This is a genomic window from Sulfurimonas aquatica, from assembly GCF_017357825.1.
GTDB classification, from domain to species: Bacteria; Campylobacterota; Campylobacteria; order Campylobacterales; family Sulfurimonadaceae; genus Sulfurimonas; species Sulfurimonas aquatica.
Genome location: NZ_CP046072.1, coordinates 2,246,437 through 2,304,107 on the forward strand (window position 1 = coordinate 2,246,437; position 57,671 = coordinate 2,304,107).

Genomic DNA, 57,671 nt, shown 5'->3' on the forward strand with positions numbered 1-57,671 from the left:
ATCATTGGAGTATTTGACAATCCTAATGCAGGTAGCTGTGGAACAGGTTCTAGTGACAGCAGTTGTGACTCTGGAAGCTGTGGCTGCTAATCCATCAAATTAAAATTTTATCTTCAAAATAGAATGATAGAGTTGTTATATTTCAATAACTTCTCTATTTTATTCCCCCCAAATATACCTTTTGCTATACTTTAGTTATTAATTACAGGAGAGATTATGCCTTATGATACAGTAGATAGAGGAAAGATAGAAGAGATGGTACGTCTTTTTTATGGCACTGTTCTTGAAGATGATATTTTAGCACCTATTTTCATTAAATCTTTAGGTGATGACTTAAATAATGGTAAATGGCATGAGCACTTAAATACTTTATACAAATTTTGGGACCTTATGATGACTGGAAAGTTTGGCTATGGTGGAAACCCCTTTCCGCCACATGCTTTCATGGGACCTCTTACTCGTGAACATTTTGAACGTTGGTTATTGCTGTTTAAAGCAACGGTAAATGAACTTTTTATTCCAGAGATAGCTGATAAGTTTTATACAAAGGCAGATAGACTAGCCGAACAATTTATAGACAATCTTGGTATTGACGATGAAGATGAAGATGACTAAACAAATACTTTTTATACTCTAGAGTATCCATAATAGTCATTTTTACTATCATACATTTTGATATCAGCTAAGTTTGATAGTTGCTCAAAGCTAGTACCCTCATCTGGAAAAGATGCATACCCAATGCTAATGCTTATATGCAGTTCTGACTTACTTTCAAGACAAACAACTGGAAAATTTGATTTAATCTTTTCAATAATTTCAGATGCTTCATCTGTATTTTCTATATGTTCAAGTAAAATCATAAACTCATCCCCTCCATAGCGTGATACAGTATCAGTAACTCTCACAATCTCTTGAAGTTTTCTAGAGACCATTTTTAAGATCTTATCCCCTATGTTATGTCCGTAAGTATCATTAATCTCTTTAAATTCATTTAAGTCACACTTTTTAGCAAAATAATCAGCATCTACTAAGATATTACTTCGTGAACATATCATTCTAACCATATGTCGTCCTATTCCATTTCCTTTCCTACATATTCCAATTTTTATAACGAAATTAAATTTAATTATATAATTAGCAATAATTTTAATAAAGAAACATAATTTAAGCTAATACATAGAAAAATTTAGGATATAATATTTTGTTATAAAATAATCATAAGGGGTTTACAATGGGTACAATGTTATTAACACTTGGTGCAGGACTATTTTTTGGTCTAATTGTTTTTTTTACATGTGAAGAGAAATCACTTAAAGATGCTGATTTTTCTGACATGAAAGGTCTTTTTACTCAAGAGCTAAAAGCAACGGAATGTATTGGACAGTTTCAAACTATTCGCTATATGCTTATCTATTTCATTAGTTTAGTGATTTTTGATTTAATGATTATACATTTTGTTTATGTTCCAAATGAACTCTTTGCACTTAAAGAAGTTGCGTTAGCATATACTTTTATACCTTCACTATTAGGTTCATGGGTAATTTTACTTGTAAAATGGACTTATCAACCTGTAATAAAACTCGCTTCGTCATTTATGTATGGATCAGTTTTCATTGCAGCTTCTGTAATTGCATATGTTCTGTCTTACCTTATAATAGGCTAATTCAAACTCTCTCTAGTCTTTTAGGGCTAGAAGAGCTTTTAAATCGTAAGTTTACCTCTATCTAAAGCAAAAATTAATCATCTAGATAATAGACTATATTATGAAAACATTCAAGGTAATAAATGGCTGATTTAGAAGAAGAGATAATAATTATTGAAGATAGTGAAGCCGCCGAGAACTTACATCCCACTGAGGAAAAAGTAGAGGAGTCATTAGATAGCTCTAAAAAGAAAAAAATAATTATTTTTGCTGCACTTGGTCTGCTTCTCATATTAATCATAATTCTTACTATTGTACTTCTTAGTAAATCTCCTCAAAAAGTAATACCACTTGATATGGATCTTTTAGATGAAAAACTTGAAAATCAAACAGAGGAAAAAATAGAACCGAGTAAACTAGAAAACATGATAGCAAAAGCAAACTATCTTTATACGAATGGTTCTAAAGAAAAAGCACTCTCACTTTATGAAAATATAGCTCACTACAGTGAAGCAATCTCTGAATACAACTTAGGAGTAGCTCAACTAAAAAACGAGCAGTATGCTTTGGCGTTAAAAACATTTACAAGAGCAATTAAAAACGATGAAAAAAGATGTGTAAGCGCTATAAATGCTGCAGTCTGCTCTTTACATTTAAAAGATCAAGAGAGTTTTAAATACTATATAGATTTAGCCTATGCTTACCTTCCATATGAAGTTAATTCACCTCTATACTCATACTACTACACTCTTATAAGTTACTATAATCAAGATTATATCAATGCACTTAATTCACTTAAAAACGCAACTTCAAATGAGTATGAAACTACCCAGAAAAACCTCGCTGCAAGAATTAACGCTCTTTATGGGAATGACTATGAAGCTATTGATATCATTGAAAAAAACAATGAGCACCTTGATGACTTTTCGCTTGGTCTCTTATATGCGAGGATAGGAGATTTTGCACTTGCAAATAACCATTTTGATGAAGCAATCATAAAAAATATTCAGCCTGTAAAAGCACAACTTGCACTTGCTCTTATTAGTCTCAAGTCTGGTCAGCTAAAACGCTCTGCATCTAAAATAAAAAATGTAACCGATATGTATCCAGAGGAAGTTTATGAGCACTATCCAATAAAAGTCAAACTTAAAGATTCTCTTTTTGATACTCAAAAAGCACAAAAGCTCTACCGAGATAAAATCATTCATTCAAAGAGCACTATATTTCAGAAAATATTTACTTTTTCTCCCTATAAAGTTTTTAACGCTAATAAAACAATTAGCTATATTAGGAAAGGAAATGCCAATATTTACATAGATAATATTCAAGCGGCAAAAGAGTATCTAAAAACAAGTTCATCATCATCAAATGTAAATATCGGTATTACAAGGGCCATTAAAAAAGCATTAAACCTTCAAATAAGAGAGGCAAACCTTGATTTACAAGAGCTTATCAAGATTCAGCCAAAACACTCAATATTACACTATAATTTAGCTCTTACTTATGCTCAAATGGGAGATAATAAAAAGGCTCATGAGCACTTCTTACGTTCATACTACCTTGATGCAAAAAACTATCTCTCAGGTGTTTATGCAGTTATGACCTCACAGTTGATACATAAAGAGTCAAAAAAACTAAAATCTATCCTTATTGATTCTATTACAAGTGAAGAAGCGAGTGAAGAAAAAGAGCTTTACAAAACACTTCTGTATATCAGTGAGAACAACTATGTATCTGCTATAGAGTGGCTGGATAATGATTATAAACAACGCCCCCTTTATCTAACTCTTAATACTATTATCGCATTAAAACTAAACCGTTTAGATATAGCTAAACAAGCTACAAACAAGCTCACAGTTTTATTACCAAATGATATACTCCCTCATCTAATGTATATAGATACTCATTTTAGTGAGTATAAACCAAAAGAGTATGCGAATGAGGTACTTAATTACTTAAAAAAACAAGACTTTAATTTTAATGATCTCTACCATGGTCCATATATTACACGCTATTTATATATACAAGAAAACCTAATAACGGGTAAACTCTACTTTTTACGTGAACAACTTAAAAAAGTTCTTCAAACAACAGATACAAATACACATGAAATAGAGAGTGCCCTTGCTCTTGCATCACTTTATGATAAGCAGTTTGAAGAGTCTTACACTCTTTATAACCACATTATTGATGACTTACAAGTGAGGGATTCTTATACTCTATTTATGGGAGCGGTTGCTTCAACCGCTGCGGGACACCACGAAAATGCAATAGCACTCCTGGAACTATCAAAATTAAAAGACAGTGATTTCTTTGAGAGCCGCTATGCACTTGCTCTACTATACTTAGAGGTTAAAAATAATGCAGGAGCTGTAATTCAACTCTCTAGAATAGAAGAAGATGGTTTTATTTCGCAGTATTTTGATTTTAGTATAAATACAAATGAGTTACTCTTCAAGAAGCAACATCCAAAAGAGTAGATTTAAGAAAAATAGCCTAAAAGTGTCTCTGAAGATTTAATCTCACTTGAAATATTTACATCAAGTCTAAAATTACTTGGAAGATATATACTTGTAACTCCACAAAGTATAACACCATATCTAGATGTTTGATGTAGTTGTTGTGAAACTTTAAGATCAAAAGATATTGGAGCAAAACTTTGAGAGAGTCTATGCATTACTTTTACTCTATTGTTAGACTCATCTCTAAAGACCACAGTACAGCTCTCATTAATACTTGAAAATAGCTTACTATTTTTTGAAACTCTTGTCCCATTTACTAGATTTATTGCTTCAACTTTAGAATTCATGGGAGCTCTTAATATAGAGATATCACTATACCCACTCTCGACATCCACTCTATAGCTATATTCCCTATCATCTTCTAGTTCTACTATTGCACTTACTACACCATCACAAGGAGCTACTACACTAAAGTTTGCAAACATAGGTAATTGGCGTTCTGGATTTCTATATACATAAACTAAAAAAAGAACTATGGTAAGTGATACAAGAGAGAGAAAAGAGAGATCTAAAAGAGAGAAGAGTATAAACGCAACTAAGGAATAAGATATATATATCCAACCCTCTTTTGCTACAGGAAGAAGATTACTCTTCATCACTCGGTCCAGCTTTTTTATCAATCATAGATGCATCATCCTTTAACTCTTCACTTATATCATCAGAGCTTTTAACAACTTTTGATTCCATCTCATTATCTTTTTCAAAGTCAATTATGATTTTTACTACTTCTTCGCCTGTAATATTTTCTTTCTTGTAAAGAAGAGCTACCATCTTTTCTATAGCACCTCTATACTCTTCAAGTCTAGCTAAAACAACTGCATATCTTTCGCTTAAAGATGTTTTTATAAACTCATCCATATTTTCAGCCATCTTATCACTATACTCACGAGTTGATTGCATACCACCTCCACTCAAGAATGATTGTCTACTTTTTTCTAAAACCATTAGACCAGCAATATCACTCATTCCATATGTTTGAACCATAGATTTTATAATATCTGTAGCACGCTCAAGATCATTTCCAGCACCTGTAGATATCTCACCTATGAAAACTTCTTCAGCAGCACGACCACCAAGAAGCACATCTACTTCTGCCCAAAGTTCATGGCGTTGCATCATGAACTTATTTTCTTCAGGTTTGTTTAGTGTATACCCAAGTGCGGCTAAACCACGTGGAACTATAGATACTTTAGATACTTTCTTAGCACCAACAGTAGTTTCTGCAAGAAGTGCATGTCCACTTTCGTGATAAGCTACTATCTTTTTCTCTTTAGGGTTAATTCTGCGAGACTTTTTAGCTAGCCCTGCTAAGGCACGCTCAACTGACTCAAAAAGATCTTGTTGCTTAACTGTTTTTTGACTTTTTCTACCAGCTAATAGTGCAGCTTCATTGATAATATTTGCCAAATCAGCACCTGCAAGTCCTGCAGTAAGACGAGCAACCTCTTCAAGTTCTACGTCAGAGTCCATCTTAACACCCTTAACGTGAACTTTAAGAATCTTAACTCTACCCTCAAAATCTGGTTTGTCAACTAACACTTGTCTATCAAAACGCCCAGGTCTTAAAAGTGCTTGATCTAATACTTCAGGTCTATTTGTAGCAGCTAAAATAATAATTGGAGTATCTGTACCAAATCCATCCATCTCTGCAAGAAGCTGATTTAGCGTTTGCTCACGTTCATCATTTCCACCCATGCTTGCACCACTTGCTCGACTCTTACCAATAGCATCTATCTCATCTATAAATATAATACTTGGAGCATCTTTTTTTGCTTGCTCAAACAGATCACGAACACGAGCTGCACCAACACCAACAAACATCTCAATGAAACTAGAACCACTTACCGAGAAGAATGGCACTTCAGCTTCACCAGCAACTGCCTTAGCAAGAAGTGTTTTACCAGTACCTGGACTACCTACAAGAAGAACTCCTTTAGGAATCTTCGCACCTATTTCAACATAACGAGCAGGATATTTTAAAAAGTCAACTATCTCTTGAACTTCTTCTTTAGCCTCTTCAACACCTGCTACATCATCAAACTTAGTTTTAGGTTTTTCAGAATTTACCATCTTTTTTGAGTTACCCATGCCGAGTAAACCGCCACCCATACTTTTTTGCATACGCCCAGCAAAAAACATCCAGATAGCTATGATTATTAAAAATGGAAATAACCAACCAAACATTTCTGTAAACCAGTTTGTCTCGCTAAAACCGCTATATTCTATACCTTGTTTATCAAGTGATTCCACAAGTTTTGTATCACCCTTAACAATTCTAGTTGTATATACTTTTGTACCATCAGAGGAAGTAGCTTTGATGTAACTCTGACCAATTTCTACTTTGCCTACACTTCTTGAATCAACAAGCGATTTTAACTCAGAGTAACTTACTTGCTTTACTCTTGTGTTTCCACCTAGAGCTGCAGTACTAGAACCACCACCTTCACCTACTAAGACTTTAAAAAGCAAAATAATTACTACGGAAAATATAGCAAATGTTATGAGTGGATTTTTATTAAAAAAATTATTGTTGTTGTTTTCTTGTTTTGACATTTTGATTTATCTCTTTTGTATTATTTTCTTTTTAAAATTAAAGTAACCCATTCATCTTGAGCTATTTTTTCGACTATTTCACAATCTTTATAAAAGTTTAAAACTTTATCTTCATATTTATCTAAAATACCTGACAAGATAAGAATAGCATCTTCTTTTAAGGCATTTTTTAAATCATTGGCTATAAAAGTTAAAACATCTGCGACTATATTTGCTACAACTAAGTTATATTTTTTAGATATAAGTGAAGATGAGCCTTCCCATATATTATCAAATACTAACTCATTAAGTTTTGCATTTTCTACTGAGTTATTAACCGAAATAGGATCTGTATCACATGCGTCTACACTCGCACCTAATTTCATTGCTGCGATACCAAGTATTCCACTGCCGCAACCAACATCTAAAACATCATCACCTTTTTTTACATAGTGTGATATAGCTTTTAGAGCTGAAGCTGTTGTAGGATGATGCCCCGTTCCAAAAGCTAATGCAGGATCAATAACAATGTTTATTAGTTCTGGATTCGCTTTACTCCATGTTGGATGAATATAGAATTTATCAATAGCGAGAGGTTCTATACTTTTCTGGTAGGACTCTACCCAATCACTATTTTGAAGTTTTGTTTGAGTACACTCAATATCTATCTCTTGCTTTAGGGCTTTTTGGAGAGCTTCAGCAAACTGCTCAAGTCCCCATACTATAGTCTCAAGTTCATCCTCACTTCGAATAATAAAGCCATCACTATTTTCTTCAAAACCTACAGGAAGTGTATCTGATAAAAAGTCGGAAAAAAGTGAGTGGTGGGAGGAAACTTTAACTACTAACTCGAAGTAGTGCTCTTGCATTACTCCGCAACACCCATTACTGCACCAAGTTTTTCTTTTAAAACTTGTGGAGTAAATGGTTTAACAATATAGTTGTTTACACCCGCTTTTAATGCTGTTATAACTTCTGCTTTACCACCCTCAGTAGTTACCATAATAATTGGAACATCAGTGAATCTTTCATCAGCACGAACTTTTTTAACAAGTTCTAAGCCATTCATCTCAGGCATATTCCAGTCGGTAATAAGCATATCTATATCAGGATTTGCATCCATCGCTGCCCAACCTTCAAGACCATCAGCACCCTCTAAAATGTCTTTATATCCAAGACGAGCTAGTGTATTTTTAATAATACGACGCATTGTAGAGCTATCATCAACAACAAGTAATTTCAAGAGGAAATCCTTTTCAAAAATTTATAAATTTAGTCTCTAATAATATCGAAATTTTGTTTGTTTTACTATTAATCAAGTAATTTAAACATTTTTGGAAGGTCTAATCTTCCTTCATAATAAGCTTTCCCGATGATAACGCCATCTACTTCTTTCGTAGCAATTAAGGCAGTGATATCATCTTCATCTTTAACACCACCACTCGCAATTGTACTAACGCCACTCGCACGAGCAATGTCTAGAGTAAACTCAACATTAACACCACTTAGAGTTCCATCTTTACCAACATCTGTACAGATAATCGCTTCAACACCAGCATTAGCGAACTCACGAGCAAGGTCTGTCGCTTTCATTGTACTAACCTCTCCCCATCCTTCTACTGCTACATATCCATCTATTGCATCTATTCCAACTGCGATTGGATATTTTGAAGCCATATCTCTTACAAATTGTGGATTTTTAACTGCAATAGAGCCTAAAATAATTCTATCAATGCCTATCTCTAACATTTTCTTGATGGTCTCTTCATCACGAATCCCACCACCAAGTTCAAGCTTAACATTACAGTTTTCTCTAATTTTAATAATTGAATCTAAGTTTTTTGGCTCTCCTGCAAATGCACCATTTAAGTCAACTAAGTGTACCCATTCTGCACCCATCTCCTCAAATTTTTTTACAAGTTCATAAGGTTCACTTGAATAAACTTTTGCGCTATCCATAAGACCCTTCGTAAGTCTAACCGCCTGTCCATCTTTTAAATCTATCGCTGGGTATAAAGTCATTGTTATTATAATCCTATAAAGTTTTCTAAAATTTTAAGTCCATTTTCATGGCTTTTCTCAGGGTGAGGTTGAATCCCCATAATATTCCCATGAGCTACTGCTGAAGTAAATTCATATCCATACTCTGTTCGTCCTATTATGTCATTCTCATTCTCACAGTTAACATGAAAAGTATGTACAAAATATAGGTAGTGTTCTTCATCTAAGTTATTAAACAGTGGATGCTCAGTTGTGAACATTCTATTCCAGCCCATATGTGGAATTTTAAGTGGTTCACTAAACTTAGAACTATCAAAAGGAGTCACTTTTCCTTTTATAAGTCCAAGTCCCTCATGATCTCCAAACTCCTCACTACTATCAAAAAGAAGCTGCATGCCAAGACAAATGCCAAGCATAGGCTTGCTACTCGCAGCAAACTCTCTTATAGCATCTATCATATCACGTTCACGAAGATGCTCCATTGCATCCCCAAATGCGCCAACGCCAGGAAGTATTAACTTATCGTACTCTTTAAACTTCTTAGGGTCACTCTCCACTACGGTATCTTTTCCAAGTTTAGCAAAAGCATTTTTTACACTCGCTAAATTTCCCATATTGTAATCAACTATTGCAATCATTCATCTATCTTTAATTTAGTAAATCTAATGTATACTGCCAAGCCGATCAGTAGCATCGCCACTCCAGCTACGATATACATTGCATATATTAGTTTACTTGGGTCGGTTATCGCAAACTTAAATACAAGCATTAAAGCTTCGATAGAGAGTGCAATAATTATAGAACCCAAGAAACGCACCATAGTCTTATGCGGACCCGATATGTTGTTTTCTTTATGCCGCCCCATTATCTCTTCTTCTATAAGGGTCTTGGCAAGATCAAATATGGCCAGCGATAATGTAAGCAAGATAGTTGCCTCAAAAACATTTTTAATTTCAAAATGTTCAGGTGTAATTTCATAAACAAAAAAGCTATCTATACCTTTTAAAAATAGGAGCATTGCCACGGCAATAAGTGCTACAGCAAAAATAGCATATGAATATTTGAAAAATATACCAAAAAATGAATCTAAAGTATTTAAACGAGCTATTTCAATAACGGAATTAAATGGCATGTCAAGACATGCTACAAACTTAATCTTTCCATCTTCAGAGTAAATTGGTGCAGAAGCCGTAACAGTAAGCCCATTCGTTATTAGCGATGGATATGGATCGGTGATACTACATCGCCCTTCCCTTATAGCACGGTAATAATAGGCACGCTCTGCTCTAATCTTCCCTATATCTTCTTCGATCTCTTTATTTTTTGTGTATGTAGGACTTACTTGAACTCCTGCATTATCTAAAAGGTAAACACCTTCACAGTTCTCTAAATCTGCTTTTATTTTGAGTAGATTAGGTATTACCATCTCTTGAGTTAAGGAGGGTAGTCTGTTTGGGATATTTTTAGAAAATAGGTAACAAAAGTATGCACGAACCTTTGTTCTTCCCATCGCAAAATTTTGTATATCTGAAGCAACCATTCTTTTAGCCTTCTAAAATATTTATGTTTTTAAAATTATATCAAAGCGATAGTTAGAGCTAAATTATTTTACTTCAAAATCACTTGTATGTTCACCTATATCTTTATGTGTATGTTCTGGCTGGTGAGTAAGGCTAGGTCCAAATACTTTTTTAATGATTGATTTAAAACCTTTTTCATTCTCTTCATACTCTCTCTCAGTCTCCTGAAGTGACATCTCCCAAGCTGATGAAAAACCGGGAGCTTTAAGCATCATTTTTCGTAATGCTCCATCATATATATTTAAAAGTCTAAGTTCAGCACGACCAGGCTTTTGCCCTAATGACTGTACTGAAATTCTAAGATTCTCATTCTCTTTTTTAAGAGTAGTGAGTTCATTTTCTAAATTTTTACTTCCCTCACTTGTAATCTTCATCTGACGATTTAAGTGCTCTTTATACTCTTTTATCTCTTTTTTGTAAGCTCTTAACTCAAATCTAGACTTTATATAACTCAAAAACCAACCTACAACAGCTGCACCGATAATCAATAAAATTCCTAGGTAACTTAATTCCATATATAACTCCTTAATAATTAACTTAGTGTAACAAAATTCTGTTAATAATTAACTTTGCACTGCTATACTTCATCATAAAAATATAAGGATATAGTTATGCCAAAAATATCAAGACGTGGTTTTATGAAAAGTGCTCTGGCTATGGGTGCATTACCTCTTATGGCAAATTCTAGCAAATCCGAAACTCTAAGATTTATACACATAACCGATTCCCATATGGACTTGGGTGATAGTGATAGTGTAGATGCGATGAAGTTAATGGCTACGTTTATCAATGAAAACTACAAAGATTTAGACTTTGTACTCTTTGGTGGTGACAACTTCAACAATAATGTTATTGGAAATAAAGATGCTCTAGTTTTTAAAGAGATTATAGAAACTCTCCACTGCAGGGCACTTGTAGTTCGGGGAAATAAAGAATCTTCTCCTAAACCAAACGACTCTATTCATTTAGAAGAGTTTAAAACACTTTTTCATACAGCAAAAAATCTCAAAGTGTTTGGTAAAGATTGGCTATATGAAGTAAAAGGATACAATGTTTTAGGACTAGATAGCTGTATATATGGAAAGAACAATGGCCTTTATACCGAGGAGACACTTAAATTCGCAGAAAAAACTCTTCAAAATAAAAAACCAACACTCATTCTAAACCATCATCCATATACAAATTATTGGGGTGGCACTGAATCAGCTGATATACAGAAGTATGTCTTAGGAAACTCTAATGAAGTTCAAAAAAGACTCTTTAGATATCATAACCTTATCCTAACACTATCAGGGCATAAACATATAGATTCTGTAAAAGATTTGGATCACACAAAGATGGTAGTCACTCGAGGCTTTGTGAGACCACTTGATTTAGACATGTACCCAATGCGTTATGTTGAACTAAATGGAAATAAAATAAGTGAAAAATTAATTTATACTTCTTAAGATATAATATCATTAATGAATAAAGATATTTACAAAATAGCGATAGTAAGACTCTCTGCGCTTGGTGACATTGTTAACAGTGCTATTGTCTTGCAATTTATACATGCTAAATATCCTAATGCTCAGATAGAGTGGATAGCTGAAGAGGTTTTTTCACCTCTTCTAAACAATCATCCACTTTTAAATGCAGTACACACTCTTAATCTTAAAAAGTTTAAAAAAGAGAAGAGTCTTAAAAGCCTAAATGAAAATCTCAAGAAAATCAAATCCTTTGGTCAATTTGATCTAATTATAGATATGCAAGGACTTATAAAGTCAGCAATTGTCTCGCGTTTACTAGGAAAAGAGACACACGGCTTTAATAAGAACTCTACAAGAGAATCACTGGCAGCCTGTTTTTACAAAACCTCAACAAATATCTCATATGAGAGCGGTGTTGTTAAACGTAATACTTTTTTGATAGCGGATGCTTTAGGGTTTGAAATATCACAAGAGATGATTTTAAATAAAAAATCCATCTTCGAAATAAATAAAAAATTTGACCTCGATAAAACAACTAAAAATGTAGCTTTTGTCATAGGAGCATCTTGGGAATCAAAAATCTATCCTAAAGAGATGGTAGTAGATATATGTAATGATTTAAAACTAAATGCTTTTATAATCTGGGGAAATGCACAAGAAAAAGAGAATGCTGAGTGGATAGTAGAGAATTCGAACTATGCCTCTTTAGCTCCTGAACTTGCCTTGGATGAACTAGTCTCTTTTATCTCTAACATGGACTTAGTTATTGGAAACGATACTGGCCCAACACATATGGCTTGGGCACAAAATATTCCTTCCATTACGCTTTTAGGTCCGACTACAACAAGAATGATTCAAGAGACACCCTTAAATATCGGTATAAAATCACCTTCAAATGTCGATTTACTAAAGATAAACAAAAATGACTTCTCCATAAGAGAGATACCATATGAAACAATAGTACAAAAAGCAAAGGAACTTATAGATGGGATTTAAACTACTTCTTGTTTTAGAAATAATTTTAATGGCTCTACCAAAAAAAATTAGAAAGTCATTTTTTCTTTTACTCGCTTACTTAGGGTATAAATTTTCTAAAAGATATAGAGATGTAGCACGAGCGAACCTAAACTTTGTTTTTGATGGTAGTATGAGTGAAGAAGAGATAGAAAGTATAGTTAAATATAGTTTTAAAAATCTTCTACTTAATTTCCTTCATGTTATGGAACTGCGTCATATGTCTCTAAAAGAGCTAGAAGCAACAGTGAGTGTTGAAAATATTGAAGCTGTCAATAAAGTGCATGCAGAAAATCGTGCTGTCATCTATGTTACCTCACACTACTCTTCTTGGGAGTTAGGTGGAGCATCTCTTGGTGCTTTTGTTGAGCCACTTGCTGCAGTTTATAAAAGAATGAAAAATAGCATTTATGAAGAGTGGCTACTTGAAGCACGTGCACATTTTGGAAATACAAACCTTGAAAAAACTGGTGTTGTAAAGCCTCTTGTTAAGCTTATAAAAGAGAAAAAAGCGAGCGGAATTTTAATAGATACAAACATCAGTCCTAAAGAGGGTGTCATTGTAGAATTTATGGGTAAAAATATCCGTCAAACTTACTCACCTGCTTATCTTGCAAGAAAGTTTAACGCAGCTATTATCCCTGTAACTATTAGAACTGACGATGAAGAGCACTACACACTAAAGCTTTACGATGAGATTCCAGTTGAAAATACGGATGATGAAAAAGCAGATATTTTAAAAGCGACACAACTTCAAGCGGATTGGTTAAGTAAGCTTATTACTGAAGAGCCAAAGTTTTGGTTTTGGCTCCATAGAAGATTCAAAAATGATTATCCTGAGATATATAACTAAAAAACTTTACTAAATATTTTTATTATTATCTTCACACTCTTTAGTTCTAGCCTCAAATAATTTTAAAATCGTTAAGAAAAATGCAGTAATTGCAGGCCCAAGTATCATTCCCCAAAAGCCAAACGTTGTTAGTCCTGCGATAATAGAAAAGAATATAACTAACTCATTCATTTTTGCGTCATCATCTTCGAGTAGTCTTTGGTTTATCTCTTTAATGATAATAGGTTTTATAAACGTATCAGCAATAATTGAAATAACTATAATAGAATAGAGCGCGATAAAAATAGCGTTTGAATCATTCCCTAATGAAAACTCATATAACATAAATGGAAGCCACATAAGGGCTCCTCCCACTACAGGGATAAGTGAAGCAAACCCATACATAACGCCAAAGAGCAATCCGTTATAGCCTACAAAAGAGATTGCAACTCCAAAAAGCACTCCTTGAAACATTGCGTTTGCTATGATAGAGTAAAAAACAACACTCATAACAGATGAGAGTTCCTTAGCGAGTGTACTGCTCTCATCAACCGACATCTGAACAACACGCTTTATAAATTCAACAATTGTTGCACCATTAAACTGCGCAAAAAAGTAAAATATAATGACTAAAAAAGCATTTTTCACAAAACCTGCACTAAAAGAGCCAATAGTCCCAGCCATACTGATTGCATACTTAGTAATACCATTCATATCAACATCTTTAACGGACTCATTTAAGTAAGGTTTTAAAAACTGCATATACTCAGGTGGAGTTGCAACAAACTCTCTTATCATTAACTCTATTTTTTGAATCATTTCAGGGGATATAGAGTTTAGTTTTATAGTTAGTGTAGCTAAGAAATAGCCAAGAGGTGCAAAAAACAGAACTGCTAAAAGAAAACTAGAAAAAATAGCCGCTAAAAATTTATTTTTCAGTAGTGATTCTAAATAATTTTGAATATTTGCTGTAGATATTGCTAGTAATGCCGCAATTGTGATGACAAGTAAAAATGGAGTATATAAAAGGTACATCCAATAGAGTGAGGTAGCAAATAAAATTGCGATTAAGTATTGAGGTTTCATTTAAAAAAGTGTCCCATCTGCATTTACATACTCCATGTTTAATATATCATAAGTAGCTCTAGTCGCTCGCCTACCTTTTGCCGTTCTCTCTAAATAGCCATTTGCTATTAGATAAGGCTCTAGTACATCTTCAACGGTCCCTTCATCTTCACTCAAAGCTGCAGCAATTGTGCTTAGACCCATCGCCCGACCATTAGCAGCGACAAGAAGATTTAGAAGTCTAATATCCATCTCATCAAAACCATGGGAGTTAATACCTAGTTCATCAAGTGCATACTGCGTGCGTTTATGGTCAATATGTAACTCATCTGCAACTTCAGCAAAATCACGAACACGACGAAGTAAACGCAGAGCTATACGAGGAGTTCCGCGGCTGCGTTTAGCAATTTCATGAGAGGCCTCTTTTACAATTTCTTTGTCTAGTTTATTTGAAGCTTGAACTATAATTTTAGCAAGTTCTTCTGAAGAGTAAAAATTCATTCGAAAACTCATACCAAATCTATCACGTAGTGGATTTGATAACATTCCTGCACGAGTGGTAGCACCTATAAGTGTAAAACGCGGTAGGTCTATCTTTACTGTTTGAGCAGCAGGGCCACTTCCTATAATGATATCAATACGGTAATCTTCCATAGAGGAGTAAAGTATCTCTTCGACTGCAGGTGAAAGACGATGAATCTCATCTATAAAAAGTATGTCGCCCTCTTCTAGGTTTGTTAGAATTGCAGCTAGGTCACCACTTTTTTCTATCATTGGAGCAGCAGTCACTTTAATGTTTGTATTCATCTCATTTGCAATAATAAGCGCTAATGTAGTTTTTCCAAGTCCAGGAGGTCCATAAAACAGAACATGATCTAATGCTTCTTGGCGCTTTTTACTCGCCTCTATAAAAACACCAAGATTCTTTTTAATCTGCTCTTGACCTATATATTCACTCCAAGCATCAGGGCGTAGCGTTACTTCACTACTCTCTTCATCCATGCTAAATGTTTCTATCTCTACAAGTCTATCCATTAGAATTTATCCATTTAATATGTATGTTCCTCTTTAGGAAATTCTCTATTTGAAACTTCATCAGCATATTTACCAACGGCATACCTAACTAAAGTTGCACCATCCATGTATTTTTTTACAAATTTAGGTGTGAACTCTTCAAATAGACCAAGCATATCTGAGAAAACTAGTACCTGTCCATCAACATCAACGCCAGCACCTATTCCAATTACAGGGATAGAAACACTCGATGCAACTTCTTTGGCTACATCTGCTTTTACCCCTTCTATAACCATACAAAAAGCACCCGCTTCTTCTATAGCTTTAGCATCACGAAGCAGTTGCTCTTTTTCTTCTAATGTTTTACCCTTTACTTTATAGCCGCCTTCACTTCTCACTGATTGAGGTAGAAGTCCAATATGGCCACAAACTGCAATTCCATTATCTGTTAAATGCTTTACAATATGAGCTTTATCTTCCCCTCCTTCAACTTTTACACAATCAGCCTGCGTTTGCTGAAATACTTGTATAGAATTCAAAAGTGCACTCTGTGCATCTACATATGTACCAAAGGGCATATCACATATCACAAAGCTCTCAGGAGCACCAGCACAAACAGCATTAGTATGGTATATCATCTGCTCTAGTGTAGCACTTATCGTATCACTTTTACCAGCAAAACTCATGTTTAATGAATCACCTACTAGTATCATGTCTGCACTATCTGACACTAACTTAGAAAATAGTGCATCATAAGCTGTAATCATTACTAAGGGCGTATTCCCTTTACTCTTTTTTATTGAAGATATAGTTAACTTTTTACTCATTTAAATACTCTTTTTTATATAATAAAAGTATTTTAACCAAATATTGCTATAATTTGAAGCATATTAGGAGAATTATCATATGGGTGTACGAAGTGAGTTAGATGCTAACTTTGATTTTGAAATTGTAGATGAGTTTCTAGATCACTATTCTATGATGGTCGACAGTATGGAAGTGATGATTATTGACCTCTCAAAGCCCAATATGTATGAAAGAAGTGTGAATGAACTTTTTCGTGTCTTTCACAACATAAAATCTGCTTCTGGTTACCTAAAAATAGAACCTATGGCAAAGCTTGCAGCTTTTGTTGAAGATGAGCTTGAAGAACTTAGAGAAAAAAAACCACCCATTAGTGAAGAGAGTATTAATTGGCTTCTTGCCATTAGTGATATGTTCGCGGCTTGGCATGATGACCTAAAAGCAGACAGAGAACTCTCTAAAATAAAATACTTTTTACTTAAAACACCTGACTTGGAAAAATAAATTTGAAAAACTTAGTAGCATATATTACATCTGGATATCCAGAAAAATCATTTAGCATAGACTTAGCCTTAGCTCTTGGAGAAAATGGTGTTGATACACTTGAATTTGGTGTTCCATTTTCTGACCCTGTTGCAGATGGCCCACTTATTGAAAAAGCAAACCACAAAGCACTTGAACTTGGTTTTAAATTTCAAGACCTTTTAGAGATATCACGTGAGGTCGCACCAAAAGTAGATACACTTTGGATGGGTTACTTTAACAGTTTTTATCAGCAAAACATGCAAGAACTTATTCCATTAGCCCAAAAGCTTGGAGTAAATGGACTCATAATCCCAGACTTACCACATGAAGAAGCACTCCTTTACAGAGAGTTATTCTCTTCTAATAATGTAGCAAACATCTCTTTTGTTGCACCAACTGATTCAGAGTCAAGAATTAAAGAAGTAGTAAGTGAAGCTCAAAAATTTATATATATGGTTGCATATACAGGAATAACAGGTTCAGGCAAAGCTGAAGATCTCCAGCCATTTTTATCATCTATAAAAAAATATACTCAAACACCAGTATACGTCGGGTTTGGAGTGAATGCTAAAACAGCTAAAGATAAGGTTATAGGTGCTGATGGTGTGATAGTCGGAAGTGCCTTTGTTGACATACTTTTAAAAGAGGGTATTCCTTACTCTGTAAAGATTAAAGAGTGCTCTGAGTTAGCTCAAATTATCAAAAATGAAATCAATCTATGACTCACCTTTTCTAAAGTTATAGGATAATTCATCAATTTTAAAAATATTTATGTTTAGAGATTGTATAATTCAATTCATATTTAGACACTTACTTAAAAGTGACAAAAAAAGCACCACAAGGTAGACTATGAAGTTAGAAGAGTTAGAAGCACTAGGACTTAAAGATATAGGGAATGTTTTTCATAACCTAAGTTACGATGAATTAATTCAACATGAATTGAAAAATGGTGAAGTGAAACAAACGAACAAGGGTGCTACAGCTGTAGATACTGGTATATTTACAGGTCGCTCACCAAAAGACAAATACTTCGTAGACCGTGACCCATCAAACAAGTATATCGCTTGGGGTGATGTAAATAAAAAAGTTTCTTCTAAAATATTTGACGAACTTCTAGTTGTTGCTCAAGAGCAACTTTCTAGCACTGACTTATATGTTACAGATGTATTTTGTGGTTCATCTATCGCTTCTAAGAGATCTGTTCGTTTTGTATCTGAAATAGCTTGGCAATCTCACTTTGTAAAAAACATGTTTATCCGTCCAACAGAGCCTGAACTTGAAGTATTTAAATCTGATTTTGTTGTTTTAAATGCTTGTAAAGCAGTAAATGATAAATGGAAAGAGCATGGACTAAACTCTGAAGTCTTTGTACTTTTTGATGTTGAAAATAACATAGCAATCATCGGTGGAACTTGGTATGGTGGAGAGATGAAAAAAGGAATTTTTTCTATGATGAACTACTGGTTACCACTCGAAGGAAAACTTCCTATGCACTGTTCTGCTAATGTTGGAGATGATGGTGACACTGCACTTTTCTTTGGTCTAAGTGGAACTGGTAAGACAACTCTCTCAACTGATCCGCATCGTGCACTTATTGGTGATGATGAGCATGGATGGGATAATCATGGTGTCTTTAACTTTGAGGGTGGATGTTATGCAAAAGTAATTAACCTTGATGGTAAAAGTGAACCGGAAATTTACGGAGCAATCAAAAAAGATGCTTTGCTTGAAAATGTAGTAATGTATGGTGATGGTGAAGTAGATTATGAGGATGGTTCTAAAACAGAAAACACCCGTGTATCTTATCCAATTGAACACATTGCAAACCACGAACCAGGTTTAAATGGTGGCCATCCTAAGAATATTATCTTTTTAACTGCGGATGCATTTGGTGTGCTTCCTCCTGTTTCTAAGCTTACTAAAGAGCAAGCGATGTACTACTTTTTAAGTGGCTATACTGCAAAAGTAGCTGGAACAGAGCGTGGTATAACTGAACCAGTTGCAACATTCTCTGCTTGTTTTGGGGAGGCTTTCTTACCTCTTCACCCAACTGTTTATGCAAAGCTACTTGGTGAAAAAATTGATGAGCATGGAGTAAATGTCTACCTTGTAAACACAGGTTGGACAGGTGGCGTTTACGGTGTTGGTAAACGTATGAGTATCAAAAATACACGTGCTTGTATTAATGCTATTCTTGATGGTAGTATTCAAAATAGTGAATTTAATGTCACTAAAACATTTAGACTTCAAGTTCCAAAAACTTTAGGCGATATCAACCCTGATATTTTAAACCCTCGTAATGCTTGGGCAGATAAAGACCTTTTTGACAAGACAAGAGATGATCTTGCTGATATGTTTATAGCAAACTATAAAAAATATCAAGATGAAAACCATACAGACTATGCTCCATATGGTCCAGTTGTAGGAAGTTAAAACTTCCTACAAAAACAGACCCTCTCTCTTAAATATTCCAGTAAAATAATTTCACAAAACATAACTATCTCATAAAGAAAAAATAATATTTACTTATGCAAGATGTGCTGTAAGTACCTTAATGCTACATTTTAGAATCACTCTTAATATTTAGCATAGACTTAAGTACCATGCAACAACTAAAATGATAGTATTTGTTAATTTTATACTATCCTGGAGTTTGAATGATACAAAAATTTCTACTAATAAGTTTAATATCTATAAATTTATTTGCAATTACGAATGAAGAAGTTGCAAAAAAAACAGAATCTATTATGAGTGGATTTGAGGACTCAAGTTCTGAAATGACAATGACTCTTATAAATGCAAATGCTCAAAAACGTATACGTAAAATGAAGATGCAAGTTCTTGAAAAAGAGTCTGGTGACAAATCTTTAATGACTTTTTTATCTCCTGCGGATGTTAAGGGAACAAAATTTTTAAAATATGAACATATAGATAAAGATGATGAACAGTGGCTTTATCTTCCTGCACTAAAGCGCGTAAAACGCATAGCATCAAAAAATAAATCTGGATCATTTATGGGAAGTGAATTTTCTTATGAGGATTTGAGTTCATTTAGTGTCGATAAATATAATTTTAAAGGTGATGCTGAAGTTGTTACACTCGATGGCATAGAGTTTTACAAAGGTCAAAGAGATCCTATAAGTAAAAACTCTGGCTACACAAAGCAGATATCATGGGTGGATACAAAAAGCTTTCTTATTAAAAAAGTTGAATATTATGACCGTAAACATGAGCTGCTTAAAACTGCTACTTTTGAAGATTATAAAAAAATTTCCAATATATGGCGTGTTGGAAAGATGACAATGCTAAATCATCAAAATGATAAACAAACTATACTAGTCTGGAAAAATGAAACAATCAGAAATAGTTTAAAAGAGAAAAGTTTTCATAAAAGAATTTTAAAGAAATAAGGGATAAATATAAATGCGTTTTATCCTTTTACTGTTTTTAACAACTGCTATTTTATATGCAAAATCAAAAGATACTTGTTTTTCTGTTCAACTCACTAGCTTCATAGTAAAAGAGAGTTCAAAATACAACTTTGAAGAACAAGAATATCCAAGATCTTGTCAACTCATCTCATTTACAAATATGAATGCAGTAAGATGTGGCTGTCATGAAAGATATAGTGATGCTAAAAAGAAGCAGAAAAAACTTACTCAGCACTATAAAAATACTATGATTGTAACTACATATAGCTATAGGTTTGCGCCTAAAAAATCTATAGTCCATATCAAACCTAAAGTAGCAGCAGTTATAGATTTAAAAGAGAACAATAAATTCGTCGTTCAAGAGCTAAACCAAACACAGACACAAACTCATCTAGAAGTAGATACTCAAAAAGCTCCCGATATATCTTCTTTTGAGGTATCTTCATTTATTGAAGATATTGTTATGCAAGGAAATATCAACTTAACCACTCAAGCATATATAACAAAACCAAGTACAAGACACTCTTCTAACTATACTCTTTCTGGAGAACTTGAACTAGCATATAATAAAGATAATTTTAAAGCTTTTACAAAGTTAAAGGCTCAACAAGACTACCATGATATTTCAGGTGGAAGTGATGCTACTAAAAGAAGTTATTTAAGACTCAATGAGTTATATTTGCAATATGAGCTTGAAGATTCTCAAATTATGTTTGGAAAAAATATTAGATTTTGGGGTGCACTAGAGGTTAATAATATTACAGATAATTTTAATATTAGTGAATTTCGCTCCGATCCCGTTGAAAATGATAAAATCGGTTCATGGAATGCAAGCTATACACACTATACTGATAGTGGTGAAATGTCTCTCATCGCAAAATTTTATGAGCCCAATAGAGAGATGTCAGCTTTACCATATATCTACTACCCTTTTACAACTAATGTAATTCAATATGATGCAAGTTTAATTACCAAAAAGTCTGTAAATAGACCTAGTGTTTATCTAAAATACTCTGGTTCTACAGATGATGAATATACCCTCGATTATTCTGTCATATTTGAAGATGGATATGACTCTCAACGCTACTATACTTTACCTACATCTCCAACAGGTACAATCAATGAAAATGCCTACTTAGTCAATAAAATCATCACATATAACACATTAGTACTCGGAGCTACTCTTTATAAGTTAGAAGCTGTCTATGCTGATGTTGTTGATGATGATGAGATTTCAGACTACTACAATATTGGTCTTGGTATTGAGCATACACTTACTCAAGTATATAAAGAAGCTGACTTAGGTCTTTTAGCAGAGTATTATAAGTATGCAACTCTTGAGGATACTAAACGCGACGATCTAGAACTTTTTGAAATTTTTCAAAATGATCTTTTTTTGGGGCTTAGATATAGTTTTAATGATGGAAATGATGCGACCATAGTAGGTGGGGCTATTTTAGACCTAGAGTACAATGAACAAGTCTACTATATTGAATACGAAGCAAGAGTCTATGATATATTGAAACTCAACTTAGACTATCGTCAAGTTGAACCATCTAGTAGTGATAAAACAGCATTTAATCAGATGGGTAAACAAAAAAGAATAAGTCTAAAACTAGGATACTTTTTTTAAATGAGAAAATTTGTAAATAGCATAATACACTTTCGTTGGTTCATTGCCTTAATCATCCCAATACTTACTATAGTTCTTGCATTTGAACTTAGAAATATAGAATTTGAAGGCTCATATAGAGTATGGTTTTCAGAAGAATCTGAGTCATTAAAAAAGTATGATAGATTTAGAGCTGTCTTTGGAAATGATGATGCAATTATCATTACATTTAGTGATGAAAATGGAATAATGAATCCAAAAGCACTTGGAGTTATAGATAGACTTACAAACAAGCTTTGGGAAACAAAAAATATTGCTAGAGTTGATTCTCTAACTAATTACCAGTATGTTCACTCAAATCCTGAGGAGCCAGATGATATTATAGTTGAGGACTTCTTTGAAGATATTAGCTCTTTAACAGCTTTAGAGTTTAAGCAAAAAGAGGAGATAGCACTCAAAGAGGACCTACTTGTAAACCGCATTATCAGTAGTGATGGTAAAACCACTATGATAGTGGGGAGATTAACACCTAAAGTAGGTGATATCTTTGGAGCAGTAAAAGAAGTAGGACGAACTGTTCAAGGGTATGTTGATGAAGAGTCAAAAAACAATGGCTACGAGTTTCATCTAGCTGGTGGTCCTATCTTAAACCTGACATTTTCTACACTTGGTAAATCTGATATTACCACTTTTACTCCAATCATACTGCTTATTGCAATGATTCTCTTATGGATTATATTTAGACGATCATCGGGTATGTTGCTGAGCATTGCTGTTGTGATGTTTACATTTATAATTGTTCTAGCTATACAGGTATTACTAGGATATAAGATAAATAATTTTACAGCAAATATGCCTGTATTTATTATTGCCATAGGAATAGCAGATGCTATGCACCTTTACTGGATTTATCTCATCGGCAGAAAAAAAGGCCTTGATAATCACGAAGCTATACACTATAGTGTAGAAAAGAACTTTCTTCCTATATTTCTTACTTCTGTCACTACTGCTGTTGGATTCGCTTCACTTAGTATTTCTGCTATAGTGCCTATAGAAACATTAGGAGTTGCAACTGCAAATGCTGCTCTTCTTGCATTTGCGCTTACTGTGCTATTTGTCCCTGCTGTCCTTGCGATTATAAATCCAAAAGTCAAAGAAAAAGAGATAAAGAGTAGTGAGGAAAAACCAAATAAGATAGCCCTCTTATATGCAGAGTTTATAATCAAACACGATACAAAAATAATACTTGCTACGGTCATTATTTTTGGCATTATAGGTTTTGGCTTAACAAAACTACAAATAGACTCTAACACTGTACGCTATTTTAATGAGGATGTACCCTTTAGAAAAACTGTTACTTTTATAGAAGACAAGCTTACTGGGCCTATGTCATATGAAATAGTACTTGATTCAAAAATAAAAGATGGTATTAAATCATCTGAATTTATGCATATGGTTGAGAAATTTTCAAATGAGTTTAAAAGCAAATATCCTGATGTAAGACACACATCATCCCTTGTAGATGTTGTAAAAAAATTTAATGAGGTTATGACTGGAGAAAAAAATATACCAGATAACCAAAACCTCATCGCACAATACCTTCTTCTGTACTCCTTATCGCTTCCTCAAGGAATGGAGATAAATGATAAAATGGATGTTGATGAGAGGTTCTTGCGTTTAACTGCTTCGATGAATATAGTCGATACATCTTTAGATCTAGAAATGATAAAGTGGGCTGAGGAGTGGTGGAAAACTACACCATACAGTGTAAGTATAAATGGTCAAACGGTAATGTTTGCACATATGCAACATGATGTAACTGACACTTTAGTAGAGTCTATTATCTTAGCTATTAGTGTAGTCTCCATTATGATGTTACTCATATTTAAGAGTTTTCGTATGGTTCCTCTTTTCATCATTCCAAATATATTACCAATTGTTCTAGTAGTTGGGGTAATGGGATGGTTAGGAATTACAGTTGATATTGGGGTTGCTATATCAGGTGCGATTATCCTTGGTGTTGCAGTTGATGATACTATACACTTTTTGGTTAAGTACAAAGAGGCGAGGAAGAAAGGCTATAACTTCAAGGACTCCTTAGTATACATCATGCACTATGCTGGTTCAGCAATTATATTTACCACTATTATTCTAAGTACCTCATTTATGATTTTTAGCTTTTCACAGTTTAATCCAAATGTAAATTTTGGTATTGTGACGGCAATTGCATTAATTATTGCAGTTGCCGTCGACTTAATAATGCTCCCTGCAATCTTAAGTCGATATGATGGAAAAGAGAAGAGCTTTTTGAGTTAATAGTATAAAAATTACTAATTGTAACAAAGAAAATTTAATCACATTCAGTACTAATAAAACCTACTACTTTATAAGACATTTGAATATAATGACTTATATAAGAGAGGTAGTATGTCAAAGATTAGAGAAACGTTTTATAGTAAATTTCCAAACTTAGTAAAAAAATTGCCCAAGCCTATAACAAACTTTATAATTAAATTATTTCAAGCTCTGTTTCATGAACAAACATATATTAATATACTGAGTAAAAACCAACACTTTCATGGTGTAGCTTTCGTTGAACATGTACTTGATAGTTTAAACATCTCCTCGACAGTCAAGCAAAATGAACTACAAAATATTCCAAAAACAGGTCGACTGCTTGTTATTGCAAATCATCCTACTGGTGCGCAGGACTCCTTCTCTTTAGTGCAGCTCATAGCAAATATGCGAGAAGATAAAAAAGTAAAAATTTTAATTAATGATATTATGATGGGTATCACTCAAGCAGCAGAGTTAATTATACCAGTAAACAATCTAACCGGTTCGATAACTAAAGCAAGTCTAAAGTCCATAAATGAAGCTTTAGAAAACGAGGAAGCTGTAATCATCTTTCCAGCAGGTCTAGTAAATAGACTCTCTGTTAATGGCTTAAGAGATACTCAGTGGAAATCTAGTTTTATCAAGATTGCTAAAAGAACATCTACACCTATACTCCCCATAAAAGTCACAGGTAGGAATAGCTTTTTATTTTATCTTGTCTCTATGATACTGCCATTAAAGGTTAGTGGACTTATGCTAGCTCACGAATTTGCGACAGCTGGTAAAAGAAAGCCCTTACACTTTACTATAGGTAAGGTTATTCCAGTAAGTTCATTTTCAGAGAAAATCATCTCTATTGAAGAGTATATAACTATTTTTTATAACCATATATATACTTTAGGCACAAAAAAAGAGCAAGTACTTCAAACAGAAGTTACTATAGGTGAAGCAAAAAATAGACAACTACTAAAGCAAGAGATTAAACAGGCTGAATTTTTAGGGACAACCATTGATGGTAAAAAGATTGTTCTAGCAGACTCTATTCATTCACCTTTTCTTTTACGTGAATTAGGTCGCGTTAGGGAGATATCATTTCGTGCAATTGGTGGAGGAACAGGAACAGCAAGGGATAATGACCTCTACGATACTTACTATAGACACCTAATACTTTGGGATGATGAAGAACTTGAGATTGTTGGAGCATACAGAATTGGCGAATGCAAGGATATAATTGATAAGAAAGGCAAGGAAGGACTTTATACTTATAACCTATGTAATTTTAATGAGCACTTTCAAGACTATTGTGAAAACTCAGTAGAGCTTGGAAGAAGTTTTGTTCAACCTAAATACTGGGGTTCACGTGCACTTGACAATCTTTGGCAGGGTGTTGGAGCATATTTAGCACACAATCCTAAAATTAATTATACATACGGAACCGTCACGATTAATGCAGATACTCCACAAAAAGCTGTTGCTGCGTTAGTATATTTTTATTCCTATCATTTTTCATGTTCAACAAATATGATGAAGGCAAAAACACCTTATGTAATGTCCAAAGAGGATCAAGTTGAGTTAGATGCTCTTTTTAAAGACTTATCATACAAAGATGGTTTTGTTGTACTTAAAAAGTATCTTAAAGATTTAGGTACATCGGTTCCAACACTGTTTAAACAGTATGCTGAGCTTTATGAAGAAGGAGCTGTGCGATTTTTCGACTTTAATATTAATACAAAATGGGGTGGAGTTATTGAAGGTTTTATTATAGCGGACAACTCTAGAATGAAGCCATTAAAAAGAAAACGCTATATAGAAAGCTATCAAAAACTGCAGATAAGTGACTCTCTTACAGGCTTGTATAATCGTGCACACTTTAGTGACATCATAAATACTACAATTAAAAATCAAAGAAAAGTAGATATAAATTTCGCATCACTTATTGTTGAGATAGATAATTATGATTCTATCTATGAAAATGAAGAGAGTAAAACTGCAGATAAAACAGTTATAACAGTTGCAAAGAGACTCAAAAAGCTCTTAAGAGATAATGACATCATAGCAAGATGGGATGATAAAAAGTTTGTTATTATCTTGAAGAATGTGACAACAGATGAAGCAGAGATAGTGAGTAAAAAATTATGTCAATCTGTTAAAAATATAAAAATAACAGATACATTAAATACTACATGCTCTTTTGGTCTTACAATGTATAAAGCAAATGAGAATATAAATGATACTTTTACTCGTTCGGAGAGTGCATTAAATCAGGTAAGAAATAACATTGACAATAAAGTTGCTTCTGTTGCATAATAGAAAAGAAGAGTTAATCAAACTCTTCTTTTTGTAACTTTTTCCATATACATCCACAAACCACCTACAAATATCACTAACAACAGTGGTGCTATCCAAGGTCTATCTCCTATGACCCCTGCTGCTTTTACTAAAACACTCCCAGAGTAATAACTTCCTAACCCAATAGCTAAAGCCCAAACTACAGAACTTAATGTATTGATAAATATAAACTTTTTAAAGTCATACTTTGTAAGTCCAATTGCTATTGGGATAAGTGTTTTAATGCCATAAACAAACTTTTGTATAAGAATAATCCAAGAGCCATACTTTTTCATAAGTACATGTGAAAGTGCAAGTTTTCTTCTATGCTTTTTTAAGCTATCCATCATCATAGTTTTTTGGTAACGTGCAAGGTATACAAGCATAACATCACCAAGAGCATTTGCTACAAATGCAATAGCTATAGAAGTAGTTAGGTCCATCTTTCCCATGTATGAAAGAACGCCAGCACCTAACAGCGCTACAAATCCTCCACCTAGTGAGTAGAGAAAGAGTCCTATATATCCGTATGTCGCTAAATTACTAAATGTATCTTCCATTATTCTACCTATAGTTTATATCATAGTAATTGTTTGCTAGTTTTTAGACTCAGACCAAAGGGAGGATTTGCTCTAAAAACTAGTATACGATTACGGTTTATTTTTATAACTGCTTTATTTTTGTTATCTCATCACGAAGACGAGCAGCCTCTTCAAAGTTCAACTCTTTAGCTGCTTGCTTCATCTTTAACATCAGCTCTTTTGTTAAAGCTTTTCTTTCTGATGCTGGCATTTTATCCATTTTTTTATGTTTTTGGTAAATATCCCCATACTCTTCAACCTTTAAATTCTCATCAAGGCTACGTTTAGTTGTAGTTGGCGTTATGCCATGCTCTTTGTTGTATGCTTCTTGAATCTCTCTTCTTGCTGTGGTCTTTTCTATAGCTCTTTGCATCGAGCCTGTAATCCTGTTCGCATACAAAATAACGCGACCATTCTCATTTCTTGCCCCTCTACCTATAGTTTGAACAAGTGCAGTTTCACTTCTTAAGAAACCCTCTTTATCTGCGTCTAAAATCGCGACTAAACTCACCTCAGGTAAGTCTAATCCCTCTCGAAGAAGATTGATTCCTATAAGTACATCAAACTCACCTAAACGCAAGGCTCGAATGATTTGATTTCGCTCTATAGTGTCAATATCTGAATGCATATACTGCACTTTAATACCTAAGTCAGCGAGATATTTTGTCAAAGCCTCAGCCATCTTTTTTGTAAGTACCGTGATTAAGACTCTTTCGTCTTTAACTATGATGCCTTTAATCTCATCATGGATGTCTTCAACTTGATTATCTGATGGTTTTATCTCTATAATAGGGTCTAGCAATCCTGTTGGACGAATGATTTGGGTAGCTTTTACTTGTGACATCTCTAGTTCATACGGTGCAGGTGTAGCTGAGACAAAAAGATAATGTGGTGCTTTGTCTATGTACTCATCCGCCTTAAGAGGACGGTTATCTAAAGCTGAAGGTAGTCTAAACCCATAATCGACAAGAACCTCTTTTCTAGCTCTATCTCCTGCATACATACCACGATACTGAGGAAGAGAAACATGTGACTCATCTACTATAACAAGGTACTCTTTGTTGTTTTGAGCGAAGTAATCAAGTAGTGTAAAAGGAGCCTCTCCAGGTTTCTTATCTGTAAGTAAACGCGAGTAGTTCTCAACACCTTTACACATTCCTGTAGTCTCGAGCATTTCCAAGTCAAACTCTACACGCTGTTTCAAACGCTGGTATTCTAAAAGCTTCCCCTCTTTTGTAAAGTAGGCAAGTCTCTCATCAAGCTCCTCTTCTATGCGTTTAACCGCTCGAGCCATTTTATCTTGAGAAACGCTAAACTGAGAACAAGCATAGATAGTAAAGCTTTTATGGTCTTCAAGTCGTTTGTTGTCTATAACTTCAAATGTAAAAATAGCTTCTATCTCATCGCCAAAAAACTCTATACGAATAGCTTCTTGCTCAAAATATGGAGGGTAAATATCTAAGCTCTCACCATTAACGCGAATATGTCCTGAGTCAAAATAAGAATCATTTCGAGAGTATCCCATCTCCACTAAACGCAGTAATAGTTTCTTCTGACTTATCTCATCCCCTACTTCTAAAGCCTGTACCATGTTAAGATACTCTTCTGGATCACCGAGCCCATAGTTTGCAGAAACTGAAGCTATGACTATAACATCATCATAAGAGAGAAGATTTGCAGTTGAGCTCAAACGCATGCGCTCTAGCTCATCATTTATAGCACTATCTTTTTCTATGAAAAGATCTTGACGAGGTATGTAAGCCTCCGGCTGATAATAATCATAGTAGGACACAAAGTACTCAACGTGATTGTTTGGGAAGAACTGACGAAATTCAGAATAGAGTTGAGCTGCAAGAGTTTTGTTATGAGTCATAACTATAGTAGGCATTTTTACATTCTCTATGACTCTCGCCATAGTGTGCGTTTTACCACTTCCCGTTACACCTTCTAATGTTTGGTAGCGATTACCTTTTAGTATAGACTCTGAGAGTTCTTTGATGGCAGTAGGCTGATCACCTGCTGGCTGATAAGGAGATACTACTTTAAATTCTGGTTTCTTTTTCATTGATGGAATTATAGCTAAATTGCTGTTTATTGGCTGATTTGACTTACTTTTTGAGAGGTGTAGCTGTGAAATGACTGCCGAGAATTTTCTGCTACAGTAAAATTTTTAGTCGAAAAACTCTATTGTAAAGCAGACCCCATTATCTTGATTAAAAACATTTAATATGGCATTATGATGCTCTTCAATAATCATTTTTGACATATAAAGACCAAGACCAGTTCCATCTTTTTCACATTTTGTTGAGAAGTATGGGTCAAATATTTTTTCTAAAATATTATCAGCTATGCCACCTCCATTATCACTTATAGAGATATAATTCTTTTTGGTTGAAATGTTAATTCTTGCTTTTTCTATATTTTTTTCTTTAAAATTATCTTGTGAGTTCTTTAAGATATTTAAAAGAACTTGTTTAATCTCATTGTCAAATAGGCTAATTTCTATATCTGAAGAGTAATCCGAAGTTATTCTGATATTATCATTCTCAAGAGAATTACCAATAATATTTAATGCTTTTTGAATTACATTATCAAGTGTAACTAAAGCTTGTTTTTTGTTTGGTTTATAAAAATCCCTAAAATCATCTATAGTAGATGAAAGATGTTTTGAAAGTTCTCCTATATCATTGAGTCGCTGTTGAAAGAAATCCTCTCTGTATTTATCCATCGTAATGTCAAGACTTAATGTTGCAGATATCGCAGCAATAGAGGATAATGGCTGTCTCCATTGGTGTGCAATCATACTTATCATTTCACCCATTTGAGCTAATCTTGATTGATTTAAGATATGCTGGTCTTTTTTCCTATTTTTCTCAACTTCTTCTTCAATTTTACTGTTTAGTTGGTCTGTATAGTTTTGAAGTTCTATCTCCATTGCCTTATTTTTTGAAATATCTCTCCAAACAACATGAATAATATCCTTATCTCCGAGTGATATAGGGGTTAACACTATCTCAGCCCAGAAGTGTTCACCATTTGCTCTTATATGCATCCATTCAAAAATATGTCCTTCATTTTTAATGGCTAAGTTCATCATCTGTTCAGCTTTTTTAAATGAGCTTTGCCCATCTGGTTGAAATTCAGGAGATAATTTTGAAGGATGTATATCCAGTAACTCTTTTTTAGATTGATAGCCCAGTATAGAAACAATTTTTTCATTATGCTGTATAAAGTGATTATTCTCTAAAATAGACACCCCATCTGATGACTTTTCAAACAGTATCTCAAGAACATCTTTTTGTTTTTGTAATTCTCTCTCTATTCTTTTAGAGTTTGTAATGTCTCTATCTAAACCTTGATAACCAAGTAAATTACCATCCTTATCTATAATTGGAATAGCATTTGTAGTTACTGTAACCTCTGAACCATTTTTATGAAGATGTGTATTTTCAAGGTCAATTATATTTTCCTTCTTATCGATATAATTTAAGAAAATCTGACCGACTCTTTTTTTTTCCTCTTCACTCATAAAATCAAAAGGAGTTTTACCTATTACTTCATGAGAATGAAATCCCAAAAAATGGTACACATTCTCACTACAAAATGTGTATGTACCATTCTTATCAACTTCCCATAAGCAATCACTTACATTGGTAATTAATTCTTTATATTTAATTTTATCCATTTGAATCCATATGTTTACATTATATAAAACAGACCATTCTATATGATATAAACTTATTTAATTATTATATGTAATCAAGATGAAAAACATAAAGGTTATAAAGATATATAAGGGAGCAGATAATAGTGTATGTTATAGCTCTTCTAGTGTGGTTTCTTATTACTTCTATAGGTAAGAAGTTTCTATCTATTGAGCATTGTAATTTTTAAATCAAGATATTTTAGACTAAAAAGACATTTTCTTAAAGTCGTTTACACCTTTTTGGGTTAGTACAAGAGTAAGACCATCCTCTTGTAACTCTATATAGCCATCTTTATTAAGTTCTTTTATCGCAATTTCAAGTGAATTTTCTTGCTTTGAAGTTAATTTTGTAATAATGTTTCTTACTATATCTTGCTTACTCATAACATAACCAACCCTGTTATGATTTTTAAACCAATCACTGAACATCTGTTTAACTTGGTTTTTGTAATTCACATCCCCATTACTTTTTGGAGGTGCTTTTCTTTTTTTATTTTGAGAGGACTTCATGTTCTACCTTATAATTGTACTATTGTTTAAGTTCATTGATACCTCATGATCGTAAAATTCTAGTTTCTTTATCATTAATAGAATTATAGCAGTTTGTAGTAAGACTAAGTGATTTTTACTTAGTTTCAAAATCTTTCTTTTTACTTATCCCTTGATCCCAATAAATATTGTTTGTAAAATAGTATACTAAACACAGTTATAAATATTAATGGAACACTTAGGAACTCCATACATAAAGATTCCGCATCAAACTCCTATCTAAAGAGACAAATAATGAGTAGTAAACAACAAGTTGAGTTAAGAAGAGAGTACTGGAAAGATAGAAAAAGTGACTTTGTTATACTCCTCAATAACTGGCTTAAGCACGAGAACAAAGCTTTAAGTATATCTGTAGATATACTTTATGATGCATACCTTGGAACAGGTGTAGAAGCATTTGAGTTGTCTGAGTACAAATATGGAAAAGACTTACAAAAATGGTTCGACAACAATCTATAGGTAGTACCTTGTTTTTTGAGGGTTTTGCTATAAGTCATAACAATAGTAGCTGCACTCTTTATAACTAAAAGTGGGTGTATCTACAGATAATGAAAAGATTCTTTTTCAGCAGATTTAAAAATTTAATATAAAACGAAACCCTTTACTGCTTAGCACCATTAAGAAAAATATCCAATGTTTTATCAACAATCTGTTCAGATGAGCATTGACCAGAAAAATGACTAACAATAAAGCCATCTGAAAGTTTTTTAAAAAGAATTGCTAAATGTTCATGATTCGTGTTTTCATAAGGAAGAAGAAGACGAAGCTGCCTAGTTAGATACTGATATATTTCATCAACAACTTTATGATTTAAAATTTCCAACTTATGAAAAAAATAAGAGTCATTTGTAGTCGTTGGCTCATTGGTAATGTATTTTGCATATTTATATTCCAAATAAACCCTTAGGTTTTCAAGTGGATCACTTCCCTCATTCTCTTTTAGATTTCCAAGAAATATTTCCAGTTTTAAAACTAGGTATTGGACATATAGCTTTTCTTTTGAGTCGAACAGATTATAAATTGTTCCTACTGATGTCTCAAGTTCTTTTGCTAAATCAGATATTTTAAATTCCTTATATCCTACTTCATCAAAATAACGAGCTGCAGCATTAAGATAGAGCTCTTTTTTTACACGGCTTAGCTCTTCATTGATTACTTGTTTCAAATCTTTTCCTATATTTTTTAAAATAATATCGAAAATATCATCTATTTTCAATTAAATAAAATCATATATATATAATTGAACTTAATTCAATATTAAGAACTTGCACACTATACTGTCGAAATTAAAAAATCTTAGAAGGATAAATTTACTGATGTTCCAATTATTTAAAGATTCACTCGAACCTAAACTGATAACTTTATGGCGGCTTCAAGGATATTCAAAATCAGATTTTTATGCAGATTTAGTCGCCGGACTTGTGGTTGCTATCGTGGCACTTCCACTTGCTATGGCTATTGCTATAGCATCTAACCTCCCACCGGAAAGAGGTCTATTTACGGCAATTGTTGCCGGTTTTATTATATCTGCACATGGAGGTAGCCGTTATCAAATAGGAGGGCCAACAGCTGCATTTGTAGTAACAGTGTCAATGGTTGCTATGGAACATGGATATGAAGGTTTAGTCCTCGCTACTATGATGGCTGGGATTATATTGATGATTATGTCATTTGTTCATGCAGGAGAGTTAATCAAGTTTATTCCTTATCCTGTTGTTATTGGATTTACTTCAGGAATTGCACTTCTCATTGCCTTTTCTCAAGTACGAGACTTTTTTGGTCTTAAAGTAGAGAGTGTACCACCAGACTTTATCCATAAGTTTATGCTTTATATTTCTCATTTAGACGATATGAACATTTATGCAGTTATCGTCTCTCTTGTCTCAGTTGGCATCATCCTCTTTTTTAAACGCTATATTCCAAAGGTTCCTGGACCAATTGTAGTAGTTGTTTTTGCAGGAGTTGCAGTCTGGATGTTTAATCTACCTATTGAAACCATAGAGAGTCGGTTTGGTCCTATTCCATCTATGCTTCCCTCACCTACATGGCCAGATATATCCTTTGAAAAATTACGTCAATTAATGCCTGATGCAATTACGATTGCAATCCTTGCTGCAATTGAATCACTTCTCTCAGCTGTAGTTGCAGATGGCATGACAGGAACTCATCACAAATCAAATGCTGAGTTGTTTGGGCAAGGCATAGCAAATATTGCTTCTGGTTTTTTTGGAGGGCTTCCAGCTACGGGTGCGATTGCAAGAACTGCTACAAACATTAAAGCAGGTGCACGCACACCTGTGGCAGGGATTATGCATGCTTTTTGGCTTTTTGTATTTATGTTGTTTCTAACGCCATTAATTATAAAAATTCCCCTTGCTGCGTTAGCTGCTATCTTGATAGTTGTAGCATGGAATATGTCTGAAGTTAAGCATATTAAAGAGATTATGAAAGCACCAAGAAGCGACCGTATTATTTTAATCGTTACATTTATCTTAACCATACTAGTCGATCTAAATTTTGCTATTCAAACAGGTATTGCATTAGCTTCAATCCTCTTTATCGACTCTATGATGAAAACAACGAAAATTCGTATATTTGAGAATGAAGAAGATCCAGACTCAATCGATCGTAAAACTCTTCCTCAAGATGTCGAAGTGTATGAAATTCAGGGTCCGCTATTTTTTGGTATTGCTGAAAAGCTTATAGATGTCCTAAATCTGTTTGAGCATCCTCCTATAGTCTTTATATTAAGAATGAGATATGTTCCATATATCGATGCAGCAGGACTTCATGCACTTGAAATTTTACATGAACGTCTTACAAAACAGCAGACAGTTCTCATACTTTCTGGTGTAGGTCCAGAAGTTCAGTCTCACATTGTAAAAGCATCATTAAACAGACTTATCGGAAATGAAAATATTGTTGATCATATCAGCAAGGCATTAACAAGAGCCTCTCAAATTACAGATAAAACTCAAACATATAATAAAGGAGGTGTTTAATCAAACACTTAATTAAATATCCAAAAGAAATATTAACTAGGAGAGAATATGCTTGAAATTAGATGGCACAGTCGTGCTGGTCAAGGTGCAGTTACAGGGGCTAAAGGTTTAGCAGATGTTGTAGCATCTACAGGAAAAGATGTGCAGGCGTTTGCATTTTATGGTTCTGCAAAACGCGGAGCTGCCATGATGGCGTTTAACCGTTTTGATGACAAGGTGATCTTAAATCATGAGAAGTTCATGCAACCAGATTATATACTTGTTATTGACCCTGCATTGGTCTACTCAATAGATATTACTGAAAATGAGAAAGAGAATACTGTGTACATTATTACTACACATTTAACTACTGAGGAGCTGATTGTATCTCAGCCAAAGCTTGCAGGGAAAAAAGTTTTCACGGTTGATTGTATTAAAATCTCTCAAGAAACAATTGGAAAAGCGATACCAAACACACCTATGCTAGGTGCGTTTATGAAAGTCTCAAAAATGTATGAAATTGACTTCTTTCAAAAGAGCATGTTGAAGGTTCTTAATAAACTTCCTCAAAAAATAATTGATGCCAATATGATAGCTATAGAACGTGCATACAATGAAGTTAAATAAGGAGATAAAATGCTAGAAAATGGATGGGATACTTTTGAAATAGGTACGATACTCAGACCTTTTGAAGGAGCAGTAACAGATATTGTAAATACACTACCAGAGCATAGAAACTACTCAAAATCAAACTCGTTTAGTATAAGTGTAGCCGATTGGCGTATTGAAAAGCCATTGCTCAATTTAGAGGAGTGTATACATTGTCAATTCTGCTGGATTTATTGTCCTGATATGTCAATAATTTCTCGTGAGAAAAAAATGGTTACTATAGATTTTGATCACTGTAAAGGGTGTGGAATTTGTGTTGAAGTTTGTCCAACAAATGCGCTTTTAATGTTTCCTGAACAAATGGATGAAGCAGAGGCATTATCGAACTGGCCCCAAGAAGAGAATACAAAAGTAAAGGAAAACTAATGGCAGATATATTTGAACTAAAAGATATTGAAGTATGGGATGGAAATATGGCGGCAAGTCATGCACTTCGTCAAGCACAAGTGGACGTAGTCGCTGCATATCCTATTACCCCATCTACTCCAATTGTTGAAAACTATGGAAACTTTATGGCAAACGGCTATGTTGATGGCGAGTATGTAATGGCAGAATCAGAACATGGTGCTATGTCATGCTGTATCGGAGCAGCAGCAGCAGGTGGCCGTGTTGCAACTGCTACGAGTTCACAAGGTTTTGCGCTTATGCTTGAGACTCTTTACTCTGCATCTGGTATGCGACTTCCAATCTTGCTCAATGTTGTAAACCGTGCTATTGCTGCACCTCTGAATGTAAATGGTGACCACTCAGATATGTACATGGGGCGTGATAGTGGCTGGATTCAAATAGACTGCTATAACCCACAAGAGGTTTATGATATGAATCTTGTCGCGTTTCACGTAGCGGAAGATCATGATATTCGTCTTCCTGCAATGGTGCATCAAGATGGCTTTATGACATCGCATACAGCACAGAGAGTAAAAACACTTAGTGATGAGCAGGCATATAATTTTGTTGGCGAGTTCAAACCTATGAATGATATGCTTGATCTTGACAATCCTGTAACACATGGAGCTCAAACTGAAGAAGATTGGCACTTTGAACACAAAGCACCTCAACATCACGCACTTATGAGCGCTGTTTTACCAAAAATTCAAGCAGCGTTTGATGAACTAAAATCACTCACTGGCCGTGAATACAACTTTGTAGAAGAGTACAACATGGATGATGCTGAGCTTGCTATAGTTTGCATGGGGACATCTGTAGAGACTGCTATAGAAGTCTCAAATGAACTTCGTGAACAAGGTGTTAAAGCAGGTGTAGTTGGCATAAGAGTTTTTCGTCCTTTTCCACTTGAGCAAATTGCTGATGCACTTAAAAATACTAAGGCGATTGCTACACTTGATAGATCAAGTCCAAATGGTACAGTGGGAATGCTCTACAACGAAATCACAGGAGCACTTTTTAACACTAGCACAAACACAGTGGTAAATAACTACATTTATGGTTTAGGTGGACGTGATTTAACAAAAGTAAATCTTCATACTGTCTATCGTGACCTCGCAAAAAATGCGCAAAATGGAAAGCTTATGACTCCATTACAGCAATTTATAGGTCTTCGTGGACCAAAACTTTCGTTTTTTTAAGGATTATATATGACTCAAATAAAAGCAAAAACAAAAAATCTCAAAAATTTTTCAACATCTACAGAACGTTTTGAGGGTTCAAACCTTCTCTGCCCTGGATGTGCTCACTCTATTATAGTTCGTGAAGTCTTAAACGCGACGGACGATAATCTGATTCTCGCGGCTTCAACTGGATGTCTTGAAGTTTGTACAGCTGTTTATCCGCACACTTCATGGGATGCTTCTTGGATTCATATAGGGTTTGAGAATGGTTCTTCTGCAGTAGCAGGTGCTGAAGCTATGCACAAAGCACTTAAAAAGAAAGGTCGTCTCAAGCAACCAGAACGCACACCTAAATTTGTGGCGTTTGGTGGTGATGGGGCAACATATGACATCGGTTTTCAGTGGATTTCTGGATGTTTTGAACGCGGACACGATATGATGTATGTCTGTTTAGACAACGAAGTTTATGCAAATACTGGAGGACAACGCTCCTCTTCAACTCCAATCGGTGCATCGGCGACTACATCTCCTGCTGGACGCACGAGCTATGGTGAAAAACGAAACAAAAAAGACATCATGGCAATTATGGCAGCACATGGTGCACCCTATGTGGCACAAGTGGCTCCAAACAAATGGAAAGATATGGTTAAAAAAATTCAAACAGGTTTTGCAACTGAGGGTCCAGTATTTATAAACGCCATGTCCGCATGTACAACAGAATGGAAATTTGCACCTGAAGATACTATTGCCATCTCTGACTTAGCTACAGAATCTTTAGTTTTTCCACTTTATGAGATAATTGATGGTACTGAGCTAAACATCACATACCGTCCAAAAAATGTTATTCCTGTTCGTGATTATTTAGGTGCACAAGGGCGTTTTAAACATCTTTTTAGCAAACAGTACGAATATCTCATAGATGAGTGGCAAAGCCGTGTTGATGCAAAATGGGAATATTTACAACGTCGTGAAGAGGCTCGCGTTTAATAAATAATAAATAGAAAAGCCATTCACCTTAGTGTTGAGTGGTTCCATTAAACCTGAGTTATATAAGAGAGCACTTTTTTATGTTTGCTTTTTTCTTTAAATATGCTAAAGTAATTATTACTTAATTACAAGAGGCCATATGTTCAAAAGTTTATTGATTTTTATTTTTTTACTCATATGGACACTTATTGCTGAGACAACTCCCTGCATAATTTTTGTACTTTATATCTTAGGGACAACTACTCTACTTACTATCGCACTCTCTGAAATAAAAATCATCAATAACTATCTCATAGCAGATAGAGTATTCTATAACACAGCTTCACTATTTCATATAGTAAAAAGTGTATGGCTTACTTTATTATTATCCTTACTTGTAGCCTTTAGTGCATCAACCATCTTATTATTACAAACTATTTACATTGACCAAGCAGTTATACTTATTTTGGGTATGGATGTTATAGTGATATGGCTAATACATAATAGAATAAAAAATAAGCTAAGTCTCACTGTTAAAGGAGCATTTTTAGATGCTATAGCAAGAAGAATGACTGTGTGGATTAATACTGCACTACTCATTATAGTTTTTGTTACATATCAATTTTATACGACTCCAACTACAGAAATTCATACTATTGATTGTAATTTTTTAGATTTCTTATCGAGTACCTTAAGGTATAGAGAACTAGTAGAGTGGAAAGTAGTTAGTTTATCAATGCAGAATATGGATGACAATTATGCTTTTTATAGTTGGTTATTTTATCTGTTTATGACTCAAGGTATCTTTGCATGGGCGTATTCAAAGTTACTACTGAGTATAAATATCTCTAAATCTGTTCTAGAAATAGGTAAGAGAGGAGAAACTAAAAACTATTTCCTCATAGGCTTTATAGGTGCTATTGTACTTCTTCTAATTTCAACATTGTTTGTCAATCATCTATACGAAAAACATCATATTCAAAAAATGGAGAAACTAGTTAAAAAAGCCTATAGCGAAATTGATACTAGACTTAATCAACAATTGAAGTCTAGTGAGCAAAAGATACTCGATGATATAGATACAATTATAGACAAGCAAATAGAGATTGCATTTGTGCCAGTGTATGATGCAATACCGGGTTTATCTAATTATTACTACTCATTAAAAGGTGAATATACTAGGATAGCGTTAAAAGGTCATGACCTCTATTGTGAATATAAAAATGCAACACTGCTTCCCTACTATAATAAATTCTTGCCAACTGGATATAAACTAAAAAAATGCAATGAACAAATGCTCCACAATGAGATACAATCTAGAATAAACAGCCATCTATTTGTTCAAAATAATTTTAGCACAAGAATAAGAACTACTTCAGAAATTGTCAATAGCAGTATTATAAGTAATATTAGCAACCTCAGAGGTAGTTTAAAGAGTACTATGGAGTCCTTTGAGAGTAATGAAAGTATCTCTGAAAATAAACAAATACAGTTGCAACTGCATAATATAAATGCTAAGTTTAATGATATTTTTGACTCTTCATCAAGAGACATAGCCAAAAAAAGTCTCAGTGGAGTAGGAACAATAGTACTGAGCACTTCTATTTCTAAAGCAATAATGTCTAAAATGCTTTTAAAAATAGGTGCTAAAAGTGCTGGCAAGGCAGCGAGTTTCGTGGCGGGTTCAGCGACTGGTTTAACAGTATGTTCTCCCTCTGGTCCATGGGCGTTACTTTGTGGCGTTATAACTGGAACAGCGAGTTGGATAGGCGTAGACGCGGCTCTAACTGAAATCGATCAGGCCTTTAATGAGGATGATTTTCAACTGAGCGTAAAAAAAATGATAGACTCAGAAAAGCACACCTTAAAAACTCTAATGAAAGATTCCTATCATCAATGGGTGCTTGATATTTTTAAAAACCTTAATAGAAATTCGCAAAGCTTACAATCACCTCATAAGCAGTTACAGCAAAAATGATTAATCAGCCAAATAAAACAATAAAAGCAGTCGGTGTCATCATTATCAATAAAGATAAAAAAGTCTTAATAGCTAAAAGAAAGCCAGATAAACCTATGCCTAATAAGTGGGAGTTTCCCGGTGGTAAGCTTGAAGCAAATGAGACACTCAAAGAGTGTGGAATTCGAGAGATAAAAGAAGAGTTAGATTTAGATATATTAATCGATAAATACATTGGTTTTGAAGATTTGGAATATGCCAATAAAAAATTCCGTTTACATATCTACACCGCTCATAAGGTAGATGAAGAGCAAAAGCTCCACCTGAATGAACATACTGATTCTGCATGGGTAAATATCAATGAGTTAGTTAATTATGACTTTCCAGCAATCGACTTGCCCTTTGTCAAAAAAATAGAGAGTATGGCCTTATAAATATAATCACTTAACCGTTTTAAAACCTTTATCTAACCAACCCCAATTAATGCCGCCATCTAATTCATAAACATTTGCATACTTAAGCTGTAACGCCAGTAATCTACCAACCGCTTTAGTTCTTCTTGCATGAGCGCAAACTAAGATAAACGGTTGCTCTTTGTCTGTAACAACCTGGGTGAAGGCTTCTAAAAATGCATCAGCATCATATCCACCCTCTTCATCAAAGAATGTAATCTTATGACTTCCCTCAATAACTCCATAATATTCCCACTCATCAGCTCTTCTGATGTCTATTATTTTATATCCTTGCTCCACTTTCTCATTAAATTCATCTGCAGAGAGAGATATAAAAGGTCCAGTATCCAACATAAATATCCTTTATTTAATTACTGAGCAGATTTTATGTGACTTAGACAAAATATCTCCACTCTTTATGAATATAACAGATAAACTAAAGAGTAGTATAAGGGTAAAAAATTTTATAAGTACGAATTATCGTTTCTTCGTTTGATTTGTAATAAACTCTTGTTTGCTTACTTTTCCATCATTATTTGTATCTATATTAGCGAACTTAGTTTGATTAGCACTATTTCTTAGTAGCTTACCTTGAGATACTTTTTGCTCGATTCTCTTAGCTCTAGCTTGACTCATCTCATTTTCAGTCAAATATCCATCCCTATTTAGGTCATAACTTTCAAAAATAGGCATATTACGATTCATATCTTGCATCTTACGCCTTTGACCTTTTTGTCCCTGTCTTTTATTGGCTCTGTTATTTTGCATCTGCTGATTTTGACCTTCTAGCAGTTCAAGCTTAGTTAACTTGCCATCATTGTCTCTATCTAAAGTGTTAAAGTCGGGAGCATTTTCAGCATTTCTCATGGGCATATTCTGACTTGCTTTGTTAGACATCCTAGTAGCTCTGGTATCATAAAACTCACTTTCACTTACTGAACCATCTTTATTTATGTCGTATGATGTAAATGGGATAGGACCTCTATCTGGTAAATCTTCTGCCATTGCAACAGCTGATATTACAGACAAAGAGCTAGCAACTACTAAACTTAATTTTATTATTTGTAATAAATTACTCATAACCTCATCCTCCATTTTGTATATACCAAAGTATACTCCCTCTATACTTAATTTTATTTTCTGCACAGAAATTTTGCTTTTTCAAAACCTGATAAAACTTAGGTGTCATACTTCTTAAGACCTAAAATAAAAGTATTAAGGTAGAATAATAACAATGAAAAAATATTTAACTACTATAATCGTCATTATTGTGAGTATTGTTATTTTATCTGTATTACTATTGAGTGACTATAGATTTTCCATTTTAGTAAAAGTTATTTTTATTATTTCTACTTCATTGCTTATTGGATACTTATTTAATAAAAAGGCACACACAGAAGACAGTGTAGAAACATCAAAAAACATACTTAACTCTATTATAAACTCTACGGATGACCTTATTTTCTATAAAGATAAAGACTTAAACTATCTAGGTTGCAATGAAGCATATTTGAAATACATTGATAAAAAGAAAGAAGAGATAATTGGTCGAAGTGATTTCGAACTCTTTGATGAAAAAATTGCATTACAATATAGAGAAACAGATCAAAGTATGCTAGAAAAGAATGAAATATCTTCTCATGAAAAATGGGTTCCTTTCATAAATAATCAAGAGCATTACTTGTTAATTAAAAAAATACCATTTCATTACAATGAGACTAGCATAGGTGTTTTAGGAATAACTCGAGACATTACAGAACGTTATTTATCTCAGAAAAAAATGCAATTACAGTCTTATGAAGATGAATTAACAAAACTAAAAAATCGTAAATCTTATAATGGAAAGATATTAGAGTTGTTTTCTCTAAAAAAGCGATATAAGACTTCATTTTCAATGATTATGTATGATATAGATAACTTTAAAAGTATAAATGATACATATGGACATAAGGTAGGAGATGATGTTTTAATTGAAATGAGTAAATTAATAGCATCTCATCTCAGAGAAAATGATTATATATTTCGCATTGGTGGAGAAGAGTTTATTATTTTACTCTCAGAAGCTCATTTAGATGATGCTAAAAAAGTTGCACAAAAGATTTGTACTAGTGTCGAAAAAGATTTGAAAAATATTACAGGTAATAAAATTACAATTAGTATTGGAGTTTCAGAAGCAAATGAAAATGATAGTGAAGATACAATTTTTAAAAGAGTAGATAGTTTATTGTATAAATCTAAAAATAGTGGCAAAAATAGGATTTCGTACTAGTTTATAAATTACATTTATACCTAAAAGCATCGTAGCTAAGAGGTCCAGATATGCTTTAGTGTATAATACAACTAGGGTCAATAAAAAAGCTCAACGCTAATATAAAAAAGAGGATACTACATGGCTATAGATAATTCGTTATATGATTCACTAGAAAACACCTATATTAAGATAAAAGAGTATTTTGACAATACTCAACTTGGACGAGAGCATTCGACTATGATAATAAAACATGAGGAGTTGTCTGAACTATTGGAGACATTTGATATTGAAGCACTTGAAGAACAATCAAATGATATAAATTCACTGCATAAACAGCTTGATGATATAAAAGAGATTAGTACTAACATAGTTGAGAACCTTAATAATAAAGTCGATTCTATCTCTACAGCAGATAAAGTTGTTAGCGGATTAGATAAAGTATTCACAAAAATCACCAAACTAGTTCTATAAAAAGAATTTTCAGTTTCTGTCATAGAGTTATGTTAAAAATATTACTCAAAAAAGTTTATTGTCTCTAAAAATCATTTTCCCTATACTATAGTATAATCTATATAATAATAATTTATTATTTTTATAGTACATCATTATGTACTGAAATAGATTGCTTTAACAAAAGGATATAAAATGATAAAAAACATAATAATAGGACTTACAATCCTTGGCTTTTCACTTTTTGCTACAGGATGTTCTACTGCACATATGGGATGGACCGCTGTAACACAACAGCATAAACTGGATGATGGAGCAATGCCTGCATACGACAATATGTTTAGTAATGTTGCTGAGTATGGTGATGCAGCTCGTGCTATGATGAAAGAGTTTAAAGTAGCGGAAGATGTTGAAAATGAAGATGTTGCTGATTCAATACTGGCACTTGCAGAAGAGTACAACATGCGTATAACTGGTGACATTAAAATGTACACAAAAGATGATGCGGCACCAGCTGAAGTAAAACATGCAAGAATTTTCTCTTTATGTTCACTTCAAATTGCAAAAGTATTTTTAAATCACTCCAGATACTATGGTGGCTTCATGCCATGTAGAATCATGCTTATCGAGTATGGAAATGGTGATAGATTCCTTATTACTATGGATATGACACTTGCGATTCATGGTGGGTTTCCACTTCCAAAAGAGATGCTAGAACTTGGACTAAGTGTTAAAAAAGCGATGGAAGAGATTCCTGCGCGTGCTGCTAATGGTGACTTTTAGACACTTTCAAAACTATAAAAACACCTCTTTGTGGGGTGTTTTTTTTCATATTTTTCTTTATACTCTGATAAAAAAGAAGTACTCTCTATGTAATACTCCAGCTTGTAATATAAAGTTTGAGTAACTTAATATGAATCTTTAAGAGCTATGATTCGAGTAAGTTGACTTTCATTATTTATAAAATCCCTTAACACAGAAACAGTATAATAATTACCCATCGCCTTAGCTTGTACTTCATGAGCACCGTTATTTATTTCTTTTTCAATAGCTAGTTCACTATACTTTTTATAAAGCTCAGCATATCCAGCTGCCGTTGACTTTGGTGTATTTTTTAGTTCATTAAGAAACTCTTCTTGTAAACTTTTCATTTTTCTATCCTTTTTTATAATGCAATTTTACACTTTTTTTTCTAAGCTTTCTATTCTCCTGCCTCAGATTGAATCTTTAAGCTTTTAAACGAGCGAGTTCTAATTGTCTCTTCATATATAACTTCATATACACTGCTGCACTAGTGATGATAATAAACATACTCACCCATAAATATATAATAGATAAATCAAATATATTCACAACCACATAAAAGAAAATAAGAGGCATAAATATCTGTCTATAAAAACTTACATAGGGTATTATAAATGGGTTTTTAATACCCTGAAGAGTAGAAACAGATATAAATAGCGTTATAAATGAGAAGAATATAAAACTTTCAAAAATTATATATGGATAAGCAATGTCTATAACTTCAATATCTGTATCAAAAACCATAATCATATACTTACCAAAGAACACTATTAAAGCGACACCTATAGCACTCATTATATAACCATACTTTAACGATTTATGAATAACTTCATCTATTCTATCAAAATTCTTAGCACCAAAGTTATTTGAGACTATAGATATGACAGCTGTATTGAGTCCAAGCATAGGAAGTAAAATAATCTGTTCTACCCTGTAGCCTATCCCAAATGCAGCTACAGCCTTAAACCCATAAGTCGATACAAAATACATTGTGATAACACTTCCAAAAGACATTAGAAGCATATTGGCACTTGTAGGAATAGCTTGCCTAGTTAAATCTTTAAAAGCTCTTATATTTGGAGATGATTTAAAAAATGTAGATATGCTAAAAAGAGTCGTTTTGTAAAGTTTGTACATCATATAAATCAGTGTTATATACTGAATCAGTACTGTTGCAAGTGCAACTCCACCTACTCCAAGTGCAGGTATAAAATAAAAGCCATATATAAATAATGGATCAAAAATAAGATTTAAAAAAAAACCAATTATTAAAATATTTCTATAACTTTTTGTATCTCCAAGTGCTATCAAGGCTGCATTTGCACCTAATCCTATTAACATTGGAACAATGCCTAAGAGTATTATGTAAGTATATTCAAGTGAGTATTCTAAGACTTGGGCCGTGGCACCCATTAAAACAAATATTTTTTCTAAAAGTAAAAAGCTTACTATAGATAGAATAAAAGAGATAAGCATAAAGAGGCTTATGCCATTTGATACATAGATTTTCGCCATAGCTCTCTTGTGTTTGCCTAGTGCTCCACCTACATATGCAGTGATAGCAGATGACAATCCGAAACTTATTGATAAAAGCATAAAGAAAATCATAAAACTATATGTTAATGCAGAGATAGCTTCTGTAGATATTTTACCTACATAAAATGTATCTACTACATTATACATCGTGTTGAAAAACATCCCTATACTTGAGGGTATTGCAATTTGAAAGATTAGTCGTTTAATATCTTTTGTAATTAGTTCATTCTTATTTTTCATAAGCAGAACTATACTCTAATACTCTTTATATGGTATTAGATATTTGCCAATTACATTTTTACTGAAGCTTGATTACAAGTATCCATTCTAATGCGATCATCATAAAAGACTTGAAGCCATTCTTCAATATGCTCTTGAGTTAAAACAACAGCACCTTTTTTCTCTTTTACTTTTGCCTTACTTACTGGCTTTACATCTTCAAAGTACATTTTAGCTTCTTTTAAAAGAGTTACTTGTGCCTTTATATCTAATCTACTCATATCTAATCCTTTAAGTTTTTTCATCCTAATTTTAAATTCTAACCAATTTATACATTGTAAAGCTTTAATAAATCATTTTTTTTATGATTCTAAGTAAAATATAGAATATTTATCAATGTAAGTACCTACAATGTCTCAAATTATTAAACTTAGCTGTTCATACTTAAGTCGGCTTATAAATATATTTTTCTTAAAATGACTCCTTGATATACTAATAGTTAAAATAAAAAAGGGCCTTTATGGAATATTATATTTTTGATGCAATATCACCGAACGATAATGCACCTTTTCTGGAACTTCCTGCAGAAATAGATCTCATAGAATCAATAATGGGGAAAAAACCAGATTTTGACAAGCTACCAATTAAAATACTAGCAGAGATAGAAGAAGATGAAGAGGTAGTTTATACAGATATTATAAACCCTGGAGTTCCACTATTCTCAGAGAAGATGAAGTCATCACTAGATGAGCTTGGGATTAATAATATTGATTATTATCCAGTAGATATAGTTGATTGGGATACACAAGAAATATTAGCTAAATACTGGCTAGCTATTGTAAAAGAGATAATATCTTGTATCGATATTGATAAAAGTCAGGTTGAAAAGAGTAGTGCTGGATTGTCCGTAGTTACTCAATTCTCAATTGATCATAGTAAAACGGCAGGGTCGAGGCTATTTAGATTTCACAATATACCGGGTTTAATAATTATCAATGAAGAGTTAAAAGATAAGTTATCCAAAGTAATGTTTAAGGGAGTGAGTTTTTTACATACAAAAGAGTATAGTAGAAAAGTTTAAAAAATGTAGATCTATACTATGCCCTAAATGAGCATAGTATATAAAGTTTATTTAATTTTTGAAGCGATATGTTTTACAGCGTCACTTGCATGGTTGAAAGCAAGTGCAATACTACCTTGATCTGTTACAACATCACCAATAGTATAAAGACCTTCTACATTTGTTTCAAATGTCTCTTCACTATATACAGGAACATCCCATTCACCAGTTTTAACACCAGAGTTTACAAGAATGTCTTTTGGAGTTGTACCACCAAGTGCATAAACAGCTCTATCATATTCAGCAGTTGTTCCATCTGTAAAATTTACTTGAATCTTACCAGCTGGTGAAGGTTCAACACTCTCGATATCTACACCCATTTTATTAAGGATTTTCCCATTATCAAGATACTTATTACACATTTCAGTGTTTATAGGGTTCATACGTGTAATTTCAGCTTTTCTGTAGTTTAGAGTTACAACACAATCTTCCATATCTTCTAGTTCAACTAAACCATAAGCATACTCACCAGCAGTATCTCCACCACCAACTATCATAACATGCTCACCATTTTGAACTTTAGAAAGGTTGAAGTTTAGTACATCCTTAAGTTCTCTTCCAAATTTATACTTTGGCTTATTTGGTTTGCCCATACGACCAACAGAGAGGATAACATTTCTAGCTTTCATAGTTTCAACACCTTCAGAAGTTGCATCACTATCAAAAACCATTTCAAAAAGGCCATCTTCACCTTTTGTTACTCTTTTTATTTCATGGTTATATTCAAACTTGTCAAGTACGCCTGCAGCATTTAGTTTGTCGTCCATCTGCTGGATATACTCTTCTTTAGAACACTCATCAAATGTTACATTACCTGTAAATTCAAACTTGATTCCCATCCAGTCTTTATCAACACGCTTACCTTTTTTGTAAAACTTGTGAATCATATCATTATGGTGAGGTGCTTTGTCAATAACAACAATATTTTCTATTCCAGCAAGTTTTGCTTCGATAGCAGATGCCATACCGCCAGGTCCTGCTCCAATAATTGCTATATCTACGACTTTTCCGTTCTCTTGAATCATTTTTTATCCTTCAGAAAATTATTTAGCGAATTATACTAAAATATTCATATAATGTCTTCCACATATTTGTTCCAATAATGTTCTATTCTTGATATAAAAATACATAATAGTCTATTATATTATTATCTATTATTGTTATTTTATACATATCTTTAGCCATATTAAACTACTGATTATCTCTGTTTAATACTCCATCTCAATGTTTTAGTATAATACCTTTTAAAATTTATATAGAGGTTTGATTTATGGGTGGATTTGCCGGTGGGGACGAAGGTGGTTACTGGGATGAAGAGAGTGTACCTACTTCAAAAAATAAAAAAAATGCTAATATCAATAGAGAAAAATTAAAGATAGACAAAAATGATTCTAGCTACAGTATCAAGGCACATGCAAAAGTAAATATATTTTTAAAATTCACTGACTTTGAAGATACAAAAGAGACTCTACTTTCGCGTGTTGTACGTGTAGACAATTTATATGACACAATAAGCTTTATCCCTTGTAAATGCAAGGCTTTTACTATTGAAGGATGCGATGAAATCCCCTTAGAATCTAACACTATCTATAAAGCATATACTGAACTAATAAATTCCACTATAGATTCAGATATAGAAGAGTTCTTTACTGAACATAAAGTTGTAGTGACAAAAAATATTCCAATTTCATCTGGTTTGGGAGGAGCATCTAGTAATGCTGCTGCTTTTATTCTTTTAGCCAAAGAGATATGTAACCTTATACTAAGTACAAATGAACTAATAAAAATCGGAACTAAAATAGCTAGAGATGTACCTTTTTTTATATATAACTATTCATCTGCAAATGTATCAAGTTGTGGAGAGGTTGTAGAACAGTTTGAAGAGCAAGGTCTAAATTTTGATTTCTATAAACCAAATATAGTATATGATAAAACTAACCTTCATAATAGATTAAAAAAAGATCTATTAATAGATCTCTCTTTAGCTTCTAATTGGTCTAAACTAGACTCAAGAAGCATATTAGAACTTGCTGCAGACCCTTTAATACTTAATGACCTTTATGCTTCTTTAATTCTACTTCATCCAGAGTTAAAAGAAGAAGTAAAAAATAAATACTTTTTTTCTGGTTCTGGTCCTACATTTTTTAAGCTACTAAATTAATCTTATTTTATACAGTTAAAACTCTAATATCATTTGAAAGCATTCTTTGGAGAATATTTTGTATTGATGTGTGAGTACTGCCTGAAGATTCACAAGAAGTACAAGCTCCTTGATACTCTATATATACAAGAATAAGATCATTTTTTTCTTCTACATGCACAAGATCTAAATCACCGTTATCTTTTACTAAAAAATCTCTAATTTTATCTATGATTACTTGATCAATTGCATTAATTTTTTCAACTAGTGTCTTCGCTTTAAACTCTTCTTCTTTACTCATATTTATTCCTTTGTTTATAATGGGAATTACCCATAAAGTTATCAAATTATCTCTTTAGATATTTATATGATGCTATTATACCTCCAACAATTTAGGGATATATTAATATTTTTCTATACTCTTATTATTAATATTAGAAGAAACAATGCTTAATTTTTCTCTTATAGATGTCTTGTACTTTATATTTTATTCAGATATAATTCGAATAAGAAAAGATGATTCAAGTTACATCTTTAGTCTGCTTTATATTGATAACTTCTTGTTTACAGTACATTCACCTAAAAGAAAACTTTATATTAGATTTTTACCACCTTAGAAATATGGTGTACTCAAACAAACAAGGATTTAAAATGGCAACATTATTAAATGGAACAGTTAAATGGTTCAACTCTGAAAAAGGTTTCGGTTTTATCGAACAAGAAGATGGCGGGAAAGATGTATTTGTACATTTTCGTCAAGTAAACAATAGTGGTTATGGTCGTGTATCACTAGATGAAGGTCAAAAAGTAACTTATGAAGTTGGTGAAGGCGAAAAAGGCCCACAAGCAGAAAACGTTACTGGTTTATAGTATCGTCTCAAGTAGCTTAGGCTGCTTGAACTTTTTAATTTAGATTTTTCACTACCCAAATATCGCGGAATAGAGCAGTTCGGTAGCTCGTCGGGCTCATAACCCGAAGGTCACAGGTTCAAATCCTGTTTCCGCAACCAATCCTCAAACAATTAATAAAATACTTATTTTAAAAGTTTCACTATTTCATCAAACTCTTCTTCTTGTGCATAATCAACTGCTCTATAATCATTTGAATCCTTAAGCTTTTTATCTACACCATTGGCAAGTAGCAAAGAAACTATCTCTTTTGAGCCCATTTCGGATGCAGCCATTAATACTGTATGATTTTCATGATCCATTTCATTAGCATCTGCACCTTTGCTAACAAGAAGCTCCACAGTATCTAAACTCTCAGTCTGTATCGCTTGGCAAAGTACTCCACAACCATTCATGTCTTTTGCTTTTATAGATGCTCCAGAACTTATTAAAAGTTTTGCCACATCGAGTTGTTCACTTTTTATAGCATACAAAAGTGCATTTTTTCCATTATTTGTTGCTAAATCTATATCTGCTTTCATATCTAGTAAAAACTTAACAACCTCTATATTCCCCTCACTACTTGCATAAATCAGGGCATGAAATCCTCCAGCATCTTGCATATTGATATTTGCCCCATTTTTAACTAAAAGCTTGACAACATCCAGCTCATTATTTTTAGAGGCCCACATAAGAGCACTTGCACCCCCTTTTCCAGCTCTATTTACATTATCCCCCAAAGCTAAAATTGACTTAACTTTAGAAATATTCCCAGCTTTGGCAGCTTCAATAAGTTTTATATCACTACCTAACAAATTAACTGCTATTAATATACTTATAATAATTAATAATTTCATATTTTTCCTTTTTATAATTGTAACTAAAAAATATATTATTTCAGATTTACATAGCCTCAATAAAGTTTATATTGCTAAAATTAAAATCTTAAAAGAAGACATACTTGAGAGTAAGGAAAAAGAAATGACAATTTATATACACGGCTTTGCTAGTAGTGCACAAGGTATTAAAGCAAAAGCTTTTAGAAAGTACTTTCAAGAATATAAGCTAGATTTTATTGCCCCTTCACTCTCTTATATACCAGAATTAGCCATAAGTACTTTGGAGGAAATGATAGAGTCCTATTTACCAAATGTAACACTTATAGGCTCTTCTCTTGGAGGGTACTATAGTATCTATCTCGCGAATAAATATGGATTAAAAGCTACTCTAATAAACCCTTCTATCCATCCTAACATTACATTACAAAAAGTTCTCGGAAAACCTACAAGTTTTTATGATGGAAGTACTTTTGAGTGGAATGAGAAGCATATTCAAATGCTAAAAAGGTATAAAGTTAATGCTGCAACTGAAAAGAATTTTATGTTGCTCTTACAAAAGGGGGATGAGACACTCGACTATAAAGAAGCTATAAAGAAATTACCAAATTCTAATATTATTTTAGAAGAAAATGGTAATCATAGTTTTGAAAATATTGAAAATCATTTTCAAAAGATAAAAGAGTTTTTTCTCTTATCTAGTTAGAAAATACTTAGTCCATTTTCCATTTATAAGTAAGGCTTGTATAAATTCCAACCATATCACTTAATGTGAACTCTCGTTTACTAATAACATTTAATGCATCTATTCCCATATATCTCCCAGCAATGTCAAAGTCAAATGAGCCTGATACATGAAAATTAATACCAGCTTCTGCACCAAAATATGGATCTGAAATTGTTCTAGAAACACCATCTTGTACTAAAATCAACTTTGCATTTGCTATTCCTCCATTTAATCCAATAAAAAGGTCTGCTTTTGAAAATGTATGGATAAGATATTGCCCCTCAACACCATAGGTTGTTAAGTAATCAAATTTGTTATCAGTATCAGAAAAATATTTTGCACTTAAAAAAACTCTATATGTGTCCGTCTGAGCTCCTATCTTAAGTCCTAAACTCATTAATGATGAAGTACTTTGGGTTGTTACAACTGGTGAAATATTTCTATCTGTATATTCCGTACCTAAGGAGTTATATCCAGCTTCTACTGCGAATAGAGACTTACTATTATCTGTATATCTATTATCTTTTGCCACACCTGATGTTACAAATAGCACCGTGGTAAGTATAATTTTAATGCAACTATTTCTTATCATTTTCATCCTTTATTTAAATTCTCTAGATATAGCCAAGCTGCCTAAAGTAATTGTTGCTGTAGATGCACCAGTTGAAACTTCCACTTCAACATATGCTCTTCCTTGATCATTTAAGGATGGGCAGTTATGTATTCCGTCATCCATTGAATCATTGATATTATGAATAATCAAGTCTGTCCCTGTAGCTTCAATTGTATAAGCAAAATTAGAGTTTCTAAAAGTTCCTATTGGTGTATCTTTTAAGTCAACTTTTATTCTGTAAACAGCATGATTTAAACCTACAGGAAGATTTAATATATCTGCAACTAAGCCTGTTCCACGAAGTGAATGCTTTATTGCCTCACCTATTTTAACTGTTTGACCTATACTATTTTGAGCACCTACTAAGTTTGCAGATAACATGATATCTTTAGCAGCAAGATAATAATCATAAGTGATGTCGATTTCAGCTAATCCATTTGAATCAAATGCAGGAACTGGAGTTGTTGCAGTAGCTACCCACTCTTGACCAAACTTACAAATATCTTGTCTAAAGTTATTACCTATAGCAAAACCAAGGTTTAGAGTTGTATTTCCATCATATTGATCTTTTAAAACTCTCTCAAAGTTATTTACTGTATCAAGAGATGTTATATCCCATTTACCAGAAGCATTATAAGTATAATTATTATCGTTATTAGCAAAAGTCATTAAAAAGTCATCATTTATAGATCCATTTTCTGTCACTGTTGAAAAATCACTAAAAACTGTTGCTGTTGCTTTTGCACCTGTTCCTGTATCTCCGACTTTTGGTGTTAGTGTTAGTGCCCCATTACTATATCCTGAACCACCATTAATAATTTCAATATTTGATACAGGGTACTTAATATTAGCTATAGCAACCGCTTCACTTCCATCGCCCTCATTGCTAAGGATAATTGATGCACTTCTATATCCACTGCCAACACTATTAACGGTAATGCCTGAAATACCATAACCTATCTGTGCTGATGCAATAGCATTTACTGTAGGAGAGCCACCTAAAACGGTAAGAGCATCATCATTATATCCACTGCCACCATTTCTCAATTGTACTTCTTTAATACTAAAGCCTATTGTAGCTGTTAATGTAGCATTCAAATTTCCCTTAGTTAATGTGTCTATTGATGCACTTGTATATCCACTACCAGCATCTAAAACAACTAATTCTGTTATTTCACCAGCACCACCAATTGCTTTTACTTTTACAGAAGCACCTGATCCGTCACCATCAACTGGTAATACATCACCAACTGCATATCCACTACCGGCTACATCGATACTTATTGACTTGAGTGATCCAGTGTTTTCTAATATTGCAACAGCATCAAAACCGGATCCAGCACCTGCATTTGTAACTGTTATGCTAGGCACTGATGTATAACCTTGTCCTGGGTTGTCAAGGTTTATTATCGGCAAGCTAGTAGTACTTGATATTTTTTTTGTAAAAAATGTACCCGTTGAAGACAGCGTTGCAGTACCGCTAAAACCACTACCTGAACCGGTTACAGTTACTGTCGGTGGTGAGACATACTCTTTACCATTACTAAGCATTGTTATATCACTTATCCCTCCATAATTAGATAAATATGCCCGAGCAGTAAATCCAGAACCACCTCCAGGTACAGTCACTGCTACATCTGGAGCTTTTGCATAACTCTGCCCATTATTTGTTACATCTGCTTTCATTATAGTTCCTGCTACTACTTTCAGTTTATCATCAATTGTATCTATAATACCGCCATTAGTATGATACATATAATTTAAAGGACCTGAAGTATCTCTAGCATATCCAGCTATTAACGAGACAGAAAGGCCTGGATTACTGTTTACTCTATTTGAATATTTATCTGTAATTGCGACTACCATTTTTTCAACAAATTTTGCATGTAAAGCATCATTTGAAGTTGAAACATAACTAATGCTCATAGCAGTTGGAGGGCCAGAAACTATAATGACATTAAATACTTCAGTAAGATTAGCATCTTCATTATTAACACCTTTAAATTTTGCAAATACTTTAATTGGTACTACTCCAGAAATAGTATTACTTATGATACTTAAACTTGCACTATTTTTTGTTAGAGTTTGTACTTCCGCGGCAGGATTACTAGAATTAGAATCATCAATATCAGCGAGTGCAGTATTTAATACACTAACCACCATTGACGTAATATTTGAATCATTGAGTAAATTACCATCTTTGTCTTTTACATAAAATGTAATTAGTTTTGTACTCTGTAAATCCATAGTTATATTACCGTCAGTGTAACTACTTGTAAGTGCATAATCAGTTAAAATTATTTGATTTGGCTCTGGTTTAATAGTCACTATAAATTCTTTTGCATCTTCAGGTGCACCAGAATCATGATAAAATCCAAATTTAATATTTGACTTATTTATATCTAAATTTTTTGGAGCCGTATAAATAAAACTTGCTTTCCCCTTACTATCTAAAAAAATTTCAGAGCTAATAAAACTTCCTATATCCCTTCCCTTTGTTACATCAGGAGGGTATACTATTTTAACACTACCTGTTGTAAATGGGTTATTGTTTGAATCTCTCACATCGACATCTATATTAAATGTTTCACTGTTGAGTGTTACTTCTTTAGTGTTTTGATTCAATATAACTGTTGCAATAGTTGGAGTATAAGAAATTGTTAGGCTTTTAGAAATGACACTTGCATTCCCTTTGTATGAGAATGAGAAAACCAAGTCAGTGATATTTTCCAGAGTTTGAGGGCCTTCAAATGTAAAAGAAGCTACTCCACTACTTATAGCTGCCTCATTTTCTAAAAATCGGCCACCATTAGCATTTTGGTTAATTATTTCTGTTGGATAAGTTACGATTATTGTACCAGTATCTAAACTTTGATTATTTTCATCAAATGCTAAAACCTGCACTGTAACTATTTCTGAGTTTTTAGTTAGTGTAATAGTAGCATCCATAAGTCTTATTACAGGCACCTCTGGATTATAAGTAACATTCCAGTTTACGGCAGTTGCAATACCTGCTGCATCACTAAATTCAAATGTACCGGTAGTTAATTTTCCACTTGTTCCCAAAACACTTTCTGGACCAGAATATGTAAACTTAGCTTGTCCATTTACTACAGGAACACTTAATGATGTAAATGAACCTAAATCTGTTCCGCTACTTATCTCATTTGGAAACTTAACATTAATAGTTCCCTCAGTAACAAAACCACCATTTGAATCGATAGCATTAATAACCACTGTGTGTACTTGCTTATCCTGCGAAATTGTTGTATTCACCTCATTAATAGCCAATCTAGCAATTGATGGAAGCTGAGGAGTATATTTAACTGTCATTGATGTGCTTACTGTCTGATTCTCTTTATATTTAAATGTAAATACTTGGTCCGAAATCTGAGCTAATGGATTTGGTCCTACAAAGCTAAATATTGCTTTACCATTTACGATACTCGCTTCATTTTGAGTAAATGTTCCACCTGAAACACTACCATTTGTTATTGCCGCTGGATACGCTATCAAGATTGTTCCACTCTCAAATGCCTGATTTGTTACACTGTCAAAAGCTAATATTGTCACTGTTTTAGCTTCTGAGTTTGTCGTTAAAGCTATAGTTGGACTTTCTGCTCTAATCACTGGAAGATTAGGCACAAAATTAACTGTTAAGGGTGCGGTTATTCCAGGGTTAGCTTTATCATACAAAGTAAAAACTGTTGTAGCTAAAGTTTTTGATGTGTTGAGTAAGTTCAATGGTCCATTATATGTAAAAGACACTCGTCCGTCTACTATACTTGGGCTTGAAGGATTGAAATAACCTACATCAATACCAGTGTCACCATATTTAATTCCAACACTCAAGTCAATGTCTGTCGTACTCTGATTTGTAGATGCAAATAAAGTTAAAGATTTTGTTGTCCCAGATTGACTTATGTTAATTGTAGATTCTGAAAGAGTTAATTTTTGCAAGACAGCTTCACCAATAGATATTGAACTACCTGGAGTATAGTTAACATGTAAACTTGTACTAACAGTTCCATTTATTGTACTAAAGAAAGTATAATCAGAAAATTTATCCCCTGCGTCCACTCTTCCTTGAAGATCTGTTGGTGCAGTATAAGTAAACTTAGCTATTCCATCTACAATAGTTGCAGTATTTGGGGAGAATTGACCCGCATCTGTTTTTTGTGGATATTGAACAGTGATTGAGCCTTCTGTATTTAAAGTGCCACTCGAGTCAAAAGCCCTAATATATATTGCAACTTCCTGACCACTACTGGAAACATTTATGTCGTTTGAAAATACAAACTGTAATGTAACTGGATTTTTTGTAGAGTTCACATCAATAGAAGGCAAAGTATTGTTTATGTTTAAAGCTGTCACATTATTTTCCAGAATATCACTATTATTCCCCTGACAACCACTCAACATTAATGAAAAAGAGAGCATTAGACTCAATAAAATTATTCTAAATATACCCATAAATATCCTTACTACATACATAATTTTTTACTATTATATCTTGTGGCATATAAAGTTAGCTTTAAATAAAATTATTTAAGACTTTTGGCACAGATATAGGCACTTGAAAATGCCCATTGGAAGTTGTAACCTCCAAGTTCTCCGGTAACATCGGCAACTTCACCTATAAAATAAAGCCCTTTTATACTTTTTGACTCTAAAGTTTCTTTATTTAACTCTAAAAGACTCACTCCACCACGACTTACTTCTGCTTTTGTAAAACCAAAGTTTCCAGCTGGGGAGAAGCTGTAACTATGTAATAGCTTCAACTTAACAGTATCTTCTTTAGTGAGTTTTTTACACTCTTTATCGTCAACATCTACTGCCTTTAGAAGTGCTTTTGAGAGTCTTTTTGGAAGATTTATTACAGAACTTACAAGTTTTTTACTTCCTGTGACTAACTCTATTATATTCTTATCTGGCAAAAAATCTATACTTAGTTCACCCTTTTTCCAGTATAGCGAAGCAGATAAAACAGCAGGTCCACTTATACCTTTATGCGCAAAGAGCATCTCTTCACGTAAAACCTTATCATCTACCTTTATATGCACATAACAACTTAGTCCACTTAGTTCTCTCATCCAAAACTGCTCTTTTTGGACAGTTAAACCAACAAGCGCGGGAGTAAACTCTTTTGTTTGGATATTAAAACTTTTAGCAATCTCGAGTCCTATTTCACTAGCCCCAAGAGTTCTAAAGCTCTTCCCACCTGTCGCTACGACAACGTTTTTTGCTTTATATATCTCTTTATTAGTTTTTATTTGAAATATCTCTTCATCTTTAGCAACTGAGATAATTTCATTGTTTAGAATGATTTCACTGTTTTTAGACTCTTTTTTTAGGACTTCTATTATATCATCAGAACTATGTTGACAAAAATAGTAACGCCCTTTTCTAAGTTCCAACTCCACCCTATTTCTATCTAAAAACTTAAGCAAGTCATCTTTTGAGAACCTCTTAAGTGCATAAGAGACATACTCACTATCACCATCAAAATTATCTACCGATAGACTTTGGTTAGTGATATTGCACTTTCCCCCACCAGAAATTTTCAACTTTTTTGCCACTCTATCATTTACATCCAAAATTGCAACAGATTTTTTCTTACTTAAATTGGCTGCGCACATAAGGCCACTTGCCCCAGCGCCAAGTATCATCACATCATATATTTTCATGCTTTAATTATACTATGATAAATTAGGTATAATACGAAAAATATTTATAAAGAAGAAATATGAGCAATAAACTCCACATAGTCTCTCTTGGATGTACTAAAAACCTTGTCGACACAGAAGTAATGATGGGAAAACTTCAAAACTTTGAACTCACAGACAATAATGAAGACGCCGATGTTATTATCGTAAATACTTGTGGTTTTATAGACGCGGCAAAAGAGGAATCAATAAATACCGTTCTTTCTCTTCATGATGCAAGAAAA

The 57,671-nt window shown here is 33.4% G+C and carries 58 protein-coding genes and 1 tRNA gene (2 of these 59 only partly in view); 31 read left to right on the forward strand and 28 right to left on the reverse strand.

Annotated elements, in window-relative coordinates; all coding sequences use genetic code 11:
• Positions 1-90, forward strand: partial view of a hypothetical protein gene (locus tag GJV85_RS10785; protein WP_207561382.1) — the 3' portion only. 183 nt of this gene lie to the left of the window's left edge; 90 of the gene's 273 nt are visible here — the last part of the coding sequence; its start codon lies beyond the left edge, outside the window; its stop codon occupies positions 88-90.
• Positions 91-216: 126 nt separating this feature from the next.
• Positions 217-615 (forward strand): group III truncated hemoglobin, encoded by a 399-nt coding sequence (locus tag GJV85_RS10790; protein ID WP_207561383.1) that lies wholly within the window; start codon positions 217-219, stop codon positions 613-615.
• Positions 616-626: 11 nt separating this feature from the next.
• On the opposite strand, the gene GJV85_RS10795 is transcribed toward GJV85_RS10790, so the two are convergent.
• Positions 627-1,064 carry a GGDEF domain-containing protein gene (locus GJV85_RS10795; protein WP_207561384.1) on the reverse strand — a complete coding sequence of 146 codons (438 nt, stop codon included), beginning with the start codon at positions 1,062-1,064 and terminating at the stop codon, positions 627-629.
• 167 nt (positions 1,065-1,231) lie between these two features.
• On the opposite strand from GJV85_RS10795, the gene GJV85_RS10800 reads away from it, so the two are divergent.
• Together GJV85_RS10800 and GJV85_RS10805 are read left to right on the forward strand one after the other, a co-directional pair.
• A complete protein-coding gene (locus GJV85_RS10800; protein ID WP_207561385.1) occupies positions 1,232-1,663 on the forward strand; it encodes a hypothetical protein in 432 nt (143 codons plus the stop codon).
• Positions 1,664-1,785: 122 nt separating this feature from the next.
• Positions 1,786-4,122, forward strand: a complete 2,337-nt coding sequence (locus GJV85_RS10805) for a tetratricopeptide repeat protein (protein WP_207561386.1) — start codon at positions 1,786-1,788, stop codon at positions 4,120-4,122.
• Between the two features lie 2 nt (positions 4,123-4,124).
• Here the strand turns inward: GJV85_RS10805 and GJV85_RS10810 are convergent, their stop codons facing one another.
• The 8 genes from GJV85_RS10810 to GJV85_RS10845 form a co-directional block, all read right to left on the reverse strand.
• Positions 4,125-4,760 (reverse strand): phosphatidylserine decarboxylase, encoded by a 636-nt coding sequence (locus GJV85_RS10810; protein WP_207561387.1) that lies wholly within the window; start codon positions 4,758-4,760, stop codon positions 4,125-4,127.
• A complete protein-coding gene (gene ftsH / locus GJV85_RS10815) occupies positions 4,750-6,717 on the reverse strand; it encodes an ATP-dependent zinc metalloprotease FtsH (RefSeq protein WP_207561388.1) in 1,968 nt (655 codons plus the stop codon). Before ftsH ends, GJV85_RS10810 begins: the two co-directional genes overlap by 11 nt.
• Before the next feature lie 20 nt (positions 6,718-6,737).
• Complete coding sequence (locus GJV85_RS10820) at positions 6,738-7,565, reverse strand: 50S ribosomal protein L11 methyltransferase (RefSeq protein ID WP_207561389.1); 828 nt, start codon at positions 7,563-7,565, stop codon at positions 6,738-6,740.
• A complete protein-coding gene (locus GJV85_RS10825; protein ID WP_207561390.1) occupies positions 7,565-7,939 on the reverse strand; it encodes a chemotaxis response regulator CheY in 375 nt (124 codons plus the stop codon). The genes GJV85_RS10820 and GJV85_RS10825 overlap by 1 nt, the downstream gene beginning before the upstream one ends.
• Before the next feature lie 68 nt (positions 7,940-8,007).
• Positions 8,008-8,718, reverse strand: a complete 711-nt coding sequence (gene hisA, locus GJV85_RS10830; RefSeq protein WP_207561391.1) for a 1-(5-phosphoribosyl)-5-[(5-phosphoribosylamino)methylideneamino]imidazole-4-carboxamide isomerase — start codon at positions 8,716-8,718, stop codon at positions 8,008-8,010.
• A 5-nt stretch (positions 8,719-8,723) separates the two neighbouring features.
• On the reverse strand, positions 8,724-9,335 hold the full coding sequence (hisH, locus tag GJV85_RS10835) for an imidazole glycerol phosphate synthase subunit HisH (protein WP_207561392.1): 612 nt from the start codon (positions 9,333-9,335) through the stop codon (positions 8,724-8,726).
• Positions 9,332-10,237 carry a PDC sensor domain-containing protein gene (locus tag GJV85_RS10840; RefSeq protein ID WP_207561393.1) on the reverse strand — a complete coding sequence of 302 codons (906 nt, stop codon included), beginning with the start codon at positions 10,235-10,237 and terminating at the stop codon, positions 9,332-9,334. Before GJV85_RS10840 ends, hisH begins: the two co-directional genes overlap by 4 nt.
• Positions 10,238-10,300: 63 nt before the next feature.
• Positions 10,301-10,792, reverse strand: coding sequence for a lipopolysaccharide assembly protein LapA domain-containing protein (locus GJV85_RS10845; RefSeq protein ID WP_207561394.1), 492 nt, complete (start codon positions 10,790-10,792; stop codon positions 10,301-10,303).
• Between the two features lie 96 nt (positions 10,793-10,888).
• On the opposite strand from GJV85_RS10845, the gene GJV85_RS10850 reads away from it, so the two are divergent.
• From GJV85_RS10850 to GJV85_RS10860, 3 genes are read left to right on the forward strand one after another with little or no spacing between them, the layout of a single operon-like run.
• Positions 10,889-11,725, forward strand: a complete 837-nt coding sequence (locus GJV85_RS10850; RefSeq protein WP_207561395.1) for a metallophosphoesterase family protein — start codon at positions 10,889-10,891, stop codon at positions 11,723-11,725.
• 15 nt (positions 11,726-11,740) lie between these two features.
• Positions 11,741-12,742: a lipopolysaccharide heptosyltransferase I gene (gene waaC / locus GJV85_RS10855; protein ID WP_207561396.1), complete on the forward strand. Its 1,002-nt coding sequence runs from the start codon at positions 11,741-11,743 to the stop codon at positions 12,740-12,742.
• A complete protein-coding gene (locus GJV85_RS10860) occupies positions 12,732-13,613 on the forward strand; it encodes a lipid A biosynthesis lauroyl acyltransferase (RefSeq protein WP_207561397.1) in 882 nt (293 codons plus the stop codon). Before waaC ends, GJV85_RS10860 begins: the two co-directional genes overlap by 11 nt.
• Positions 13,614-13,622: 9 nt before the next feature.
• On the opposite strand, the gene GJV85_RS10865 is transcribed toward GJV85_RS10860, so the two are convergent.
• From GJV85_RS10865 to panB, 3 genes are read right to left on the reverse strand one after another with little or no spacing between them, the layout of a single operon-like run.
• A complete protein-coding gene (locus tag GJV85_RS10865; protein WP_207561398.1) occupies positions 13,623-14,678 on the reverse strand; it encodes an AI-2E family transporter in 1,056 nt (351 codons plus the stop codon).
• Complete coding sequence (gene ruvB, locus GJV85_RS10870; RefSeq protein WP_207561399.1) at positions 14,679-15,692, reverse strand: Holliday junction branch migration DNA helicase RuvB; 1,014 nt, start codon at positions 15,690-15,692, stop codon at positions 14,679-14,681.
• 14 nt (positions 15,693-15,706) lie between these two features.
• Positions 15,707-16,498, reverse strand: a complete 792-nt coding sequence (gene panB / locus GJV85_RS10875; protein ID WP_207561400.1) for a 3-methyl-2-oxobutanoate hydroxymethyltransferase — start codon at positions 16,496-16,498, stop codon at positions 15,707-15,709.
• Between the two features lie 79 nt (positions 16,499-16,577).
• Between panB and GJV85_RS10880 the strand changes: the two genes are divergently transcribed.
• From GJV85_RS10880 to olsF, 7 genes are all read left to right on the forward strand, one after another.
• Positions 16,578-16,979, forward strand: coding sequence for an Hpt domain-containing protein (locus GJV85_RS10880; RefSeq protein WP_207561401.1), 402 nt, complete (start codon positions 16,578-16,580; stop codon positions 16,977-16,979).
• Between the two features lie 2 nt (positions 16,980-16,981).
• Positions 16,982-17,722 (forward strand): tryptophan synthase subunit alpha, encoded by a 741-nt coding sequence (trpA, locus tag GJV85_RS10885; protein ID WP_207561402.1) that lies wholly within the window; start codon positions 16,982-16,984, stop codon positions 17,720-17,722.
• 127 nt (positions 17,723-17,849) lie between these two features.
• The gene (gene pckA, locus GJV85_RS10890; protein ID WP_207561403.1) at positions 17,850-19,433 is read left to right on the forward strand and encodes a phosphoenolpyruvate carboxykinase (ATP); all 1,584 of its coding nucleotides are present in this window, start codon (positions 17,850-17,852) and stop codon (positions 19,431-19,433) included.
• 224 nt (positions 19,434-19,657) lie between these two features.
• Complete coding sequence (locus tag GJV85_RS10895) at positions 19,658-20,410, forward strand: outer membrane lipoprotein-sorting protein (protein ID WP_207561404.1); 753 nt, start codon at positions 19,658-19,660, stop codon at positions 20,408-20,410.
• Positions 20,411-20,423: 13 nt separating this feature from the next.
• Positions 20,424-22,064, forward strand: coding sequence for a hypothetical protein (locus GJV85_RS10900; RefSeq protein WP_207561405.1), 1,641 nt, complete (start codon positions 20,424-20,426; stop codon positions 22,062-22,064).
• Positions 22,065-24,359, forward strand: coding sequence for an efflux RND transporter permease subunit (locus GJV85_RS10905; protein WP_207561406.1), 2,295 nt, complete (start codon positions 22,065-22,067; stop codon positions 24,357-24,359). It begins immediately after the preceding gene.
• 111 nt (positions 24,360-24,470) lie between these two features.
• Complete coding sequence (gene olsF / locus GJV85_RS10910) at positions 24,471-26,687, forward strand: bifunctional ornithine lipid synthase OlsF (protein WP_207561407.1); 2,217 nt, start codon at positions 24,471-24,473, stop codon at positions 26,685-26,687.
• 17 nt (positions 26,688-26,704) lie between these two features.
• Here olsF and GJV85_RS10915 read toward each other — a convergent pair whose 3' ends face one another.
• The 4 genes from GJV85_RS10915 to GJV85_RS10930 all read right to left on the reverse strand — a co-directional run bounded on the left by GJV85_RS10915 (position 26,705) and on the right by GJV85_RS10930 (position 31,505).
• Positions 26,705-27,268, reverse strand: a complete 564-nt coding sequence (locus GJV85_RS10915; RefSeq protein WP_207561408.1) for a DedA family protein — start codon at positions 27,266-27,268, stop codon at positions 26,705-26,707.
• A gap of 103 nt (positions 27,269-27,371) precedes the next feature.
• On the reverse strand, positions 27,372-29,354 hold the full coding sequence (uvrB, locus tag GJV85_RS10920; RefSeq protein ID WP_207561409.1) for an excinuclease ABC subunit UvrB: 1,983 nt from the start codon (positions 29,352-29,354) through the stop codon (positions 27,372-27,374).
• Positions 29,355-29,459: 105 nt separating this feature from the next.
• Positions 29,460-30,974, reverse strand: coding sequence for a PAS domain-containing sensor histidine kinase (locus GJV85_RS10925; RefSeq protein ID WP_207561410.1), 1,515 nt, complete (start codon positions 30,972-30,974; stop codon positions 29,460-29,462).
• 225 nt (positions 30,975-31,199) lie between these two features.
• Complete coding sequence (locus GJV85_RS10930; protein ID WP_207561411.1) at positions 31,200-31,505, reverse strand: hypothetical protein; 306 nt, start codon at positions 31,503-31,505, stop codon at positions 31,200-31,202.
• A gap of 273 nt (positions 31,506-31,778) precedes the next feature.
• On the opposite strand from GJV85_RS10930, the gene GJV85_RS10935 reads away from it, so the two are divergent.
• On the forward strand, positions 31,779-32,003 hold the full coding sequence (locus GJV85_RS10935) for a hypothetical protein (RefSeq protein ID WP_207561412.1): 225 nt from the start codon (positions 31,779-31,781) through the stop codon (positions 32,001-32,003).
• 142 nt (positions 32,004-32,145) lie between these two features.
• On the opposite strand, the gene GJV85_RS10940 is transcribed toward GJV85_RS10935, so the two are convergent.
• A complete protein-coding gene (locus GJV85_RS10940; protein WP_207561413.1) occupies positions 32,146-32,709 on the reverse strand; it encodes a TetR/AcrR family transcriptional regulator in 564 nt (187 codons plus the stop codon).
• A 151-nt stretch (positions 32,710-32,860) separates the two neighbouring features.
• On the opposite strand from GJV85_RS10940, the gene GJV85_RS10945 reads away from it, so the two are divergent.
• The 7 genes from GJV85_RS10945 to GJV85_RS10975 all read left to right on the forward strand — a co-directional run bounded on the left by GJV85_RS10945 (position 32,861) and on the right by GJV85_RS10975 (position 40,119).
• Positions 32,861-34,546 (forward strand): SulP family inorganic anion transporter, encoded by a 1,686-nt coding sequence (locus GJV85_RS10945; RefSeq protein WP_207561414.1) that lies wholly within the window; start codon positions 32,861-32,863, stop codon positions 34,544-34,546.
• Positions 34,547-34,594: 48 nt separating this feature from the next.
• Positions 34,595-35,152, forward strand: a complete 558-nt coding sequence (locus GJV85_RS10950; RefSeq protein ID WP_207561415.1) for a pyruvate flavodoxin oxidoreductase subunit gamma — start codon at positions 34,595-34,597, stop codon at positions 35,150-35,152.
• Between the two features lie 9 nt (positions 35,153-35,161).
• The gene (locus GJV85_RS10955; protein ID WP_207561416.1) at positions 35,162-35,560 is read left to right on the forward strand and encodes a 4Fe-4S binding protein; all 399 of its coding nucleotides are present in this window, start codon (positions 35,162-35,164) and stop codon (positions 35,558-35,560) included.
• Positions 35,560-36,780 carry a 2-oxoacid:ferredoxin oxidoreductase subunit alpha gene (locus GJV85_RS10960; RefSeq protein WP_207561417.1) on the forward strand — a complete coding sequence of 407 codons (1,221 nt, stop codon included), beginning with the start codon at positions 35,560-35,562 and terminating at the stop codon, positions 36,778-36,780. The genes GJV85_RS10955 and GJV85_RS10960 overlap by 1 nt, the downstream gene beginning before the upstream one ends.
• Positions 36,781-36,789: 9 nt before the next feature.
• Entirely contained in the window at positions 36,790-37,749 is a 960-nt protein-coding gene (locus tag GJV85_RS10965) for a thiamine pyrophosphate-dependent enzyme (protein WP_207561418.1), read from the forward strand.
• Between the two features lie 139 nt (positions 37,750-37,888).
• Positions 37,889-39,706 carry a hypothetical protein gene (locus GJV85_RS10970; RefSeq protein ID WP_242689783.1) on the forward strand — a complete coding sequence of 606 codons (1,818 nt, stop codon included), beginning with the start codon at positions 37,889-37,891 and terminating at the stop codon, positions 39,704-39,706.
• Positions 39,703-40,119, forward strand: coding sequence for a (deoxy)nucleoside triphosphate pyrophosphohydrolase (locus GJV85_RS10975; RefSeq protein ID WP_207561419.1), 417 nt, complete (start codon positions 39,703-39,705; stop codon positions 40,117-40,119). Before GJV85_RS10970 ends, GJV85_RS10975 begins: the two co-directional genes overlap by 4 nt.
• 6 nt (positions 40,120-40,125) lie before the next feature.
• Here GJV85_RS10975 and GJV85_RS10980 read toward each other — a convergent pair whose 3' ends face one another.
• Complete coding sequence (locus GJV85_RS10980) at positions 40,126-40,491, reverse strand: rhodanese-like domain-containing protein (RefSeq protein WP_207561420.1); 366 nt, start codon at positions 40,489-40,491, stop codon at positions 40,126-40,128.
• Positions 40,492-40,614: 123 nt separating this feature from the next.
• Positions 40,615-41,217 carry an EF-hand domain-containing protein gene (locus GJV85_RS10985; RefSeq protein WP_207561421.1) on the reverse strand — a complete coding sequence of 201 codons (603 nt, stop codon included), beginning with the start codon at positions 41,215-41,217 and terminating at the stop codon, positions 40,615-40,617.
• Positions 41,218-41,371: 154 nt separating this feature from the next.
• On the opposite strand from GJV85_RS10985, the gene GJV85_RS10990 reads away from it, so the two are divergent.
• From GJV85_RS10990 to GJV85_RS11000, 3 genes are all read left to right on the forward strand, one after another.
• Positions 41,372-42,406: a GGDEF domain-containing protein gene (locus GJV85_RS10990; protein ID WP_207561422.1), complete on the forward strand. Its 1,035-nt coding sequence runs from the start codon at positions 41,372-41,374 to the stop codon at positions 42,404-42,406.
• Positions 42,407-42,526: 120 nt separating this feature from the next.
• Positions 42,527-42,859 carry a hypothetical protein gene (locus GJV85_RS10995; RefSeq protein ID WP_207561423.1) on the forward strand — a complete coding sequence of 111 codons (333 nt, stop codon included), beginning with the start codon at positions 42,527-42,529 and terminating at the stop codon, positions 42,857-42,859.
• A 174-nt stretch (positions 42,860-43,033) separates the two neighbouring features.
• Positions 43,034-43,621, forward strand: coding sequence for a DUF302 domain-containing protein (locus GJV85_RS11000; protein ID WP_207561424.1), 588 nt, complete (start codon positions 43,034-43,036; stop codon positions 43,619-43,621).
• A 125-nt stretch (positions 43,622-43,746) separates the two neighbouring features.
• Here the strand turns inward: GJV85_RS11000 and GJV85_RS11005 are convergent, their stop codons facing one another.
• The 3 genes from GJV85_RS11005 to GJV85_RS11015 all read right to left on the reverse strand — a co-directional run bounded on the left by GJV85_RS11005 (position 43,747) and on the right by GJV85_RS11015 (position 45,678).
• Positions 43,747-43,989, reverse strand: a complete 243-nt coding sequence (locus GJV85_RS11005; protein ID WP_207561425.1) for a hypothetical protein — start codon at positions 43,987-43,989, stop codon at positions 43,747-43,749.
• A 76-nt stretch (positions 43,990-44,065) separates the two neighbouring features.
• Positions 44,066-45,418 (reverse strand): MATE family efflux transporter, encoded by a 1,353-nt coding sequence (locus GJV85_RS11010; protein WP_207561426.1) that lies wholly within the window; start codon positions 45,416-45,418, stop codon positions 44,066-44,068.
• 50 nt (positions 45,419-45,468) lie between these two features.
• Positions 45,469-45,678: a hypothetical protein gene (locus tag GJV85_RS11015; protein WP_207561427.1), complete on the reverse strand. Its 210-nt coding sequence runs from the start codon at positions 45,676-45,678 to the stop codon at positions 45,469-45,471.
• Between the two features lie 239 nt (positions 45,679-45,917).
• On the opposite strand from GJV85_RS11015, the gene GJV85_RS11020 reads away from it, so the two are divergent.
• The gene (locus GJV85_RS11020) at positions 45,918-46,478 is read left to right on the forward strand and encodes an imm11 family protein (protein WP_207561428.1); all 561 of its coding nucleotides are present in this window, start codon (positions 45,918-45,920) and stop codon (positions 46,476-46,478) included.
• 47 nt (positions 46,479-46,525) lie between these two features.
• Here the strand turns inward: GJV85_RS11020 and GJV85_RS11025 are convergent, their stop codons facing one another.
• On the reverse strand, positions 46,526-47,542 hold the full coding sequence (locus tag GJV85_RS11025; RefSeq protein WP_207561429.1) for an NAD(P)-binding domain-containing protein: 1,017 nt from the start codon (positions 47,540-47,542) through the stop codon (positions 46,526-46,528).
• A 245-nt stretch (positions 47,543-47,787) separates the two neighbouring features.
• Between GJV85_RS11025 and GJV85_RS11030 the strand changes: the two genes are divergently transcribed.
• Positions 47,788-48,678 carry a 4-(cytidine 5'-diphospho)-2-C-methyl-D-erythritol kinase gene (locus GJV85_RS11030; RefSeq protein WP_207561430.1) on the forward strand — a complete coding sequence of 297 codons (891 nt, stop codon included), beginning with the start codon at positions 47,788-47,790 and terminating at the stop codon, positions 48,676-48,678.
• Positions 48,679-48,685: 7 nt separating this feature from the next.
• Here GJV85_RS11030 and GJV85_RS11035 read toward each other — a convergent pair whose 3' ends face one another.
• Positions 48,686-48,958 (reverse strand): NifU family protein, encoded by a 273-nt coding sequence (locus GJV85_RS11035; protein ID WP_207561431.1) that lies wholly within the window; start codon positions 48,956-48,958, stop codon positions 48,686-48,688.
• Positions 48,959-49,308: 350 nt separating this feature from the next.
• On the opposite strand from GJV85_RS11035, the gene GJV85_RS11040 reads away from it, so the two are divergent.
• Positions 49,309-49,527 carry a cold-shock protein gene (locus tag GJV85_RS11040; RefSeq protein WP_207561432.1) on the forward strand — a complete coding sequence of 73 codons (219 nt, stop codon included), beginning with the start codon at positions 49,309-49,311 and terminating at the stop codon, positions 49,525-49,527.
• 63 nt (positions 49,528-49,590) lie between these two features.
• Positions 49,591-49,667, forward strand: a tRNA-Met gene (locus GJV85_RS11045).
• Between the two features lie 24 nt (positions 49,668-49,691).
• Here GJV85_RS11045 and GJV85_RS11050 read toward each other — a convergent pair.
• Positions 49,692-50,402, reverse strand: coding sequence for an ankyrin repeat domain-containing protein (locus GJV85_RS11050; protein ID WP_207561433.1), 711 nt, complete (start codon positions 50,400-50,402; stop codon positions 49,692-49,694).
• A gap of 124 nt (positions 50,403-50,526) precedes the next feature.
• On the opposite strand from GJV85_RS11050, the gene GJV85_RS11055 reads away from it, so the two are divergent.
• Positions 50,527-51,087, forward strand: coding sequence for a YqiA/YcfP family alpha/beta fold hydrolase (locus GJV85_RS11055; protein WP_207561434.1), 561 nt, complete (start codon positions 50,527-50,529; stop codon positions 51,085-51,087).
• Positions 51,088-51,094: 7 nt separating this feature from the next.
• On the opposite strand, the gene GJV85_RS11060 is transcribed toward GJV85_RS11055, so the two are convergent.
• The 3 genes from GJV85_RS11060 to GJV85_RS11070 form a co-directional block, all read right to left on the reverse strand.
• Complete coding sequence (locus GJV85_RS11060; RefSeq protein ID WP_207561435.1) at positions 51,095-51,700, reverse strand: hypothetical protein; 606 nt, start codon at positions 51,698-51,700, stop codon at positions 51,095-51,097.
• A gap of 9 nt (positions 51,701-51,709) precedes the next feature.
• Entirely contained in the window at positions 51,710-56,194 is a 4,485-nt protein-coding gene (locus GJV85_RS11065) for a beta strand repeat-containing protein (protein WP_207561436.1), read from the reverse strand.
• 71 nt (positions 56,195-56,265) lie between these two features.
• A complete protein-coding gene (locus GJV85_RS11070) occupies positions 56,266-57,408 on the reverse strand; it encodes a BaiN/RdsA family NAD(P)/FAD-dependent oxidoreductase (RefSeq protein ID WP_207561437.1) in 1,143 nt (380 codons plus the stop codon).
• A gap of 59 nt (positions 57,409-57,467) precedes the next feature.
• Between GJV85_RS11070 and rimO the strand changes: the two genes are divergently transcribed.
• On the forward strand, positions 57,468-57,671 hold the beginning of the coding sequence (rimO, locus tag GJV85_RS11075; RefSeq protein ID WP_207561438.1) for a 30S ribosomal protein S12 methylthiotransferase RimO. The gene runs 1,110 nt beyond the window's last position; only the first 204 of its 1,314 coding nucleotides appear in the window; it begins with the start codon at positions 57,468-57,470; its stop codon lies beyond the right edge, outside the window.

Excerpts from the sequence above, each read along its gene's own strand:
- GJV85_RS10795 (WP_207561384.1), bottom strand. The coding sequence starts at position 1,064 with ATGGTTAGAATGATATGTTCACGAAGTAATATCTTAGTAGATGCTGAT.
- GJV85_RS10840 (WP_207561393.1), bottom strand. The coding sequence starts at position 10,237 with ATGGTTGCTTCAGATATACAAAATTTTGCGATGGGAAGAACAAAGGTT.
- GJV85_RS11065 (WP_207561436.1), bottom strand. The coding sequence starts at position 56,194 with ATGGGTATATTTAGAATAATTTTATTGAGTCTAATGCTCTCTTTTTCA.
- GJV85_RS10955 (WP_207561416.1), top strand. The coding sequence starts at position 35,162 with ATGCTAGAAAATGGATGGGATACTTTTGAAATAGGTACGATACTCAGA.
- ruvB (WP_207561399.1), bottom strand. The coding sequence starts at position 15,692 with ATGGATAGACTTGTAGAGATAGAAACATTTAGCATGGATGAAGAGAGT.
- GJV85_RS10810 (WP_207561387.1), bottom strand. The coding sequence starts at position 4,760 with ATGAAGAGTAATCTTCTTCCTGTAGCAAAAGAGGGTTGGATATATATA.
- GJV85_RS11025 (WP_207561429.1), bottom strand. The coding sequence starts at position 47,542 with ATGATTCAAGAGAACGGAAAAGTCGTAGATATAGCAATTATTGGAGCA.
- GJV85_RS10960 (WP_207561417.1), top strand. The coding sequence starts at position 35,560 with ATGGCAGATATATTTGAACTAAAAGATATTGAAGTATGGGATGGAAAT.
- GJV85_RS10790 (WP_207561383.1), top strand. The coding sequence starts at position 217 with ATGCCTTATGATACAGTAGATAGAGGAAAGATAGAAGAGATGGTACGT.
- panB (WP_207561400.1), bottom strand. The coding sequence starts at position 16,498 with ATGAGTAAAAAGTTAACTATATCTTCAATAAAAAAGAGTAAAGGGAAT.
- GJV85_RS11035 (WP_207561431.1), bottom strand. The coding sequence starts at position 48,958 with ATGAGTAAAGAAGAAGAGTTTAAAGCGAAGACACTAGTTGAAAAAATT.
- GJV85_RS10970 (WP_242689783.1), top strand. The coding sequence starts at position 37,889 with ATGTTCAAAAGTTTATTGATTTTTATTTTTTTACTCATATGGACACTT.
- GJV85_RS10845 (WP_207561394.1), bottom strand. The coding sequence starts at position 10,792 with ATGGAATTAAGTTACCTAGGAATTTTATTGATTATCGGTGCAGCTGTT.
- GJV85_RS11070 (WP_207561437.1), bottom strand. The coding sequence starts at position 57,408 with ATGAAAATATATGATGTGATGATACTTGGCGCTGGGGCAAGTGGCCTT.
- GJV85_RS11000 (WP_207561424.1), top strand. The coding sequence starts at position 43,034 with ATGATAAAAAACATAATAATAGGACTTACAATCCTTGGCTTTTCACTT.
- GJV85_RS10850 (WP_207561395.1), top strand. The coding sequence starts at position 10,889 with ATGCCAAAAATATCAAGACGTGGTTTTATGAAAAGTGCTCTGGCTATG.
- GJV85_RS10925 (WP_207561410.1), bottom strand. The coding sequence starts at position 30,974 with ATGGATAAAATTAAATATAAAGAATTAATTACCAATGTAAGTGATTGC.
- GJV85_RS10980 (WP_207561420.1), bottom strand. The coding sequence starts at position 40,491 with ATGTTGGATACTGGACCTTTTATATCTCTCTCTGCAGATGAATTTAAT.
- pckA (WP_207561403.1), top strand. The coding sequence starts at position 17,850 with ATGAAGTTAGAAGAGTTAGAAGCACTAGGACTTAAAGATATAGGGAAT.
- GJV85_RS11030 (WP_207561430.1), top strand. The coding sequence starts at position 47,788 with ATGGGTGGATTTGCCGGTGGGGACGAAGGTGGTTACTGGGATGAAGAG.
- ftsH (WP_207561388.1), bottom strand. The coding sequence starts at position 6,717 with ATGTCAAAACAAGAAAACAACAACAATAATTTTTTTAATAAAAATCCA.
- GJV85_RS10990 (WP_207561422.1), top strand. The coding sequence starts at position 41,372 with ATGAAAAAATATTTAACTACTATAATCGTCATTATTGTGAGTATTGTT.
- GJV85_RS10895 (WP_207561404.1), top strand. The coding sequence starts at position 19,658 with ATGATACAAAAATTTCTACTAATAAGTTTAATATCTATAAATTTATTT.
- GJV85_RS11020 (WP_207561428.1), top strand. The coding sequence starts at position 45,918 with ATGGAATATTATATTTTTGATGCAATATCACCGAACGATAATGCACCT.
- GJV85_RS11010 (WP_207561426.1), bottom strand. The coding sequence starts at position 45,418 with ATGAAAAATAAGAATGAACTAATTACAAAAGATATTAAACGACTAATC.
- GJV85_RS10985 (WP_207561421.1), bottom strand. The coding sequence starts at position 41,217 with ATGAGTAATTTATTACAAATAATAAAATTAAGTTTAGTAGTTGCTAGC.
- hisA (WP_207561391.1), bottom strand. The coding sequence starts at position 8,718 with ATGACTTTATACCCAGCGATAGATTTAAAAGATGGACAGGCGGTTAGA.
- GJV85_RS10880 (WP_207561401.1), top strand. The coding sequence starts at position 16,578 with ATGGGTGTACGAAGTGAGTTAGATGCTAACTTTGATTTTGAAATTGTA.
- GJV85_RS10915 (WP_207561408.1), bottom strand. The coding sequence starts at position 27,268 with ATGGAAGATACATTTAGTAATTTAGCGACATACGGATATATAGGACTC.
- GJV85_RS10930 (WP_207561411.1), bottom strand. The coding sequence starts at position 31,505 with ATGAAGTCCTCTCAAAATAAAAAAAGAAAAGCACCTCCAAAAAGTAAT.
- GJV85_RS10950 (WP_207561415.1), top strand. The coding sequence starts at position 34,595 with ATGCTTGAAATTAGATGGCACAGTCGTGCTGGTCAAGGTGCAGTTACA.
- GJV85_RS10800 (WP_207561385.1), top strand. The coding sequence starts at position 1,232 with ATGGGTACAATGTTATTAACACTTGGTGCAGGACTATTTTTTGGTCTA.
- GJV85_RS11015 (WP_207561427.1), bottom strand. The coding sequence starts at position 45,678 with ATGAGTAGATTAGATATAAAGGCACAAGTAACTCTTTTAAAAGAAGCT.
- GJV85_RS10900 (WP_207561405.1), top strand. The coding sequence starts at position 20,424 with ATGCGTTTTATCCTTTTACTGTTTTTAACAACTGCTATTTTATATGCA.
- GJV85_RS11055 (WP_207561434.1), top strand. The coding sequence starts at position 50,527 with ATGACAATTTATATACACGGCTTTGCTAGTAGTGCACAAGGTATTAAA.
- GJV85_RS10865 (WP_207561398.1), bottom strand. The coding sequence starts at position 14,678 with ATGAAACCTCAATACTTAATCGCAATTTTATTTGCTACCTCACTCTAT.
- olsF (WP_207561407.1), top strand. The coding sequence starts at position 24,471 with ATGTCAAAGATTAGAGAAACGTTTTATAGTAAATTTCCAAACTTAGTA.
- GJV85_RS10905 (WP_207561406.1), top strand. The coding sequence starts at position 22,065 with ATGAGAAAATTTGTAAATAGCATAATACACTTTCGTTGGTTCATTGCC.
- GJV85_RS10945 (WP_207561414.1), top strand. The coding sequence starts at position 32,861 with ATGTTCCAATTATTTAAAGATTCACTCGAACCTAAACTGATAACTTTA.
- GJV85_RS10995 (WP_207561423.1), top strand. The coding sequence starts at position 42,527 with ATGGCTATAGATAATTCGTTATATGATTCACTAGAAAACACCTATATT.
- GJV85_RS11050 (WP_207561433.1), bottom strand. The coding sequence starts at position 50,402 with ATGAAATTATTAATTATTATAAGTATATTAATAGCAGTTAATTTGTTA.
- uvrB (WP_207561409.1), bottom strand. The coding sequence starts at position 29,354 with ATGAAAAAGAAACCAGAATTTAAAGTAGTATCTCCTTATCAGCCAGCA.
- GJV85_RS10935 (WP_207561412.1), top strand. The coding sequence starts at position 31,779 with ATGAGTAGTAAACAACAAGTTGAGTTAAGAAGAGAGTACTGGAAAGAT.
- GJV85_RS10820 (WP_207561389.1), bottom strand. The coding sequence starts at position 7,565 with ATGCAAGAGCACTACTTCGAGTTAGTAGTTAAAGTTTCCTCCCACCAC.
- GJV85_RS11005 (WP_207561425.1), bottom strand. The coding sequence starts at position 43,989 with ATGAAAAGTTTACAAGAAGAGTTTCTTAATGAACTAAAAAATACACCA.
- waaC (WP_207561396.1), top strand. The coding sequence starts at position 11,741 with ATGAATAAAGATATTTACAAAATAGCGATAGTAAGACTCTCTGCGCTT.
- GJV85_RS11040 (WP_207561432.1), top strand. The coding sequence starts at position 49,309 with ATGGCAACATTATTAAATGGAACAGTTAAATGGTTCAACTCTGAAAAA.
- GJV85_RS10805 (WP_207561386.1), top strand. The coding sequence starts at position 1,786 with ATGGCTGATTTAGAAGAAGAGATAATAATTATTGAAGATAGTGAAGCC.
- GJV85_RS10860 (WP_207561397.1), top strand. The coding sequence starts at position 12,732 with ATGGGATTTAAACTACTTCTTGTTTTAGAAATAATTTTAATGGCTCTA.
- hisH (WP_207561392.1), bottom strand. The coding sequence starts at position 9,335 with ATGATTGCAATAGTTGATTACAATATGGGAAATTTAGCGAGTGTAAAA.
- GJV85_RS10965 (WP_207561418.1), top strand. The coding sequence starts at position 36,790 with ATGACTCAAATAAAAGCAAAAACAAAAAATCTCAAAAATTTTTCAACA.
- GJV85_RS10975 (WP_207561419.1), top strand. The coding sequence starts at position 39,703 with ATGATTAATCAGCCAAATAAAACAATAAAAGCAGTCGGTGTCATCATT.
- GJV85_RS11060 (WP_207561435.1), bottom strand. The coding sequence starts at position 51,700 with ATGATAAGAAATAGTTGCATTAAAATTATACTTACCACGGTGCTATTT.